53 protein-coding genes, 2 tRNA genes and 3 pseudogenes (2 of these 58 only partly in view) are annotated in these 57,025 nt (G+C 58.1%); 31 read left to right on the forward strand and 27 right to left on the reverse strand.

Annotated elements, in window-relative coordinates; all coding sequences use genetic code 11:
- On the forward strand, positions 1-350 hold the 3' portion of the coding sequence (gene bfr, locus ACZ9DP_RS36025) for a bacterioferritin (RefSeq protein ID WP_074070070.1). Its footprint begins 136 nt before the window's first position; 350 of the gene's 486 nt are visible here — the last part of the coding sequence; its start codon lies off the left edge, out of view; the stop codon is at positions 348-350.
- Positions 351-477: 127 nt separating this feature from the next.
- Here the strand turns inward: bfr and ACZ9DP_RS36030 are convergent, their stop codons facing one another.
- From ACZ9DP_RS36030 to rsfS, 9 genes are all read right to left on the reverse strand, one after another.
- The gene (locus ACZ9DP_RS36030; protein ID WP_476205236.1) at positions 478-1,161 is read right to left on the reverse strand and encodes a hypothetical protein; all 684 of its coding nucleotides are present in this window, start codon (positions 1,159-1,161) and stop codon (positions 478-480) included.
- Positions 1,162-1,451: 290 nt separating this feature from the next.
- On the reverse strand, positions 1,452-3,998 hold the full coding sequence (locus ACZ9DP_RS36035; RefSeq protein WP_476205237.1) for a spermine/spermidine synthase domain-containing protein: 2,547 nt from the start codon (positions 3,996-3,998) through the stop codon (positions 1,452-1,454).
- On the reverse strand, positions 3,995-4,747 hold the full coding sequence (locus tag ACZ9DP_RS36040; protein WP_239596369.1) for a protein-L-isoaspartate(D-aspartate) O-methyltransferase: 753 nt from the start codon (positions 4,745-4,747) through the stop codon (positions 3,995-3,997). The genes ACZ9DP_RS36035 and ACZ9DP_RS36040 overlap by 4 nt, the downstream gene beginning before the upstream one ends.
- Before the next feature lie 360 nt (positions 4,748-5,107).
- Positions 5,108-5,641 carry an RNA pyrophosphohydrolase gene (locus ACZ9DP_RS36045; protein ID WP_022717546.1) on the reverse strand — a complete coding sequence of 178 codons (534 nt, stop codon included), beginning with the start codon at positions 5,639-5,641 and terminating at the stop codon, positions 5,108-5,110.
- 10 nt (positions 5,642-5,651) lie between these two features.
- On the reverse strand, positions 5,652-6,845 hold the full coding sequence (locus ACZ9DP_RS36050; RefSeq protein WP_476205239.1) for a divergent polysaccharide deacetylase family protein: 1,194 nt from the start codon (positions 6,843-6,845) through the stop codon (positions 5,652-5,654).
- Positions 6,846-6,923: 78 nt separating this feature from the next.
- Positions 6,924-8,246, reverse strand: a complete 1,323-nt coding sequence (locus ACZ9DP_RS36055; RefSeq protein ID WP_074070065.1) for a S41 family peptidase — start codon at positions 8,244-8,246, stop codon at positions 6,924-6,926.
- Positions 8,236-9,642 carry a murein hydrolase activator EnvC family protein gene (locus ACZ9DP_RS36060; protein ID WP_074070474.1) on the reverse strand — a complete coding sequence of 469 codons (1,407 nt, stop codon included), beginning with the start codon at positions 9,640-9,642 and terminating at the stop codon, positions 8,236-8,238. The genes ACZ9DP_RS36055 and ACZ9DP_RS36060 overlap by 11 nt, the downstream gene beginning before the upstream one ends.
- 142 nt (positions 9,643-9,784) lie before the next feature.
- Positions 9,785-10,267, reverse strand: a complete 483-nt coding sequence (gene rlmH, locus ACZ9DP_RS36065) for a 23S rRNA (pseudouridine(1915)-N(3))-methyltransferase RlmH (RefSeq protein WP_074070064.1) — start codon at positions 10,265-10,267, stop codon at positions 9,785-9,787.
- Positions 10,268-10,379: 112 nt separating this feature from the next.
- Positions 10,380-10,823: a ribosome silencing factor gene (rsfS, locus tag ACZ9DP_RS36070; RefSeq protein WP_028740009.1), complete on the reverse strand. Its 444-nt coding sequence runs from the start codon at positions 10,821-10,823 to the stop codon at positions 10,380-10,382.
- A gap of 202 nt (positions 10,824-11,025) precedes the next feature.
- On the opposite strand from rsfS, the gene ACZ9DP_RS36075 reads away from it, so the two are divergent.
- Positions 11,026-11,403: a winged helix-turn-helix domain-containing protein gene (locus tag ACZ9DP_RS36075; protein WP_074070063.1), complete on the forward strand. Its 378-nt coding sequence runs from the start codon at positions 11,026-11,028 to the stop codon at positions 11,401-11,403.
- Here the strand turns inward: ACZ9DP_RS36075 and modC are convergent, their stop codons facing one another.
- From modC to ACZ9DP_RS36095, 4 genes and pseudogenes are all read right to left on the reverse strand, one after another.
- On the reverse strand, positions 11,404-12,471 hold the full coding sequence (gene modC, locus ACZ9DP_RS36080; protein ID WP_476205240.1) for a molybdenum ABC transporter ATP-binding protein: 1,068 nt from the start codon (positions 12,469-12,471) through the stop codon (positions 11,404-11,406).
- Positions 12,468-13,167 (reverse strand): annotated as a pseudogene (gene modB, locus ACZ9DP_RS36085) (molybdate ABC transporter permease subunit). Before modB ends, modC begins: the two are co-directional and overlap by 4 nt.
- Before the next feature lie 50 nt (positions 13,168-13,217).
- Entirely contained in the window at positions 13,218-14,009 is a 792-nt protein-coding gene (modA, locus tag ACZ9DP_RS36090; RefSeq protein ID WP_476205241.1) for a molybdate ABC transporter substrate-binding protein, read from the reverse strand.
- Positions 14,010-14,065: 56 nt separating this feature from the next.
- A complete protein-coding gene (locus ACZ9DP_RS36095; RefSeq protein ID WP_476205242.1) occupies positions 14,066-14,287 on the reverse strand; it encodes a hypothetical protein in 222 nt (73 codons plus the stop codon).
- Positions 14,288-14,620: 333 nt separating this feature from the next.
- Between ACZ9DP_RS36095 and ACZ9DP_RS36100 the strand changes: the two genes are divergently transcribed.
- Positions 14,621-15,043 (forward strand): cupin domain-containing protein, encoded by a 423-nt coding sequence (locus ACZ9DP_RS36100; protein ID WP_476205243.1) that lies wholly within the window; start codon positions 14,621-14,623, stop codon positions 15,041-15,043.
- Positions 15,044-15,655: 612 nt separating this feature from the next.
- Here ACZ9DP_RS36100 and ACZ9DP_RS36105 read toward each other — a convergent pair.
- From ACZ9DP_RS36105 to obgE, 5 genes are all read right to left on the reverse strand, one after another.
- Positions 15,656-16,900 (reverse strand): pilus assembly protein TadG-related protein, encoded by a 1,245-nt coding sequence (locus ACZ9DP_RS36105; protein WP_239596381.1) that lies wholly within the window; start codon positions 16,898-16,900, stop codon positions 15,656-15,658.
- 850 nt (positions 16,901-17,750) lie between these two features.
- Positions 17,751-18,335: a nicotinate-nucleotide adenylyltransferase gene (locus tag ACZ9DP_RS36110; protein ID WP_022717534.1), complete on the reverse strand. Its 585-nt coding sequence runs from the start codon at positions 18,333-18,335 to the stop codon at positions 17,751-17,753.
- Between the two features lie 37 nt (positions 18,336-18,372).
- On the reverse strand, positions 18,373-19,656 hold the full coding sequence (locus tag ACZ9DP_RS36115) for a glutamate-5-semialdehyde dehydrogenase (protein ID WP_283070023.1): 1,284 nt from the start codon (positions 19,654-19,656) through the stop codon (positions 18,373-18,375).
- The gene (gene proB / locus ACZ9DP_RS36120; protein WP_194728481.1) at positions 19,649-20,818 is read right to left on the reverse strand and encodes a glutamate 5-kinase; all 1,170 of its coding nucleotides are present in this window, start codon (positions 20,816-20,818) and stop codon (positions 19,649-19,651) included. Before proB ends, ACZ9DP_RS36115 begins: the two co-directional genes overlap by 8 nt.
- A complete protein-coding gene (obgE, locus tag ACZ9DP_RS36125) occupies positions 20,805-21,884 on the reverse strand; it encodes a GTPase ObgE (protein WP_074070051.1) in 1,080 nt (359 codons plus the stop codon). The genes proB and obgE overlap by 14 nt, the downstream gene beginning before the upstream one ends.
- An 84-nt stretch (positions 21,885-21,968) precedes the next feature.
- Here obgE and ACZ9DP_RS36130 point away from each other — a divergent pair, with 84 nt between their 5' ends.
- On the forward strand, positions 21,969-22,832 hold the full coding sequence (locus ACZ9DP_RS36130) for an endonuclease/exonuclease/phosphatase family protein (RefSeq protein ID WP_476205245.1): 864 nt from the start codon (positions 21,969-21,971) through the stop codon (positions 22,830-22,832).
- A gap of 38 nt (positions 22,833-22,870) precedes the next feature.
- Here the strand turns inward: ACZ9DP_RS36130 and ACZ9DP_RS36135 are convergent, their stop codons facing one another.
- The 4 genes from ACZ9DP_RS36135 to rplU form a co-directional block, all read right to left on the reverse strand.
- The gene (locus ACZ9DP_RS36135) at positions 22,871-23,458 is read right to left on the reverse strand and encodes a GNAT family N-acetyltransferase (RefSeq protein ID WP_074070049.1); all 588 of its coding nucleotides are present in this window, start codon (positions 23,456-23,458) and stop codon (positions 22,871-22,873) included.
- The gene (locus ACZ9DP_RS36140; protein WP_028740006.1) at positions 23,458-24,090 is read right to left on the reverse strand and encodes a GNAT family N-acetyltransferase; all 633 of its coding nucleotides are present in this window, start codon (positions 24,088-24,090) and stop codon (positions 23,458-23,460) included. The genes ACZ9DP_RS36135 and ACZ9DP_RS36140 overlap by 1 nt, the downstream gene beginning before the upstream one ends.
- A 124-nt stretch (positions 24,091-24,214) precedes the next feature.
- A complete protein-coding gene (rpmA, locus tag ACZ9DP_RS36145) occupies positions 24,215-24,484 on the reverse strand; it encodes a 50S ribosomal protein L27 (protein ID WP_022717527.1) in 270 nt (89 codons plus the stop codon).
- A gap of 34 nt (positions 24,485-24,518) precedes the next feature.
- Positions 24,519-24,836 carry a 50S ribosomal protein L21 gene (gene rplU / locus ACZ9DP_RS36150; protein WP_039846498.1) on the reverse strand — a complete coding sequence of 106 codons (318 nt, stop codon included), beginning with the start codon at positions 24,834-24,836 and terminating at the stop codon, positions 24,519-24,521.
- A 303-nt stretch (positions 24,837-25,139) separates the two neighbouring features.
- Between rplU and ACZ9DP_RS36155 the strand changes: the two genes are divergently transcribed.
- Positions 25,140-25,229: transfer RNA gene (locus ACZ9DP_RS36155), tRNA-Ser, on the forward strand.
- Positions 25,230-25,484: 255 nt separating this feature from the next.
- Complete coding sequence (locus ACZ9DP_RS36160) at positions 25,485-25,958, forward strand: hypothetical protein (RefSeq protein WP_476205246.1); 474 nt, start codon at positions 25,485-25,487, stop codon at positions 25,956-25,958.
- A gap of 1,012 nt (positions 25,959-26,970) precedes the next feature.
- Here the strand turns inward: ACZ9DP_RS36160 and ACZ9DP_RS36165 are convergent.
- Positions 26,971-27,882, reverse strand: coding sequence for a helix-turn-helix domain-containing protein (locus ACZ9DP_RS36165; RefSeq protein WP_476205247.1), 912 nt, complete (start codon positions 27,880-27,882; stop codon positions 26,971-26,973).
- Positions 27,883-28,122: 240 nt separating this feature from the next.
- Between ACZ9DP_RS36165 and ACZ9DP_RS36170 the strand changes: the two genes are divergently transcribed.
- From ACZ9DP_RS36170 to ACZ9DP_RS36200, 7 genes are all read left to right on the forward strand, one after another.
- Entirely contained in the window at positions 28,123-29,115 is a 993-nt protein-coding gene (locus ACZ9DP_RS36170) for a site-specific integrase (RefSeq protein ID WP_476205248.1), read from the forward strand.
- Between the two features lie 936 nt (positions 29,116-30,051).
- Entirely contained in the window at positions 30,052-31,056 is a 1,005-nt protein-coding gene (locus ACZ9DP_RS36175; protein ID WP_476205250.1) for a hypothetical protein, read from the forward strand.
- A gap of 173 nt (positions 31,057-31,229) precedes the next feature.
- The gene (locus ACZ9DP_RS36180) at positions 31,230-31,577 is read left to right on the forward strand and encodes a hypothetical protein (RefSeq protein WP_476205251.1); all 348 of its coding nucleotides are present in this window, start codon (positions 31,230-31,232) and stop codon (positions 31,575-31,577) included.
- A 448-nt stretch (positions 31,578-32,025) separates the two neighbouring features.
- Positions 32,026-32,625: a recombinase family protein gene (locus tag ACZ9DP_RS36185; RefSeq protein ID WP_476205252.1), complete on the forward strand. Its 600-nt coding sequence runs from the start codon at positions 32,026-32,028 to the stop codon at positions 32,623-32,625.
- Positions 32,626-33,613: 988 nt separating this feature from the next.
- On the forward strand, positions 33,614-34,411 hold the full coding sequence (locus tag ACZ9DP_RS36190) for a hypothetical protein (RefSeq protein ID WP_476205253.1): 798 nt from the start codon (positions 33,614-33,616) through the stop codon (positions 34,409-34,411).
- 47 nt (positions 34,412-34,458) lie between these two features.
- Entirely contained in the window at positions 34,459-35,400 is a 942-nt protein-coding gene (locus ACZ9DP_RS36195; protein ID WP_476205254.1) for a DUF4357 domain-containing protein, read from the forward strand.
- 92 nt (positions 35,401-35,492) lie between these two features.
- Positions 35,493-35,582, forward strand: a tRNA-Ser gene (locus ACZ9DP_RS36200).
- Positions 35,583-35,728: 146 nt separating this feature from the next.
- Here the strand turns inward: ACZ9DP_RS36200 and ACZ9DP_RS36205 are convergent.
- Entirely contained in the window at positions 35,729-36,040 is a 312-nt protein-coding gene (locus ACZ9DP_RS36205) for a hypothetical protein (protein ID WP_022717525.1), read from the reverse strand.
- Between the two features lie 604 nt (positions 36,041-36,644).
- Between ACZ9DP_RS36205 and ACZ9DP_RS36210 the strand changes: the two genes are divergently transcribed.
- Positions 36,645-37,571, forward strand: a complete 927-nt coding sequence (locus ACZ9DP_RS36210; RefSeq protein ID WP_476205255.1) for an HD-GYP domain-containing protein — start codon at positions 36,645-36,647, stop codon at positions 37,569-37,571.
- Between the two features lie 241 nt (positions 37,572-37,812).
- On the opposite strand, the gene ACZ9DP_RS36215 is transcribed toward ACZ9DP_RS36210, so the two are convergent.
- Complete coding sequence (locus ACZ9DP_RS36215) at positions 37,813-38,838, reverse strand: DUF6880 family protein (RefSeq protein WP_476205256.1); 1,026 nt, start codon at positions 38,836-38,838, stop codon at positions 37,813-37,815.
- A 17-nt stretch (positions 38,839-38,855) separates the two neighbouring features.
- Here ACZ9DP_RS36215 and ACZ9DP_RS36220 point away from each other — a divergent pair, with 17 nt between their 5' ends.
- The 5 genes and pseudogenes from ACZ9DP_RS36220 to ACZ9DP_RS36240 form a co-directional block, all read left to right on the forward strand.
- Entirely contained in the window at positions 38,856-39,134 is a 279-nt protein-coding gene (locus ACZ9DP_RS36220; protein ID WP_074070046.1) for a hypothetical protein, read from the forward strand.
- A 30-nt stretch (positions 39,135-39,164) separates the two neighbouring features.
- Entirely contained in the window at positions 39,165-40,445 is a 1,281-nt protein-coding gene (locus ACZ9DP_RS36225; RefSeq protein WP_476205257.1) for a GGDEF domain-containing protein, read from the forward strand.
- Positions 40,446-40,685: 240 nt separating this feature from the next.
- Positions 40,686-40,944 (forward strand): annotated as a pseudogene (locus tag ACZ9DP_RS36230) (dihydrofolate reductase family protein); the annotation flags it as partial.
- A 419-nt stretch (positions 40,945-41,363) separates the two neighbouring features.
- Complete coding sequence (locus ACZ9DP_RS36235; RefSeq protein ID WP_476205258.1) at positions 41,364-42,308, forward strand: complex I NDUFA9 subunit family protein; 945 nt, start codon at positions 41,364-41,366, stop codon at positions 42,306-42,308.
- 89 nt (positions 42,309-42,397) lie between these two features.
- A pseudogene (locus tag ACZ9DP_RS36240) lies at positions 42,398-42,773 on the forward strand (NAD(P)-dependent oxidoreductase); the annotation flags it as partial.
- Positions 42,774-42,822: 49 nt separating this feature from the next.
- Here ACZ9DP_RS36240 and ACZ9DP_RS36245 read toward each other — a convergent pair.
- Positions 42,823-43,647, reverse strand: a complete 825-nt coding sequence (locus ACZ9DP_RS36245) for an alpha/beta hydrolase (protein ID WP_476205259.1) — start codon at positions 43,645-43,647, stop codon at positions 42,823-42,825.
- Between the two features lie 144 nt (positions 43,648-43,791).
- On the opposite strand from ACZ9DP_RS36245, the gene ACZ9DP_RS36250 reads away from it, so the two are divergent.
- From ACZ9DP_RS36250 to ACZ9DP_RS36260, 3 genes are all read left to right on the forward strand, one after another.
- On the forward strand, positions 43,792-44,712 hold the full coding sequence (locus tag ACZ9DP_RS36250) for a nucleotidyltransferase and HEPN domain-containing protein (RefSeq protein WP_476205260.1): 921 nt from the start codon (positions 43,792-43,794) through the stop codon (positions 44,710-44,712).
- A gap of 248 nt (positions 44,713-44,960) precedes the next feature.
- Positions 44,961-45,941: a UDP-glucose 4-epimerase GalE gene (gene galE / locus ACZ9DP_RS36255; RefSeq protein WP_074070042.1), complete on the forward strand. Its 981-nt coding sequence runs from the start codon at positions 44,961-44,963 to the stop codon at positions 45,939-45,941.
- Positions 45,942-45,951: 10 nt separating this feature from the next.
- Positions 45,952-47,469, forward strand: coding sequence for an alkaline phosphatase family protein (locus ACZ9DP_RS36260; RefSeq protein WP_476205262.1), 1,518 nt, complete (start codon positions 45,952-45,954; stop codon positions 47,467-47,469).
- A gap of 4 nt (positions 47,470-47,473) precedes the next feature.
- Here ACZ9DP_RS36260 and ACZ9DP_RS36265 read toward each other — a convergent pair whose 3' ends face one another.
- On the reverse strand, positions 47,474-47,983 hold the full coding sequence (locus tag ACZ9DP_RS36265; RefSeq protein WP_476205263.1) for a DUF1993 domain-containing protein: 510 nt from the start codon (positions 47,981-47,983) through the stop codon (positions 47,474-47,476).
- 661 nt (positions 47,984-48,644) lie between these two features.
- Between ACZ9DP_RS36265 and ACZ9DP_RS36270 the strand changes: the two genes are divergently transcribed.
- The 9 genes from ACZ9DP_RS36270 to ACZ9DP_RS36310 all read left to right on the forward strand — a co-directional run.
- Positions 48,645-49,703, forward strand: coding sequence for a dipeptidase (locus ACZ9DP_RS36270; protein ID WP_476205264.1), 1,059 nt, complete (start codon positions 48,645-48,647; stop codon positions 49,701-49,703).
- Between the two features lie 46 nt (positions 49,704-49,749).
- Positions 49,750-51,393 carry an ABC transporter substrate-binding protein gene (locus tag ACZ9DP_RS36275; protein ID WP_074070038.1) on the forward strand — a complete coding sequence of 548 codons (1,644 nt, stop codon included), beginning with the start codon at positions 49,750-49,752 and terminating at the stop codon, positions 51,391-51,393.
- Between the two features lie 18 nt (positions 51,394-51,411).
- Positions 51,412-52,479, forward strand: coding sequence for an ABC transporter permease (locus ACZ9DP_RS36280; protein WP_476205265.1), 1,068 nt, complete (start codon positions 51,412-51,414; stop codon positions 52,477-52,479).
- Positions 52,476-53,411, forward strand: a complete 936-nt coding sequence (nikC, locus tag ACZ9DP_RS36285; protein WP_074070036.1) for a nickel transporter permease — start codon at positions 52,476-52,478, stop codon at positions 53,409-53,411. The genes ACZ9DP_RS36280 and nikC overlap by 4 nt, the downstream gene beginning before the upstream one ends.
- A complete protein-coding gene (locus tag ACZ9DP_RS36290; RefSeq protein ID WP_476205266.1) occupies positions 53,408-54,241 on the forward strand; it encodes an ABC transporter ATP-binding protein in 834 nt (277 codons plus the stop codon). Before nikC ends, ACZ9DP_RS36290 begins: the two co-directional genes overlap by 4 nt.
- Positions 54,238-55,011, forward strand: coding sequence for an ABC transporter ATP-binding protein (locus ACZ9DP_RS36295; RefSeq protein WP_476205268.1), 774 nt, complete (start codon positions 54,238-54,240; stop codon positions 55,009-55,011). The genes ACZ9DP_RS36290 and ACZ9DP_RS36295 overlap by 4 nt, the downstream gene beginning before the upstream one ends.
- 136 nt (positions 55,012-55,147) lie before the next feature.
- The gene (locus ACZ9DP_RS36300) at positions 55,148-55,336 is read left to right on the forward strand and encodes a hypothetical protein (protein WP_074070033.1); all 189 of its coding nucleotides are present in this window, start codon (positions 55,148-55,150) and stop codon (positions 55,334-55,336) included.
- 125 nt (positions 55,337-55,461) lie between these two features.
- Positions 55,462-55,626 carry a hypothetical protein gene (locus ACZ9DP_RS36305; RefSeq protein WP_183928945.1) on the forward strand — a complete coding sequence of 55 codons (165 nt, stop codon included), beginning with the start codon at positions 55,462-55,464 and terminating at the stop codon, positions 55,624-55,626.
- Between the two features lie 460 nt (positions 55,627-56,086).
- On the forward strand, positions 56,087-57,025 hold the start of the coding sequence (locus tag ACZ9DP_RS36310; RefSeq protein WP_476205269.1) for a glycoside hydrolase family 94 protein. It continues 7,578 nt past the right edge of the window; only the first 939 of its 8,517 coding nucleotides appear in the window; it begins with the start codon at positions 56,087-56,089; its stop codon lies off the right edge, out of view.

A 57,025-nucleotide genomic window follows, 5' to 3' on the forward strand; every position in this document is an offset into this window, starting at 1 on the left:
CCGAATCCATTGAAGAGATGCATCATGCTGACCGTCTGGTCGCGCGCATCATCTTCCTTGAGGGGCATCCAAACCTGCAGACGCTTGCTCCCTTGCGCATCGGCCAGAACGTCAGGGAAGTTCTGGAAGCCGATCTTGCCGGCGAGTATGATGCCCGCACAGCTTACAAGAAGTCGCGCGACATCTGTCATGACGCCGGTGACTATGTCTCCATGAAGCTCTTCGAGGAGCTCCTTGCCGATGAGGAAGGCCATATCGACTTCCTCGAGACGCAGCTCGACTTGCTCGAGAAGATCGGCGAAGCCAAGTATGGCCAGCTGAACGCCGACTCTGCCAACGAGGCCGAGTGACTGAACCTTCAAAGCCAACCGGCCGCAAAAATGCGGCCGGTTGGCTTTTCACGTCGAGGACGCGTGTTGCGGCAGGGTTAATTCGCGGGAACGGTGCTCTTCCCGTCGCCGGTGGCGAACAAGGGCATTACCTCATGGCGGTGCCCAACGCCGTTGAGAACCTCGGCCCCCTTGTGCCTGCTTGGCCGAGGATCCAACCTTCCCACCGACCAATAACCTTGTCATCCGGGACGCCGTCATCACGATAGCCATCGACCACGTCGAGCATACCGAGCAGGCCGACCGTTGCGTCGAAACGGTCCTCGCCGGTCTTGTCTGACCCAAATCCGTCGGAAATCGCTTTGCGTATCGCCGTCCCGTCCACCTGCGGGCGTCCAGCCAGCCAACGGATGAGATGGTGGCCGATAGATTGGCGGCCTGATTGCTGTCGTTTGCTCCAGATGGGTCGGCGGGGGATACCGAGCTGGCCATAGACGTCGCCGGGATAGGTCTCGGCGACGATGGTGACGTCAGGGTTCGCGAGGGCGTCGATCCCACCGTCGAAAGGCCAGAGGGCGATCTCAGCAAGGTTGGGGACGATGATCTCGCGCCAACCGGCTATCGCGGCCTTACCCACCTGATTGCCGCCCAATGTCCAGAAGATCATGCAGGCATTTTGCCGGTCGCCAGTGGCACGCTCGCAATGCCGGAGAAGATCGTTTCCTGTCGAGACTCCCAGCGCGTCGAACAGATGCTGGCGGCGCGTGCCGCCCGGGCGCATTGGATAGAACGGCCGGTGCAGCGAGATCTGGCTGCGATGCTCGGCGACCATGAACCACTCTGCAAAGGAACCTGTGCCGAAGGTTTGCAAGGCCTCTCGGAAAGAAAAAAGCCCGATCGCCCTGCCATAAGCCTCTGGCAGTCCGATCGGAAAGTCGAAGCCCACAAGCGTCGCACCATCGACTTTGGCACGTTGCCGTAGCCGGGGCAGCAGTGTCGCCGTATCACTGACGGGCTCCGGTGCCGATATTATCCAACGGCCACCGTCGCAAACAGCGACGCACTTCCAGCGTTTCTGTCGATCGATGCTCCAGTCGCAATGTGCGACGAGGGCCACGGACATCATCCCCTCCCGGATTCGATCGGCGCACTCGCTAGCCGGATCGGGTTTTCAGGCGTTGGTTTAACTCGCGCCCGGTTCCGATCTGGAACAAATCCTTGCGGCGTCTGCTGATCGTATGGCGCCCACGACCCGGCGAGTAAGGCCGGGGCGACAAGATAGAGGATGGTGGCGATCACCACGACGCCAGTGAACCCGATATGCATGGCAAGCAGTACGGCGAGGATTGCGCTCAGCACCGACGCACAGCCATTGATCCCCCACGCCCAGGGAATAAACGCCTCCGAGAAGGCGCCAACGTGACCGAGGCCGAGGGGGAAGGGCATGCCCATGAAGATGGCGAGCGGCGCTATGAGGAGGAGTGCGATCGCGATCTTCACGGCATCCGGGAGTGCCAGCAGCCGTTCGAATACCAAAGGCAGCGCGAGCAGGTAGGCGGCAGCCAGGCATGCGATCACCACGACGGCGAGTGCAATGCCGCGCACCGCTGATCCGCGTCCGACGACCGCCATCCAGCGTGCGGCTACGGCGCTACCGAGACCCGCGAAGGCAAGGAATCCCGCAAGCACGACGGCGACAGCGTAAAGCGGATGGCCGAGGAACAGCACGAAGCGCTGAATGAAGGCGATCTCGATGAAGAGGAAGGCCAGGCCCAAGGAAAGGAAATAGAGCCCGAAGCGCAGCCGATGTACTCCTCTCCCGAGTGCTCGCCGGCGAAGCCAGAGCGGCAGCAGAATCAGGACGGCGCTGAGGATCGCCGCCTGGACGAGCGTCGTCGCCAGAATCAGGTAGCCCCAGTCGAGCATCGCTGCCCCACCTTGCGTGCGCAGCGTCAGGAGTTCGGGCAGGGCGCGCCAGCGGAAAAAGTCGAAGAAATAAGGCCGATCGTCAGTGGCCGGTGCAATATCGAACTTGTAGCGCTCGATGAAGTCGGCCCGCTCGGGGCCGAGGAGAGCGAGGGCTCCCTCGTAGAGATATTCCTGGTCGAGCTGGTTGTAGCGGTTCACGTCGGCTGACGAGATGCCCGGCGCCCAGGAAGTGTCAAAGAAATTCTCGGCCGCGAAGCCGCGGATGGCTGCGACGTCTTCGCCGATGAACGCCGACTTGGCGACGAGGAGGGTTGCAGTGTTCCAGCTGCGGATCAGCGCAAGGTGCTGGCCTGCCTCGGCTACGCCATCAGCTTCAAGCGCCGCGGTAGCGGTGGCGAACAGCTTGAGGATGTCGCGTGGCGGCGCCCGCAGCCATCGCGTGATGGCGATAATACCACCCGGTCTCAGCACTGCGAGGTAATCCCGCAGCGCCTCCAATGTGTAGGTATAGTTCTCATGCATGGTCTGTACGCCGGCCGCGGCCGCACTGAAAGAGTCAAGGAGCGGCATCTGGATCAGGTCGTAACGCTCGCCAGTAGCCGCGGCGAAGGCGCGCGCCTCGGCCAAATGCAGATGCACGTTCGGGCGGCTAAAGATGCCGCCGGCGAAATCCGCGAAGTGATTGCGAGCAAGGTCGATCATCTGCGGGTTAAGCTCTACGGCATCCACGGTGACGGCTCCGGCGCGCAGTGCGAGCAGCACCTGCTCGCCGCCGCCGGCACCAAGGATCAGCATTCGCGGCCGCTTAAGGATGCGGTACGGGAGCGCCGCCGTTGTCCGGTCGAGATATGCGACTGTCGCCGGATCGCCACTATAGGCGGTGATCGTCGTAATACTGTCGCCATCGGTGAAGACGGCGAGTTGCGCGGGCGGCTCTTGGGTGTTGGCGAGGCTGAGGCCCGGCGCGTACCGGAAAGGCACGGTCGGGCTCTCGACGATCGTCAGTAATCCCAACGGGCTTGATCGCTCCTCGACCACTCGCGCGTTCGGCACTTCGAGCGCCATGCGCAGGCCCTTGTACTGCGACATGTGCGGGCCGGGGGCCGTCCAGGACGGTGGTAGCCACACCGCGATGAGCAAAGCTGCAAGCCCCAAACTGCCCACGGCGAGCCACCGATAACGAGCCATGCCCGTCGCGGCGAGGGCAGCCGCAGCGAATCCCAGCGCTGCGACGAAGTACAGCGCCGCAGGGGGAGGGACAAGGAACAACAGCCCGACGGTGCCCAGCGCACCGATCCCTGCGCCGACCAGGTCGAAGGCATAGACGCGTCCAATCTGGCCAGGGTGGCGGATGAAGGCAAGGCCGATACAGGTTGCACCGAAAAAGAACGGCAGAACCAGGAGAGCATAGCTGGCCGCGAGCCAACCGAGCTGCCTCGGATTCCAGATAATCTCGAGCGCGTTGAACGGAAGCCGTTCGGCACCGGCGACACTGGCAACCGCAGAAATGCCGAACAGGGCTGCCGACGCTGCGAACGCGGCGGGATAGCGCTCCACCAGGGGGCGGCGGGCGAACGCAAGGAATGTACCGCTCGCGCCGAAGCCCAGGAGCGCGATGCTTATGATCATATAGGCGAAATGATGCCACTGAATGATCGAGAAGAGCCGCATCAGTAGCACTTCGTGGGCAAGGGTCGCCGCCGATATGAGACCGACCGGCAGCAGGCGACCCACTCTCATCGGGCCTGACCTCCCCTCAGCGGCACAAAGCTCACCGGCAGCAGCTGCCGGGTCGTGATGCTTCCGTCCACTCGCTTCTCGACCAACATGAGAAACTGGGTCGCGAAGGGACCTCCGACGGGGACGACCATCCGGCCGCCCCGTGCGAGCTGTTCGACCAGCGGCGGAGGGATGTGGCTGGCAGCGGCAGTCACCACGATCCCGTCGAATGGCGCGTGCGCAGGCCAACCATAGTAACCGTCGCCTACCTTTACCTCGACATTGTCGAAGTGGAGCTCAGCGAGCCGGGCGGCTGCCCTTTCGCCTAGTTTCGGTATGATCTCAATCGAGTAAACCTTTGCCGCGAGTGGCGACAAGACGGCTGCCTGATAGCCCGAGCCAGTGCCGATCTCGAGGACAACGTCACCAGGGCCGACATTGATCAGGTCGGTCATCAGCGCGACGATGAAGGGCTGCGAGATCGTCTGACCGTATCCGATCGGCAGCGGTCGATCTCGATAGGCCGCCCCGCGCAGCTCCTCGGGCACGAAGAAGTGGCGTGGCACCTTCCCCATCGTCTTCAGCACCACCGGATCGATGCCCTGGCCCTCGACGGCTGACGGCGCTGAGCGGGCGTGCGAATTGATTGTTTCGATCATCGCCGTACGCTCGGCGAGGCGATCCTGAGCGGATGTAGATGTCGAAACCACAGCGGCAGCGCCCGCCAGAACCGCGGCCAATAACGTTTGGCACTGGGCTAGTGGACGCATGAACTCTCTCCCGTCCAAGGCAAAGAGTATAGTGGCTGCGGAGGCAATTTTGAACAGGGTTCTCAGCCGCTTTCCGGCTGGGACTTCGCAACAAAAGCGACGTGGCCAACGGAAAGTGGCTGCGCCTACTGTGGCCGCCCACCCTCGATGAATTGCAGAACTTTCAGCCCCTTGAAATCAAAGATTTTCCATGTTGAACAGGATTGGAAAAGGCAGGAGGCTTGCCGGCGGCTATCCTGCTTTCCTTCAAATTTCCAAGCTTGAACAGGAAAGTCCAAAATCATCCATGTGTAGGCCCCGGCGTCTTCGGTTGTTCGGGGACCGACAAATTGGACTTGGATCGAGAGACTGCTGCCGCCTTCAGTCCGCCGCTCGCAGGTCGGCCAAGTGGCTGAATTCCGATACGACCCGATCGTAGACGGCGCGTTTGAAGGGCACGATCAGCCCAGGCAGCTCGTGCATGGATTTCCACTCCCAGGCATCAAACTCTGGCTCGTGGCCGCCGGGCGGCGGGTTGATGGCGATTTCGCTTTCATCGCCTTCGAAGCGAAAGGCGAACCAGCGTTGCGTCTGGCCGCGAAACTTTCCTTTGAGGCCGATGCCGATCAGTTGCGGCGGCAGATCATAGTTGATCCAATCTCTCGCCTCCGCGAGCAAGGTCACAGTTCTGATACCGGTTTCTTCGTAGAGTTCGCGGTATGCCGCTTCGAGCGGATCCTCGCCCTTGTCGATACCACCTTGCGGCATTTGCCACAGTTGTGGTGAGCCATCATATTCGGAATTGCCAACCGGGACACGCCGGCCTGCCCATACAAGCCCGTCACGGTTGAGGATCATCACGCCGACGCAGGGACGGTAAGGAAGGTCTTCGGCTTTGATTGTCGCCTGATTCACGGGGTGCTCCTCAAGGATTTTTAGGATCTGCAGCAAGAGCAGCAACACCGACGATCTCGATGCCGCGCATGCCTGCCTCTTCGCTCCATTTGGATATTGCCTCAATACTCTCGTCGAAAGCCGCCGCAACACCAATTGCCTGGCCGTTGCGCTTAGCAATGCGCTCAAGCTCGTCAAGCCTCTGCAGGATAGCGTTGACATCGACCTGACCATCGAGCTGCAGGTCCGCAAAAGCATAGGGAAGCTCTGTTCCCTTCGCCACAGCTTCCGTCTTTGATTGCGCAGACGAACCGTCGTCGAGAAACAGCAATCCGCGCTTGCCGATATCGCGCATCACCGGCTCCATGGCATCGGTATTGGAAAGGAAACGCCCTCCCAGATAGTTCATGATGCCCGTATAATTGGTGATTTCGCCCATCGCGCGGTGCAGGTTCTCGATATTCCTTGCTGGCGACTTCGAGGTCAGCAGCGTCTCGGGGCCGGGATCGTTTGCCGGATAATCGAAGGGCTCCAGTGGAACCTGCAGGAGGATCTCATGGCCGCTGCGGCGCGCTTCCTGCATCCAACGCTGCAGGCTGTTGCCGCTGGCGGCGAATGCGAAGGTGACTTCCTCCGGAAGTTCCTTGATGGCGCGCTGCGTACCCGTCTGACTGAGGCCGAGACCGCTGACCACGATCGCCACACGGGTGCCGCGTGCGCCCGACCATGGACGCGCATACTGATCCATCGGGCGACGGCCATCCGGCCCGATGACGGGTAGGCGGCCAAATTGGCTGTCTTCCAGAAGGCTCTCATTCGGCATCGCTGCCATGCGCGGATCCTGGCCGACCTGCATGGCGTCTACCAGCGCCGGGCCGTTATCGTCGCGTGGCCGCGGGCTGTATTTGGTCACAACCGAGCCGTCCCCGGTCACCATCCGCTCGACATTCGCACCTGAATGCGGATCGGAGCGAGGCATGCCATTTGCGGCCTGGCTCTGCGTCGGGGGGGTCTGGACGGTATCTGTTGGTGGTGACGCCGCTGGATCTGCCACAGGCAACTGTGTCCGCTGAAGGCCATCGTCACTGAGCATCGTGTAGAGAGAAAAGCCGCCGATCGCGATCAGGCAGAGGCTGGCGGCAATCCGGCCGATCCGCAGGATATTCGGCCGCTTTCGGCCAGCCTTGCGGTTCTGGCCCAATGGTGCATGCAAATCCGTTCCCAATTTCCTCGCCCGCTCCAAAACCGGGAAACAGCAAAAAATCAGGCCGGATCAAAAATCCGGCCTGATGACCCATGAAAGTTACTTGGCGGAAACCGCCTTGTCCGGATTCGGGGGGAAGGCCGGGTCGGTCTTCTTGCCGCGAAGCAGGTCGAACGCATAATTCAACTGCACGTCGTCCTTCGGATCCGGGGGAACATAGGCAACGGAACCTGAGCCTTCATCGGTCTCGCTCTGACCCTTGATATGGCCGCGCAGGCTGGATTCGCCTTCGGTTGCCATCTTGTCCTTCAGATCGTCCGGCAGCGGCTCTTCGACCTTGATGTCCGGCGTAATGCCGGTGCCCTGAATCGAGCGGCCCGATGGCGTGTAGTAAAGCGCGGTCGTCAAGCGGAGTGCGCCGTTTTCGCCAAGCGGAATGATCGTCTGGACGGAGCCCTTGCCGAAGGACCTCGTGCCGAGAACAGTCGCGCGGCGTAGATCCTGCAGGGCACCGGCGACGATTTCCGAAGCGGAGGCCGAGCCGCCGTTGACGAGCACGATCACCGGCTTGCCATCCGTGAGATCGCCCGGGCCGGCATTGAAGCGGCGGGTCTCGTCCGGATTGCGGCCGCGGGTCGAGACCACTTCGCCGCGCTGCAGCAGAGCGTCAGAAACCTTGATTGCCTGATCGAGCAGACCGCCGGGATTGAGACGCAGATCGAGCACATAACCCTTGAGCTTGTCGGCCGGAACCGTCGCCTTGATCTTGGCGATCGCCTTTTCGAGGTCCGGATAGGTCTTTTCGGTGAAGGAGATGACCCGGAGATAGCCGACATCATCCTCGACGCGAGACTTGACGGCCTGTACGGCGACGATGTCGCGAACGATCGTCAACTCGATCGGCTTATCCGCACCCTTGCGGATGAGTGTGAGCTTGATCGGGGTGTTGACGGCGCCGCGCATCTTTTCGACAGCTTCTTCGAGCTTCAATCCGCGGACGGACTGGCCGTCGATCTCGGAAATATAATCGCCGGCAAGAACGCCTGCCTTGGACGCGGGCGTATCGTCGATCGGCGTGATGACCTTGACGAGTTCGTCTTCCATCGTGACTTCAATGCCGAGACCGCCGAATTCACCCTTCGTCTGGGTGCTCATATCCTCGGCATCCTTGGCATTCATATAGCTCGAATGCGGATCGAGGGACGAAAGCATGCCATTGATGGCATTTTCGATCAGTTTGTCTTCTGCCGGCGGTGTGACGTACTGGGCGCGGACGCGCTCGAAGACGTCCCCAAACACGGAGAGTTCCTTGTAGGTGGATGCCCCGGCCGCTTCGGCCGGCACTCCTGCCGCATAAATTACGCTCATGGCAGTCGCACCCATCAATGCGCCGACCAGAACAAGAGAAGCCCTACGAATCATTGCGTGCCTTTCCAGTGTCTTTGGCGGACCACCACGGTCGGGAATCGACCGGTTTTCCGTCTTTTCGAAATTCAATGTAAAGCGTTGGCCGGTTGGTTTCCAGCGCCAATGCTGTTGCGCTCGCGACTCTTTTTGCACCCATCACCGCAAGGGGCTCGCCTGCGAAAACGAATTTTCCTTGGCGCGTGCTGATTATGTCCATTCCGGAGAGGACCAAGTGATATCCGTCGCCTGCGTCGAGGATGATCATCTGGCCGTAGCTGCGGAAGGCGCCGGCGAAAACCACCAGTCCATCCGCCGGCGCAGTCACCACCGTATCCGGATTGGTGGCCAGCGTCGTTCCCATGGCCTCGTGTCCAGTGCCGTCGGCGTCGCCGAACTGGCGCAGAATATCGCCCGCCACGGGCAGCTCCAATTTCGCCTTCAATTCTCCGAACGGATATGCGGGCGCAATGCGGTTTTTATCGGGCACACCGCTATCGGCAAGTGCCCTGGCCTGTGCCCGCTGCTCGTCCGTGAGCAGCTTCCGGTTCTCTTCCTCGCGCCGGGCCGCTTCAGCAGCTTCGCGCACGGAGGCAATCTCGGATTCCATCGAAGCCACGAGGCCCTCGAGGGTTGTCGCTTTGCCTGCCAGTTCCTCAGAGCGCTTCTTTTCGGCTTCGAGATCGGCAGCGTTGCTGCGGCTTAGCTTATCGTTTTCGGCGAGGAGCAGGTCCATGCGCCGCTCCTCTTCGATGCCATTCGTCATGGTGGCGGTAAGATTTGCCTTCTCCACCACGCTCGCAGCCTGCAAGGCCGCGAGGTTGGCGAGATCTGCGGCAAGCTTATCGGTCTCCTTGCGCATGCCGGGCACGACAGCACCCAGCAGGATGGCGCTACGCACCGAGGCAAGCGCATCGTCCGGTGTCACAAGGAGAGCGGGCGGCGGATTGCGGCCCATGCGCTGAAGGGCGGCGAGCACTTCGGCAAGCAGCCCGCGCCGCTCATGAAGCGAGCGGCGGATGGCGTCCTCCTTGATGCCAAGGTCGGCAAGCTTTTTTTCGCTTTCGAGGATCTGTTTTTCGAGCGTCTTGCGCCGCGCGGCGGAATCGATCAGCGCCTGGCGGATGTTGGTGCTGCTTTTGTCGAGATCGGCGATGCTTTTTTGCAGCGCTGCCACTCTATCTGACGAAAGATTGATCGTTTTTGATATGGCCTCGAGCTCGGTGCGGGTCTCGTCGCGCTTTTTTTTGAGCTCGGCGGCCGGGTCCGGCAACGTCTGATCGGCCTGTTGAGATGTTCCAGCCACAGGCGCTGCGACTGGTGCATCCTGGGCGAACGCGCCCGCTCCACCAAAATCGGACTGGGCGAAAATGACTGTCGCGCCGAGGCCAGCCGCGAATGCAGGCAGGATCAGTCGCGTTCGCTTGCGGGCAGTTCTCGTCATGCGTGTTCAGGGGCAACTTTCAAATCGCGCGGAGACTATGCCGATTTGCCGTCATTTGCCAGAAAGATTGGCGAACAAGGCCACACTTGGCAAAACACGGCTGCGTGACTGATCATACGCGGTGATAGGGGTGACCGGAAAGGATAGTGACGGCACGGTAGAGCTGTTCGGCAATGAGCGTCCTCACCAACTGATGCGGCCAGGTCATCTTGCCGAGGCATAGGGTCATGTCGGCACGGTCGTAAAGCGCGGGGTCAAGGCCGTCGGCTCCGCCGATGGCAATCATCAGATCCCGTTTTCCCTGATCGCGATAGTTACCGAGGACCTTTGCAAAAGCTTCGCTGTCCAACGCCTTGCCGCGTTCGTCGAGGAGAATGAGAATGCTGCCTTCAGCCATCGTCTTTTGAAGCATCGCTGCCTCTTCGCGCTTGCGCGTTTCTGCATTGGCGGCGCGACTTTCAGCAACCTCGGCAACGCGGGAGAATTCGAGACCGATCGCAGGACCAGCCTTGGCAAAACGGTCGAAATAGCGGGCCGCAAGATCCTTCTCGGGGCCGGACTTCAGCCGTCCCACCGCAAAAAGACCAACCCGCATCCATCCGCTCCTGTCATGCGCCCAGAAGGCACAATACCGGCTTTGGGCCGGGTTCTCATGTTTCCGGCCTGTTTACTGCCGCGCTCAGGCGCCGGACAAGCCGGCCCGCCTATCAGTGCCGCGTTTCTTCATCCATATCCGGCGCTGCCCACATCTTTTCGATGTTGTAGAACTCGCGGATTTCGGGGCGGAAGACGTGCACGATGATATCGCCGGTGTCGATCAGGACCCAATCACCGCCGTCCTTGCCCTCAACGCGGGCTGCGCCAAAGCCCTCGTCTTTCAAGTCGGTGAGCAGATGATCCGCGATCGCCAGGACATGGCGGTTCGATCGGCCGGAGACGACGACCATATAGTCCCCCAGCGCAGATTTCCCAGCAATGTCGATGGTGACGATATCTTCAGCTTTGGAGTCCTCAAGGCTCGTGAGGACAGCTTGCAGAGCGCGGGCGGCGGCATCGGCGCCACGTTCCAGGCTCTTCGGGACAACGGCGAGCGTTCTTCCCTTGGCGTGTACTGTTGTCAGTGCTTTTCCTTTCCTGCAATAACAGAACATGCGCATCACTGATTTGGGCGAACCAAATCATGGTTAAGATAGGCATCAAACCGTTAATCTTTCAAGACACGAGCCGGTTATCATTTCGCGAAGACTTAAATTCGCGTTCAAGATTTATGTCGTTACCGGCAGCAAGGCGGCTGTGTACAGCGCCAACGGCCAAGCGTAAAGTGGCTGCGATTTTCCGTAACTGCAGAACCGAATGGACACTACCGCCAGACATCAACTCGTTCCCATCCTACGCATCAGCTTTCCGCACGAGGATCGCCTAGGCCGCGGCAAGATGGAGCTCCTGGAGCACATCCGCGAAACCGGCTCGATCTCGGCAGCCGGCAGGGCGATGGACATGTCCTACCGGCGCGCCTGGTTGCTCGTCAGCGACATGAACCGCATGTTCAACGCGCCGGTAGTCGAATCCCAGCGCGGCGGCCAGAAGGGAGGCGGCGCGGCGCTGACGCCATTTGGCGAGGAGTTGCTGTCGCGGTTCCGGCATATGGAAGACGCCATGCGAACAGCCCTTGCGGGTGATCTTGCCTGGCTGGAAGGCAACCGCAGTCAGGCCGAGGCGGCAAGAAAATAGTCAAGGCTGCAGCGCGACTGTCTTGATGACAGCGAAGACAGGCTTGTTGGGCACAAGATCGAGCCTTTCAACGGACAATGCGGTGATACGCGACAGGATGATATCGCCGCCGCAGTCGATCTGCACCTCGACCGTTCCGTCTTGCGCAGGCGATATCTGTCGGATGATGCCGTCGATAATATTCAACGCGCTTAAACCCTCCGGCCTGACGGTCGCCAGCATGACATCGCGGGAAGGAATGTGGACGCGAACGCGCTTGCCCGGCGATACCGTGGCACCCGGCACAAAAAGGCGGGACGTCTTCAATGCGAGCGTCGCAAGGCGATGTTTTTCATCGAAGCTTTCGACAGCACCTTCCAGAAGGGCACCTGCTTCGCGCCGGTCTTCGGCCGCCGAAGGACGGCTCAGCACATCGGTCGCGCTGCCCGCCGCCTCAACCTTGCCGTCGCGCATCACAACGACCTGATTGGCGAGGCGCGCCACTTCTGAAATCGAATGGCTGACATAGACGATCGGAATCTGCGTCTCGTCACGCAGACGTTCGAGATAGGGCAGGATCTCGGCTTTGCGGGCCTCGTCAAGCGCTGCGAGCGGTTCGTCCATCAGCAAAAGACGCGGAGAGGAAAGCAGCGCACGGCCGATCGCCACCCGTTGCTTTTCTCCGCCTGAGAGATTGGAAGGGCTTCGATCGAGCAGGCTTTCGATGCCGAGCAGGTCGACGATGTGGTCAAAGTTGCCGGTTGGCGAAACCTTCGGCGCGAACCAGCTTCCATAGGAGAGGTTCTTTCGAACGCTCAAGTGCGGGAAGAGCCTGCCATCCTGGAAGACATAGCCGAAACGGCGGCGATGGCGGGGAACGAAGATGCCTTTGCCCGTGTCGGTGAGTGGCGTACCGTCGAGGAGAACCCGGCCTTCATCCGGTCGGACGAGGCCGGCAATGATGCGGATCATCGAGGTCTTGCCCGAACCGGACCGGCCGAAGAGGGCCGTCACGCCGACTTCGGAGGTAAAGGCTGCATCAAGGGTGAAGGCGCCGAAGCGGTGCCTGGTTTCGATGGTGAGCGTCATTCCGGGTCTATCCTCGCGGCCCGCGAGATGCGCCATGAATTCAGACGCCAGCAGCGCTGACATGGAGATGACGATAGCAACCAGGGTAAGGCGCATAGCGCCGGCGTCGCCGCCTGGGACCTGGGTGAATGTGTAGATGGCGGAAGACAGCGTCTGCGTCTCACCCGGGATGTTCGATACGAAAGTGATGGTTGCGCCAAATTCGCCCATGGCCTTGGCAAAGGACAGGATCATCCCGACGATGATTCCAGGCGTCGTCAGCGGCAGCGTGACGGTGAGGAACACCCATAGCGGGCTCGCGCCAAGGGTGCCCGCCGCTTCCTCGATCCTGCGGTCGATTGCCTCGATCGAAAGCCGTATGCTTCGGACCATCAGCGGGAACCCCATGACCGCACAGGCGAGAGCTGCGCCTGTCCAACGGAAGGAAAAGACGATCCCGAAATATTGATCCAGCAAGCTGCCGATCGGTCCCCTGCGGCCGAAGAGGATCAGAAGAATGAAGCCGGTGACGACCGGCGGAAGGATCAGCGGCAGATGAACGATGCCATTGACAACACTCTTGCCATAGAAGCGGCCGCGGGCAAGAAGCAGCGCAACCGCAATGCCGAACGGCAGGCTCGCGAACATGGCGACAACGGAAACCCGCAGGCTGAGCAAGATCGCCGTCCACTCATCATTGCTCAGGCCAAAATCCAAGTTGGGTATCTCCGATAGATCGGTTCGAAGCTGCAGGATAAAATCCCTATTCACTTCAGGATCGTAAAGCCCTGCGCAGTAAAGAAGCGGGCGGCGTTCTCCGACTTTAGAAACTTTAGATAGGCAACGGCGTCCGGGTTCTTGCTGGCGGCAAGCAGCGCGATAGGGTAAATGATCGGCGGATGCGAATCGGCTGGAAACGTGCCGACGATTGCGACGCCTTCATCTGCCGCCGCATCTGTCTGATAGACAATGCCATAAGGCGCTTCGCCGCGGGAGACGAGCGCAAGAGCGGCACGCACGCTTTGCGCACCGGCAATCTTCGGCTCCACCGATGTCCAGACGCCGAGCTTTTTGAGCGCGGTTTTGCCGTATTTGCCGGCGGGGACGGATGTCACTTCTCCCATGGCGAGCCTGCCATCGCCAAGAAGACCGGAAAGATCAAAACCCGGCTTGATATCGACCTGCTTTGCCTTATCGCTGGCGGTCACCAGCACGATGCGGTTGCCAAGGAAGTCTGCGCGGGTGTCTTCCCTGATCAGGCCTTTCTTGGCGACGTAGTCCATCCAGTCGAGATCGGCGGGGATGAAGATATCGGCTGGTGCGCCACTTTCGATCTGCTTGGCGAGTGCGGAGCTCGCTGCATAGGAAGCGACGGCTTCCTTGCCGCTTTCCTTTGCCCAGGCTGCATTTGCGGCATCAAGCGCATTCTTGAGGCTCGCCGCCGCAAAGACGGTAATTCTATCTGTGGCGCCTGCTGGCTGCGGCAGCAGCCCGGCAGCGCCAATCCAGGCCACGGAAAACCCGACGACGCGTTTCATCCATTGCCGGCGATTGTGCATATCTTCAATTCTCCTTCGAAATATTCAAAGGAATATATCGATATCGATAGAATTGGCTAGGGATATGTTTTGAAGAATATATCGTCTTCCAGATTGGTTGACATCAGCCAGACGGACGGCGGCTTGCCGCAGTACAGGCGGTTCTCTGAGAATGGTCGACGGTTGCGCGTGCGGTCGATGAGAGCCTGATCATCAAGCGTGATTGTACTCAACTGAAGGCAGGTGAAATCAAGGAGAGGGTCGGTGAAATTCGCTTCTTCGGCATCGACGGAGAACATTTGCTGCCGCACGTTGTAGCCGACAGCCGGCTCGCAATGGATTCACTGGCCGAGCACAGGGTGATCGCATTCGATCATACCTTCAACCCGGGCTGGCCTGAAGGCACGGTCAGGTTTGCAGATTTCCTGCGGGGGCGAGGCGTGATTTTAGCTGACGCTCGGCCGGTGCGAACGCGCCTCGCACGAGGACCCAAGCGGTTGTCGACCTCTCGGAGCGTCTCGCGAACCAACGAGCGTGGCGAGACAGAAAGTGCCCCAGTTTGACTCTCAACCACAGCGGCTCAACACTGATCGGTTGCCACTTTTCAGCACAAGTTGGTCAGGGAGGAAGCAATGGAAGCCATCAATCGTAGATCCACAATCGCACTCGGCCTTACAGCGGCCGCAACGCCTCTGATCTCCTGGGCGACACCTGCTGTCGCCCAGACTTCCGGCAGTGACGAGGGCAAGGAGCTCGCGCCGGGTGTCAGAGAGATAACGCATGGTGAGCGGGCTTCGGTCATCCCAGCTTATGCGATGGTCAAGCTGCGCGATATCGTTATCCAACCCGGAGCGAAGACGCCGGACAATATGATGGCGAACGACATGCTCTGCCACATGACTGAGGGAGAACTTTCGGTCGTTCAGAACGAAAAGAAGTTCACGGTCAAGAAGGGCGACGTTTGGACCTGCGCTAAAGGGAATACGACCGAAGGTACCCAGAACACGAGCAGTGCGGTCGCGATCATGCGGATCATCGATTTGATGACCTCATAAGGAGGCGACGCACCGAAGTGGGCAACGGCGGCTCTAAAAAGCGAAGCCCCGAGGCGTCGTTGCCGTTATCTCTGCCCTTCAAAGCAGCGGAGGACGCATGTCTGTCCCGTTTGGTTTTTAGATGGCGACTCCGGCCCCGCGGAGTCCGTCCACCAGCCGATCGAGCAGATCGGGGTCCCGGTAGGGTAAAGTCCTCTTGAGGTGGTCGACAGAGCGGGTGAGGACAGAAGCGAGAAAGCTCGATCAGGATGCCCTGCGGCGGGCCGCTGAAGACTATGGCGGCGTGCGCGCGAAGAAGTTCTTCAAAGACGCCCTTGCCGACTTGAAAGTTGCTAATGGCTGATTACCTGCACCGGCACCCAGAATTTGCAGACCTGCTCCGCATCGTCGGCGAGGAGATGGGCATTCTGCCTGCTCTCGTCGAGAAGGACTAAGACAGAGGCTGCCGCGTAGTCATCACCCTTTTTCTCACGTTGCTTCCGCTTTTCGACCGCAAGCTGAACGAGGGCCAGAGGATCGCCACCTCCCGGCCGAAGGAGCGGTGGAGCCGGCATTCGTACAAAAAGAGGCAGCAAACATTGGCAAAGCCGTCCGTCGCCGTGTGTCACACCCTCATTGGACAAGCCGGACGGCGCCGAGATTATTGATCTCGTTGTTCGCCAGTTCCGACTTGCAATCGAGCTTGAAAGTGCTGTTGCCGGTCATGGTAATTTTCTGGGCGATGATTCGGACGCAGTCGCCAGACGTCGTACCATTGCCGGAATACTCGACTTCTTCGGCTGCTGGCATGTAGATGATGCCGCTGATGTTCGAGTTGCTGTTGCCATTGATCACTGCGGAGGCAGTGTTATCGCGGTCGGCGACGATAACGAAACCCGCCCATGGCCCCGATGTCGGGGCAGTGACGTTAACGGTCGAACCGCCATGAATGTCGATTTCAGCGCCGTTGAGCAGGAAGAATGTGACCCCTTCGCCAGTGATGACCGACTGGCTCCCGAAACTCAGCTTGCCCCCGTCGATGATATAGTCACCGGGTTGCAGCTTCACAGCGCCCTTGATTTGGAGACCCTTGTACGTCCCGGGCTCCAGTTCGCCGGAGCCTTTGTTCTTGGCCAACGTTCCTGCTTTCGGCATCGTTTTGAGTCTGAACGGGTCAAGGGCCGCTGCCGTTCCCTCGTACGGCTTGTCGCATTCGAGATCGATTTTGTACGGCGAGGCGGAGACCTTGCCTGGCGTATAAAGACATTCCGTCTTCAGGCTGCCCGATCCGCCGACATAGATGGCTTCGTTGCTGCGCGAGTTCGCGGTGATCGCACACTTCGACGTGTCGACCTTCGAACTGCCGGTAACCTCGAAGGCGCGATCTGCCGTCGGGCTGAGCGCGAGAATGCAGGCTTCGTTGCCCGCTTGGTAAGCGGTGCTACTGCGGCGGGAGATAGGGAAAGATAATCGAGTCAGGAATACCGGGTGGTAGTTGACTGCATAGTCAGCCGTCGCCATTACCTGCTGTCCCGCCAGGGAATAGGCGATATGCAAAGATGGAGGTTCCGCTGCCGGGGATGCATCCTTGCCCTGAGAGACGGCACCCGCCCCTTGATAATTGCCGAAGAACATTTCGTTCGCCAATTGAGTGGCTTCCGCCTCGCTGTAGCCCTCGCCGTAAAGGCGCACCGCCGCAAGCGTGGCGCTGTCCAGCGCCTCCTGCAACTTGTCGGCCTCGAAACTGGCATTAACGAAGTCGATCGCGACGGAAGCCGCCCCCAGTAAGGGAACGATTGCAACCGCAGTCAGGATTGCAAAGTTGCCCACCTCGTCGCGAATAAATCGATCGACATGCCGTTTGAGAACTTCACGCATTGGTATGCCCCAGATCCGAGTAGCCAAGCCGACACATTAGATGTTAGCGATATACGATTGATTGCCTCTTTCATTCGAATTGTACGTATCCCAAAGAATACAAATCCTACCCGTATGCCGAAACGCTCCCGTTTTTGCGCATCCGGGAACAGTTGGACTTATCCAGCGCAAGTGCTCATGCGCAGGTCATCAATTTGTTCGGCAAGTAGCAGTCACGCGGAAAACGCCGGGCACGTGCTCCGAGCTACGAGAGCCAAGGTGGCCGACGTCGATCAGTTACCAAGGCGGAGACGGTTGGCAGGCGGCTCGGGAGTCTGGACCCAATTGCTCCAGCATCGCAGGCCGCGTCGGGCCAAATGCTGCCCTGCCGTGGTCGTGTTTGCTACCTAAACCCGAACATATGTGGACCAGTCGGCAGTCGCTACGGCGTGACGCGACATAGCTTGGCGAATCTGGCCTGATCCTAACTTCGTTGGCTTTGCGGCCTCTCCGGCTTGAGGACCGCTCCGCCCTCGTTTTTGGGCTAGAGTCCCGCTCACGTGGATATCCTATGAGAAGGGTCTACTGTGCAAACGGGTTAAGCCATCTTCCCAATGCCGCAAAAAGCGGCAACACTGCGGTGTGAATTCGAGGAGCCTTGCGCACATCGCATTGCTGCAATGCAATATACGGTATTCCAGTTTTCCGAAGTTATGATAAAACATACTTATCGAAACGGCGATCTCCTCCTCCCAAAGCCGTTAGATATGGGTCGGCAGCACTCCTCCTCCCAGCTGTCGATCAAGTTTATAAAGCCCGACGGATCCTCCCCCGTCGGGCTTTTCATTTGTCAGCCTTCCTGAAATTGCCGCTACTCAGCCGCTTTGCGAATAGCGGTCGAACTCAATGCCGATCGCGGGCCATGAATAAAGGTCCAGGCAGGGGCGGATTTTTTCCAGAGCACACGGGCATCGTCCTCATCGATACGGGCGAAGTCGAAGGTCTTTGCCATTTTCGACGAGAGATAGGAAAGCGTCGCCCCGGGTCGATCAATGACGGCGATCGGGAAGGTGCGCGCGATCTCTTGCCACTTTTGCCATTTGTGGAAGGCCTGCAGGCTGTCGGCACCCATGATCCAGATGAAATGGATGTTTGGATTGCGCGCCTTTACCCTGGCGAGTGTATTTGCCGTGTAACTGACGCCGAATGCCTGTTCGAATGCAGTCACCTTGATATGCGGATCGGTTGTGATCGCTTCGCTGAGTGCGATCCGCTCGGCAAGCGGCGCAAGATGATTGCGGTTCTTCAGCGGATTGCCAGGCGTCACCATCCACCAAAGTTGGTCGAGGCCGAGGCGCCGTATGGCGATCTCCGCAACCAGCGCATGCCCCTGGTGCGGTGGATTAAAGGATCCGCCGAAAAGACCGACGACCATGCCGCGCTCGGTGTGCGGCATCCGAAGGTAGCGACGGTCTATTTCGTCTGTCGTCACGTCAGGGCCGCGTTTGTCCGGTGCCGCGCACGCGGTATTTGAAGGAGGTAAGCTGCTCGACACCAACAGGACCGCGGGCATGCATCTTGCCCGTCGCAATGCCGATTTCCGCACCCATGCCAAACTCGCCGCCGTCGGCGAATTGTGTGGAAGCGTTGTGCAGCAAAATGGCCGAATCGATCTCGGTGAAGAATCGCTCGACGACGGCCGGATCATCCGCGATCACGGCTTCCGTATGGTTCGACGAATAGTTTTGGATATGTGCGATCGCGCCGGAAATGCCGTCCACGACGGCGACGGAAATGACTGCATCGAGATATTCGGTCGACCAATCCTCCTCGGTCGCCGGCTTCATGCCCGGGGCAACCTTCAACACCGTCGCGGATGCGCGGATTTCACAGCCGGCCTCGGCCAGCACTTCGAGAAGCGGTGTCAGATGCGTGCCGATTGCAGCGCCGTCGACAAGCAGGGTTTCCACGGCACCGCAGATGCCTGTGCGGCGCATCTTGGCGTTGACGATGATCCTCTTTGCCATTTCGATATCGGCAGACTTGTCTACATAGATGTGGCAAAGGCCTTCGAGGTGAGCAAAAACCGGCACGCGAGCTTCGTTCTGCACGCGGGCGACAAGGCTCTTGCCGCCGCGCGGCACGATGACGTCGATTGCATCTTCCAAGCCCCGCAGCATGGCGCCGACGGCGGCACGGTCCGAAACCGGAACGAGCTGTATGGCATGCTCCGGAAGATCGGCTGCCTTCAGCCCTTCAACGAGGCAGGCATGGATTGCCTGCGACGAACGGCGCGAATCCGAACCGCATCGCAGGATCACAGCATTGCCTGCCTTCAGGCAAAGCGCACCGGCATCTGCCGTCACATTCGGCCGGCTTTCGAAGATGACGCCGATGACGCCGAGAGGTGTGCGGACCCGCTCGATCTTCAGTCCGTTCGGCCGATCCCAGGCGGCGATCACTTCGCCGACGGGGTCCTTCAGCGCGGCAATCGCCCGAATGCCTTCGGCCATTTCCGTGATGCGCTGGTCATTCAGTGTCAGGCGGTCGATGAAGGAGGCAAGCATATCGGTGCCAGCGACATCCTTCAGATCCTTGGCGTTTTCGGCAAGGATGTGCTCCTTGCTTGCGAGGATCGCGTCGGCCATCGCATTCAGCGCCTTGTTCTTGGCCTCGGTGGACGCAAAGCCTAACGGTCGTGCCGCAGCCTTGGCCTTGCGGCCGATGTCGTTCATCAGCGCGTCAATGTCAGGGCTGTGCACAACGGTCTCAAGCATGGGCCGTGTCCTTCTTCTGTCTTTCCGATTTCGAATTTACCTGTGACGTCATCACCATATCGTCGCGATGGATCATGGCGGTACGGCCGGGATAACCGAGGATCGCTTCGATCTCCGTTGATTTGCGACCAACGATCTGGCGGGCGTCTTCTGCGTCGTAGCTGACGAGGCCGCGGGCGATCTCGCGCCCAGAAGGGCCGATGATTGCCACGGTGTCCCCTCGGCTAAAAAGCCCGATCACCTTGCGAACGCCGGCGGGAAGCAGGCTCTTGCCCGCACCCAGCGCCGCCACGGCGCCGTCGTCGACATGCAGTTCTCCGGCTGGCTGCAACTGACCTGCGATCCAGGTCTTGCGGGCGGTTACGGGGGTGCCGGAGGGTGCAAACCAGGAGGAACGTGCGCCGTTCGAAATCGCCGATAGCGGGCTATCCGTTTTGCCGGAAGCGATGATCATTGCGCAGCCCGACGTCGTCGCGATCTTGCCGGCGTCGATCTTCGTGCGCATGCCGCCGCGCGACAGTTCGGAGGCGGCGCCGCCTGCCATGGCTTCGATCTCCGGAGTAATCTCGGCGATCGTCTCGAGGAATTCCGCCCCTGGATCGAGGTGCGGCGGCGCCGTATAAAGCCCATCGATATCGGATAGAAGGATCAGCAGGTCGGCGCCCGTCATCGTTGCGACACGGGCCGCGAGGCGATCATTGTCGCCGTATCGGATTTCGCTGGTCGCGACGGTGTCGTTCTCATTGATGATCGGAACAGCGCCGATCTTCAGCAACTGGTTGATCGTGGCGCGGGCGTTCAAATAGCGGCGGCGTTCTTCAGTATCGCCGAGCGTCAGCAGGATTTGGCCCGCCACGATCTCATCCCGCGATAGGCTTTCCGACCAGGCACGCGCGAGCGAAATCTGGCCGACGGCTGCGGCCGCCTGGCTTTCCTCCAGTTTCAGCGCTCCAGAAGGCAGATCGAGCACTGAGCGGCCGAGCGCGATAGCGCCCGAGGAGACGACGAGCACATCCGCGCCTTTTGCTTTCAAACCGGCGATGTCGGCGCACATCGCATCGAGCCATGCCTTCTTGAGCCCGGTCTTGCGGTCAACAAGGAGTGCTGAGCCGATCTTGATGACGATGCGGCGGTAGCGTTCGAGCGGCTTACGCGTCGTCATCCGTTCTGTCCTCGTCGGCCGCGATCATGTCGCGATGCCGCAGCTTCGGCGCTTTGGCCGGCTTCTCGCCGCCCGCATTCGCTTCGACAATGATGTCGCGCAAAGCTCGCAGAACCTCGGTCATGCCCTTGCCCGTTGCGGCCGAAATCTGGAACGGCGTCTTGCCGCACGCCTTGGCGAGCTCCTTCGTCTTCTTCTTCAGCGTCGCCTCGTCGAGCACGTCGATTTGTGAGAGCGCAACGATTTCCGCTTTGTCGGTCAGTTCGTTACCATAGGCCTCAAGCTCGTTCTTCACAGTCGTATAGGCTTTGCCAACCTTTTCCTCCTGCGCCGAGACCAGATGCAGCAGCACGCGTGTACGCTCCACATGGCCGAGGAACCGGTCGCCGATGCCGATGCCCTCGTGCGCGCCTTCGATCAGCCCCGGGATGTCGGCGAGAATGAATTCCTGTCCGTCGATGGTTGCCACGCCGAGATTCGGATGCAGCGTGGTGAAGGGATAATTGGCAATCTTCGGCCGCGCGCGGGTGACTGCCGCCAGGAACGTGGACTTTCCGGCATTGGGCAGACCGACGAGGCCGGCGTCCGCAATCAGCTTAAGATGCAGCCAGATCGTCTTTTCCTCGCCAGAAAGGCCGGGATTTGCCCAATCCGGTGCCTGATTGACCGAGGACTTGAAATGCGCATTCCCAAAGCCGCCGTTGCCGCCGGCGGCAAGCCGGAAACGCTGTCCTTCTTCCGTCAGGTCGCAGATCAGCGTTTCCTGGTCTTCTTCCAGCACCTGCGTTCCGACCGGGACCTTGAGCGTCACGTCGTCGCCATTGGCGCCGGTGCGGTTCTTGCCCATGCCGTGCATGCCGATCTTGGCCTTGAAATGCTGCTGGTAGCGGAAGTCGATCAGCGTGTTGAGGCCGTTGACGGCTTCAACCCAGACATCGCCGCCGCGTCCGCCGTCGCCGCCGTCCGGCCCGCCGAACTCGATGAATTTCTCGCGCCGGAACGAGACGCTGCCTGCGCCGCCGTCACCAGACCGGATATAGACCTTTGCTTCGTCGAGAAATTTCATTTTACTTCCATCATCGGTGGCTTTTTACGCGCCCCATCCTGCCGCTTTCGATATAGGCGGTTCAAGCTAAGGTCAAAGATTATCGTGAAGTTTGCGAGCTATAACATACAGTACGGCTTCGGTCTTGATGGGATTTATGATCTCGGCCGTATTGCGGAAAGTCTCGATGGAGCGGATATCATCGCGCTTCAGGAGGTGACCAGGGGCTTCGCGCGAAACGATTTTTCCGACATGGCGGCCGATCTCGCGGCCTTCTTTCCCAACCATTTCTGGGTCTATGGCCCGGCCTGCGATCTGCATGTCGACGCCGGTGAAGAGGGCTTTCCGCCGCGCGGCACGCGCTTCCAGTTCGGCAACATGATCCTTTCGCGTTGGCCTATCCTGTCGGCGCGCACCCTGCTTTTGCCGCGCAGCCGCACAGTTTCGAAAATCAATCTGCAGCGTGGGGCGACCGAGGCCGTCATTAATACGCCGGAAGGCGCGCTTCGCGTCTATTCCGTTCATCTCGATCACGTTTCGCCCGACGAGCGTATCCGCCAGCTCGCCTATTTGAACGAGCGCATCAATGCGTTTCCGTTCGAGGGCGGTTGCCTGTCGGGTGCCTGCGAATTCGAGATCGCGGATCTGCCGCTTCCGGAAGACTACGTCATCTTGGGCGACTTCAACATGATGCCGGAATCGCCGGAATATTGCTCGTTTGCCGGGACGAAGGACGGATATTACGGCCGCGTGCCGCGCATCGGAACACCCGTCGATGCGCTGGCCGCGCTCGAAGGCTATGCGCCCGCAAGCTATAGCTGGATGGACCCGAAGAATCACGGCAAGCGCATGCATCTCGATTACTGCTTTGTCAGTTGCGGCCTGCATGGCCGCCTGAAATCTGCTCATGTGGATACAGCTTCGGTAGGCTCCGACCATTTCCCTGTCTGGATCGAGATCGGCGGATAGGAAAACACCGCAGCGCCGGCTGCGGTGTTCTTGTCTGGTCAGGCAGCCTTCGTGATCTGCAGAGCGCCGGGCTGAAGCACGGTTTCGACGTGCGATACCATGGTGTTGCGGGCGAAGCTGTAGATCTCCGCACATCCCGTCATCCGGAAACCGAGCTTTTCCTGCAATCTCAGCGAGGCTGGATTGTCCGCGAACACGCCCGAATGAACGGCGCTTTCCGGCATCCGCCGGGAAAAGCGCTCCAGCACGGCTGCGACAGCCTCGCTCATATAGCCGCGCCGCCAAAAGTAGCGGTTCAGCCAGTAGCCAAGATGCCAGCGGCCGTGGCGGAGCTCGACGGAGACGACGCCCAAATGCGTGTCGTCGCCATCGGTGACCGCCAAGTGCCAATCCGGCAGACTGCCGGACGTCACGGGAACCAGCCAATCAAGCGCGTCCTGCCTGTCATAGGGCGCGGGCACGCGGGCAAGCATGCGAGTGATTGCGAAGTCGGACAGCGATTCCGCAATTGCATTCGCATCGGCCAACCTGTGCGGGCGGAGCGTCAGCCGGGGCGTGGTGACGACCGGCACGGGGCCGGGCGTCACTTGCTCGCTCTTGGGTCGCTGCAAGATGGCGGCGCTCATCACAGGCTCCCCCAACTTCTCAGCGACATCCAGGTCTTCCGGTCGAGCCGGTACCATTCCACGGGCACGTTGCTGCCGAGCGCCAGAGACGCGGCAAGGCCTGAGCCCTGGAACTGGAAGCCGCACTTCTGGATAACCCGCCGCGATGCGATGTTCATCACCCGGCAACGGGCATCGATCTGATCGACGTTTTCGCGCGTGCGAAAGACCATATCGACCAGAGCGTGGCATGCTTCGGTCGTATAGCCCTGGTTCCAATAGGGTTCGCCGAGCCAATAGCCGATTTCGACGGTACGCCCGTCAGCATGCGGCTCAACTCCGCAGCACCCCATGAAGGCGCCGTTTTCAGCTTTGGTGATGGCATAGACGCACTTACCAATCTCGCCATTCTTCGTCCGACGCACGAAGTCGGCTGCATCATTGGCGGTATATGGGTGCGGCATACGCGATACCATTGTGGCGACTTTGGCGTTGTTGGCGAGATGGGAAAGGGCGTCAATGTCTTCCTCGTGGGGCGCGCGCATGACGAGCCTTTCCGATAACAAGACAGGGCAATCGGTCCTTAACCGCTCCGGCCTCAGCCGTTCTTGGGGTGACCGTGATTGGTCAACCCTTATCAGTTCGCCTTGCATGTTCAGTCCTCCTTATGGACAAAGAAAAAGGGGAGATGGCGCCCCATCTCCCCTGTTTTCTGGACTGAACCTGGTACGGCCAGCCGGGTCGATGAGACGCCGGCTGTTTTTGAGCGCTACCGGCTTATTCCGCTGCTTCCGCTTTCGGCATTACAGACACGTACACGCGACCATTGGCCTTCGTTCGGTAGTCCACATTGCCTGCCGTAAGCGCAAAAATGGTGTGGTCCTTCCCGAGGCCGACATTGGCGCCCGGATGCCACTGCGTACCGCGCTGACGCACGATAATGTTGCCTGCGATGACGGCTTCGCCGCCGAACTTCTTCACGCCAAGGCGCTTGGATTCGGAATCACGACCGTTACGCGACGAACCGCCAGCTTTTTTGTGTGCCATTGGAGTTCTCCTTTAAACCTTTAGTCCCGTGATCTTACTTGGCAGCCACGATGTCCGTGATGCGGACGACCGTATGATGCTGGCGATGGCCGCGCGAACGCTTCGAGTTCTGACGGCGGCGCTTCTTGAAGGCGATGACCTTCTTGCCGCGGTTGTGCTCGACCACTTCGGCCTTGACGGAAGCGCCCTTGACGAAGGGAGCACCAATCGCAGCGTCGGCGCCTTCGCCGATTACGAGGACTTCGGTGAATTCGATGGAGTCGCCAGCGGTTGCTTCAAGCTTCTCGATGGTCAGCACGTCGTTGGCTGCCACACGGTACTGCTTACCGCCGGTCTTGATGACTGCGAACATTTTTTGATCCTTTCATGTTCGATCCAGCTCTCCCCGCAAACCGCAGGTGGCTGTCTTCTTATCAGTCGAAGTTAAGCAGGGATTTCAGGGCGTTCGCCCGGAACTCTGTCTGCCGGTGAAACCCCGCGCGGGCGCGAGGCTGGCAAGGCACGGACTTCTCCATACCTATTGCGTGAGCGAGATACGCGAGTGTCAAAAAGCTGTCAAGGCAAAAGGATGAAAAGCTTTACAATTTCGTCTTGCCAGCCTGCCTTTTGATCGCTATGAGACAGCCCGCGCGAAACAAGCGCCGACCAGCACCGCGGAGAGGTGGCAGAGTGGTTGAATGCACCGCACTCGAAATGCGGCATGCCTGCAAGGGCATCGGGGGTTCGAATCCCCCCCTCTCCGCCACTAGGAACGCTTTGCCATAAGGCTTCCGCACGATCTGCTGATTTTCATAAATCTTATGTGGCTGTGTTGGAATTGGCGAGGGCCACACTCGAGGCACGACCTAACCGCCTGTTCTATTCCTCCTCCTCCTCCTACTCCTCGGTGAATGGGCCGACAGCAATAGCGTCCTGGTCGAGGCGCGCCCATTGCAGAGGCATGCTCCACAACCAACATAGGTGCCGGTAGAAGATCGCCAGCTTTAAGGAGAGCCATTCCATGAGAACAATTCGCATAGAGCTTCCGAAGACCAATAAAGTCGGCACTCGTGATCGACACAGGTCCATCGCCGAAGACACTGTCGTTTTGATTAGTCATAAGGATGAGAGTAAGCTTCCCGCATTCGCTGAGCGCACCTACGCGCCGTTCATCGCGAGTTCGTTCCTTACCGGCATGAACATGATTTCGGTTGGCGAGGTCGTTGCCGATCGCTTAGCAAACGAAACCGACGGCTCCTCCGAGGAAACGAAATACCTCGCCCAACTGCTTGATGATGCGAACAAGGATTTGGGTTCCATTGAGATCGTCGGGGCCACCGCCGAGATTAGCTATCACGGCAAGGTTCTGATCAGGCTCCGTCTGGAGGCACAAGAGCATGATCGCCGGCGCGTCATCGTTCTCGGTGACAGCAAGAACCCCTTGGTCAATCTCAACTCCGAAAGTGTCATCGAAGCGGTAGAACGTAAGTTCTAACCTCCGCAAGGCCGGTGTCCAATCTGGCAAGATGAACACGTTCGAAGCGGATCGGGCACAGGCATTTCAAGACGCCTAACTAGCAACGCAATCCCCCGGTGGAAGCCTGATAAAGATTGCAGCTAACAAGATGACAAGCGCAGGACGCAGCCAGGCTATTATTCATTGGCCTTCTTCCAGGGACATCTTTCGCGTGGCAGGCTCACATGCACCGACGCGGTATGAAGCCCCGCTGCAAATCCGTCGACACCAAACTCAAGGCTGAGAAGTGGGCGCGCGCTTCGAGAGCAAATACCTCGAGCCGATGCACGGTGGACAGCGACCCGAGGCATAGCGTTACTTCTTCACAGTCTCGACAGTATGCGTGCGGGGCTTTGCTTTGGCCGTGGAGACCTTGGTAAAGCGACCGGTGACCGCGCTGCAACCGATTTTCGTTGATTTAGCCATTCTAAATTCACCTCCTTCCGGTAAATATCGGTTACTTCCCTAGGAGACACGGAACGATCGCCGCCTCTCCGGTCAAGTTGCCGGGAAGTCCGGAGGTAGTTGTTTTGCAGGCGGGATTTCAGGGAACATCCGCCCCTTCATCACATCTGCAATACGGCCGAAGTTCAGCCCTGCGTAATAACCCGAGATCCAAGAGTATGGGATCTTCTTTATTCGGGCCAATTTGATGACCGGAACCATGTCCGGAGTCACCCTACGGTCGTGCATGTCCTTTCCTTTCTAGAAAGGCTGTGACCGAATAACGGTTGACGAGATTCCTGAAATGAATCATGGTCGAATTGTGAAGATGTCCGTTACGCGGTCATTTGTTCTGACCCGAAGCCATTTTCGGATCAGTGTTGAACCGAGGCGCACGCGCCGCGGCTCTGCCGCCCTTGTGGCGACTGCTGAAATAACCGGGTGGCTAGACCCCGTTAGATCAGGGAGCGGTTTACACATGGGAACTAACGCTTTTTCGGAGGACTGTTGGGCCCGGTCTACCGGCTGTCAGTCCTCCGAATTCATTTCATTTGATTCTTCCCTCTTTCACGTATTTCGACCACATGACGCGAGCGGCGGCAGGGTTCATGTTGCAGCCCTCAGCCGCAGCGTCAGCATTAGCGAACAGGTGGGCGTGTCGCGACGATAGCATCAACGTTCCAGCGAACTCATCCGCTTGCCATTCGCTATCTGTGTAAATCTTGTCCGTATCCTCCCGCGATCTCGCAAACTTGATATCCCGATGCATAAGGAAGTGTGCAAACTCATGGCACGCGGTAAATCGATCGCGCCGGTTTCCTCGACATGCGCCTTCATAGACATCTTCCCGAAAGATTATCGAATTTGAGCCGGCTAATACCCGACCCTCGTCGTCGCCCATCACCGCCGCCGTTTCGACGTCTATGAAGAAGTCCGGGATTATCTTGTTCAGCTTGAACTCCAGGACGTCCATAATTGGAAACTCGATTTGGTCATTGGGGACGAAAACTTCCCGAACCTTTTCCGCAAATCTGCGAAGCTTGTCGGTTGACATCGGGGGCACCACAATCCCACGACGTTTTCTAAAGAACGGTGCCTCCCCGCCGATCGACTTCAAGACGATTTTCTTCAAAGCCTCCATGAGATCGTTGGGAACGTCGTCAAGCTTGCGAGCAAATGCCGCGACTAGCTCACGTTGCTCTCCGCGCAAATTGTCGACCCTGACTTCTTTGCGGGTCTTCTCAGCAGCCCCACGCAACCGGCGAATCTCCTCGGCCGACAGATTCATCGCCTGTGAGATTTTGTGAAGGTAGCCGTCCGGGATTTGTTTTCGTCCGGTCTCAATTGCGGAAACGAATGCTGTGCTCTGGTCCAGCTTCACAGCAAGGTCCAAGAGGCGCATGTCTCTGTCAAGGCGTAGCTTTCGAAGCTCGACGCCGAATGGTGTAAGCTTTGCCATGGCGAATCTCCCTGCAATCGCTCTCTTGGAGAGAAGAAACCATCCGCGAAGAAAAATCAACCAAGAAGGAAGAAAAATATTTGTATGCGGTTGAGGCACCTCAAGCGACCTACAACCAGTTCGTTACGGGGCTTAGGCGTTAAAGCTTTCGTCTTCCGGGATTGTCGTTTGTTGGCTTAGCCCTTGGCTCCCCGCCAGGGGCATCCTACGCGTGATCGACAACACAGGTTGGAGATCACGATGGCGACGATCAGAAAGCTCAGAGGACGCTGGCAAGCCCAGGTGCGTCGACGCGGCATGAAGCCCCGCTGCAAATCATTCGACACGAAGCAGGAGGCCGAGAAGTGGGCGCGCGAGCTCGAAGCTCAGGTCGATCGCTTCGGTGCCGCACCGGACACCAAAATCCTAGAGACCACGACGCTCGGTGAACTCCTGGAGCGCTACCAGCGCGAGGTCTCGCCGACCAAACGCGGTTCAGTTCAGGAGATCCAGCGGATCGACGTGCTACGCCGTCACGAGCTCGCTTACCGAACGATGATCGGGCTGTCACAGCAGGACATCGCCTCATTCCGTGACGAGCGGCTCCGAGCGGTCGCTCCATCTACCGCTGTGCGGGAACTCGCAATCCTCAGTCACGTCATCGAAGTCGCTATCCGCGATTGGGGGCTGCCGCTCAGTCGCAACGTGGTGAAGCTGGTGCGCCGTCCTGTCATTAAGAACGAACGTAAGCGTCGTCTGAAAGGGAACGAGGAGCAGCGTCTGCTCGACGGTTGTGATGGCGGCAAGATTCCGTTCTTCAAGACACTGATCATTCTCGCCATTGAGACCGGGATGCGTCGCGGTGAAATCCTGGGGCTGCGTTGGAGTGACATCTCGCACAATCGCCGGGTGATCTCGCTCTCGCAGACTAAGAATGGCACTAGCCGTGATGTGCCCATGTCTCAACGAGCATTTGACGCGCTGACAGAATGGCGGGCTCAAGCGGATGTTGATCAGCTTCTCGTTTTCCCGATGAACGCAGGATCCCTCGAGCAAGTCTGGCGCCGCCTTCTGATACGTGTCGATATCAAGGGACTGCGCTTCCACGATCTGCGACACGAAGGCGTGAGCCGCTTGTTCGAGCGAGGGCTGAACGTGATCGAGGTCAGTAGCATCTCCGGTCACAAGGAGCTGCGGATGCTGAAGCGCTATACGCATTTGAGCGCTGACGACCTAGTCTCACGCCTCGGCTAATTTGCCTATCGCTAGCCACCCGACCTTTACATTTTCGAGCTTGAAGACGTGTTATGTAAAGGTCGAAGCAGCAGACCTTTACATAACACCAATTCTTGGTTGCAAGGCGACCTTGTCATAAATCCCGAAATCATTGCGGAAATGACCCGGACCTTTACCGAAAGTTTACATAATCTTTACAAAGCAACCGAAATCGGCGTTTTTGTCCGCGATGTAAAGGTCCTCTAACTCGCCTCGGTTGTGTCGAGCTTATTTCTTGGTGCACTGAGAATCATTTCAGCCGATAGGTTAAATGATAGGTTTTCCATACCTCCAAGGTTCGCTTCGGCACTTACCGAAACACCTTGATTGCCAGCGCCGAAAACATTTCCGGCGCATGCCTGGGCCTCGTGCTGGTAGATTGATCGATGGCACAGCCCTGGTCCGTTTGCGCCAACGATCTTAGCTCTGCTTGACCTCACTGTATTCAGATCTCCCTCGCCCGTGCAACAAACGGACGGTGAGCGGAAGCGCGCTGTCTCTCTCTCCACATCAATTCGGTGCCGACTAGCCTCCCGTGCCTAGACGAAGTGGTGGCTGTTGCGGGCTACTCCCGCATGCAGCCGCACATCGAAGTCCTAGAAATAAGCAAGCTGCTCGATGGGGATGCTTTCCGTGGTGGCGACGAACCGACCGACCTATCCTCCTCAGCCAAAATCGACATAGGAGCTCGTTGGCAAGCGCCGAAGACAATGCCTCGTAATCCGTCGTTTCGAGCGACGGATTGCGCCATGGCGAATCCTCGAGTCAACGCATGGGATATGGCTTGAGAAATTTCTTCTGCGATTTGTGCGGCCCGATGCCGATCTCGCTATAACCGGAAATAGGCAAGCGCTCGCCAACATCCAACAACCAATTGCCGGACGACAACCGTCGCCCGAAGGAGAACCTATGCTTATGGACCAGGCAAAGCTTGCTAAGCGCATTGAAGATGTCGTGCGGATGAGGACGATCCTGCATCCCAAGGACTGGCAGGACGAGAGCCAGCTTATGATGACGCGGTGGTTCGACTACCGCTTCATGTCGCCTATCGAGGCAACTGTGGCCTTCGCCCGCTATTATATTGCAGGACTTCGTGACTACGTGCGGAGGCATGTCGACCGGGAGCTTTCTGAAACGGTGTCCGGCATCAGGAGCGGCGTGCCCACTGCGCGCGTTGCCTGGTTCACCGCCTTGTGGCGGGCGCGGGCGCGCACCGATGCAATTTTCGTTCCTTACGATCTGGTGATCGACTTCAGCTTTGATTTTTCTTCTCGTCGGAAGCGCTACTGGACGATGCTTCCGCATCAGTTACATGCGTCGCCTAAGAATGGCGAAGCATGGTGGGCGGTCTTTGATGAAGCCGTCGAGGATCTGCTTCCGCGTCGCATGCGCACTGTGGCCGACATGCCGCATTACCGGATTGAAAATGATCTCGGTCTCCCGGCTCAGAGGCAGTTCCGTGATCTGATCTTGTCGGAGATGCGGCATCAATATCGTATGCTGAATGAGCAGATTGCAGATTGGGTTTTCGTCAAGCGCCATCTCACGTTGGAGCAGGTGCTTTCTTTGGCGCCGGTGGACGCAGACCGCTCTGAAATTGAGCGTCGGGCGAGGGCTGAAGCAGAAGACCGTGCTTGGGAAGTTCGGCCGGTCATCAAGCTCGACAAGGCGGATTTGCTCCCCAGCTGCTTTGCTGTTGCTGAAACCATCAATGAAACCCGCGCTCCCTGCGACACCTGCGCACTGGTAGATCATTGCAAGACGGCGGCTGCCGAAGCGATCGAGATTACTATTCGCACGACCGGGTCGGGCTCACCCGTATTGAGTGCTGACCGCGCGCGCAAGCGGTTAAACACTCAGAAGTGCCGCAGTAAGACGAAGCCTCTCCCGGCCGGGTCATCAGACTCTGAAAGTGACTGAATAACCGGAAGTGTAACCGCTCTCTATGTGAGCTTCTCTTTAGAGAATAAAATTAACATAGAGAGCGATTACGAAGGAACTCTTCCAGATCAGAGATTCTCTGGAGGACATATTACAGAACTGGATTTGTTCCGGTTCCTCGTTTCTAATCATACACAGCCAAGAGAACTGAAATGGAAATTATTGATACGCGCCGGTTCTTCCGCAACCGCTTCGAATACTATGTAGCCACGAAGGACGGCTCTGGCGCCGGCGTGCGCGATGAAGCCGAAATCTCACTCCAGCGGCTCTGCGAAGTTCTTGAATGTGATCCGGAACCCTTCCCGTGCCGTTACGATGCTGAAATGCGGAAGCTCTGCGGCCATGAATATCTCACTTGGTTCCGTCATGAGCGTAACTACGGCGATGTTGCCCGCTTGGTGAATAGAAAGTTGGCGGGAGAAGATGGTCGCATGCCGCCTGTAGGAGCGCGATGGGTGCATGCCTTGCTGAGGGAGTCTTGCGATAAGCCCGCTCCGTGAGAGTAAAAGAAGCTGGAGCGGCCTAACCAAGCCAGGGTCGCTCCGGATCCTTTGGGTTGGCAGCGAAATCCTTCCCTCCTTGTGACCCTTGACGTCGCTCTTGTTCTGCCGGCGACAACGCTGCAATGACAATCAGAGATACCAAGCTGAAGAAAAATCCGAGGGCGAACCAGCCGAGAGGATCGCGGTTCTTGTTGGCAGCTAAGATCGCACACGCGCCACCAAAGATGAGTCCCGTCGCAAAGATGATCAACGTAAGGTCCATGGTTTTCAGGTCCGTCAAGAGCGACCGAGAGCGAAAGGGAACCTTTGTCCGATACACGGTAGCTATAATCGTTGATCTGGTCGCACCCTGTAGTTTCAAGGACTTCCGTGTCAGCTTCATTTTAAACCCGACAGAGCGAAAAGGTTCCTTTAAGTCAATGGCTTAGGATGAATGAGGTAAGCCATGAAAATGATCGGGTATGCGCGGGTTTCCACTTTAGAGCAGAGCTTGGACCTACAGATCTCAGCACTCCGAGCTGCAGGGTGCTGCGAGCTGTTTACCGATCACGGCATATCCGGTGCTGATTTTCGTCGGCCAGGCTTGCTAAAGGCGCTTAGGCACATGAGTGCCGGAGATATGCTGGTCGTATGGCGGCTTGATCGCCTAGGTCGCTCACTCATCGATCTCATCCAGACCGTGAACAACCTCTCGAGGCGTGGATGTGACTTCCGATCGCTGAACGAATGCATTGATACATCGTCATCAGGTGGTCGGCTACTCTTCCATGTGATGGGTGCCATGGCCGAGTTCGAACGGTCCATAATAAGCGAGCGAACGAAGGCGGGCATGGATGCTGCAAGGGCTCGTGGCGCTCGAATAGGTCGCCGCCCATCAATGACAGCGGAGCAGGCTGAGGCGGCACGACATGCAGTCGACATAGAGTTTAAGGAGCTCTCCGACGTTGCCGCAGAATATGGTGTTCATCCGAAGACATTGGCTAGAGTGCTTCGAAATTCGATCGGACCGACAATCTCTCTATCAGCCAGTGCTCCGACGATTTGATTACGCCAAGCTTGCGCTACAGCGTCAAGCTGACGACATGCCCACCGAGGTATCCGCCGATACAGAGGCCGGCTAACTACCAAGAACCACTAACGACTGCGGCTACACCAAGTATCAACAAGATATAAAGGGTTTTAGGCTAGCGGGGAGGAGGTATCGATATCTGAGTGTGTATAAATGAACCCCATTATCCTGCTTCCAATCACTCCCACGATAAACCTGCCATTTCCTCTGATGGTTTGTGTCACCGCAATTTTACTATCGATCTCAGGTATTGCGCTGATGGTAGGCGTAGTATGGGGACTATCGGTTCGAGGCCTTGAGAGCAGGCGACGGCTTGCCCACGCCGGCATCCGAACTCATAAGACCCTGGCCGCTCTCTATGCTGCTGCGTTCACAAATTCTGCTATCAGCACTGACATAACGACAATACTCTTTCTGGGTGTCGGGGCTGCTGGTCACTTTTTTGCCGCTAAAAGTGTCAGGAAAGATACGCTGTTTTCGCCGGCTAAGATTAAATCTCGCCATCCCCGCTTGGCCTCTGATAGGTCGTCGAGCTCGACCACAAATGAAGGCGTGTAACCGCCGTTTCAGTCATATCGACAGGGAGACTCGATGACGCGTTTGGCAAGGCGAGCGCTGCGAAGCGACGTTCAGGACCGCCGAGCCAGCCAGTGAGCTTTCTTCTCGCTGTAGTTCATCTGATCGAAGGCCTGGCGCTTTTCGAAATGCTGCGTGCCATATGCTCATCCCTCACATCAGCCGCAACCCGATCCTAACAAATCGCTGCGCGCCGGCAAATTATCTGGACAAGCGCAACAAAGCGAATAGAAATTTGGGACACAATCTGTGGACACATCCGAGGTGAATCTTGAGCGATATCAAACTGTTTCACTTTGGCAGTGGCGAGACATGGGGTTTGGGGCAAACCGGTAGACCGACAAGATCACGCACAGATTGCCATTGCAACATGGCGATTGGATAAGTCATGAGGCGCACGCGTCAAAAACAGGTTAGCTATCTTGAAGGCGTCGCTCTTGGCGCGTTCCTCGCGACATTGGTGTTTCTGATCGCATTTATGTTCATCGATTTTCATATGGAAAACGATGATTGGGTGAGCTTCTTCGGAAACATGGTAGTGGCGCTGTTCTCCATCGGCGCTGCGTTGTTCGCCTTGCAAGGTAACAAGGCGCAACTACAGCAAGCAGTCGATTTGGAGGAGGAGCGCAGGCTTCGTTCTCTAGCGGCTGCCAGATCTATGCTGCCCGCAGTGCTGTCGGAAATCTGCAAAGTCGCTCAGAATAATCTCCGGTTGCGATTCGCTAGTGGGAACGAACCAATCGGTTTCGAGCTACCGCCTGCGACTGTTTTCCAGACTCTACCCGAGGGCGCCATTCCTGTGCTCAAGGAAGTTATTCAGAATGCAGACCCATCTACGCAAGACCGCTTGAGCAATATTTTACGGCACTTCCAAGTGTTTGAAACCAGGCGATCTGGAGCAGAAATTGCAGTGTTGCAGCCTCATGCAACCGAACAGCAACTACCGATCCACAATGCGATTTCGGAAGCACTCGGGTGGGCTGCGGTGCATGCCATGGCCGAGAGCGCTTTTAGCTTTGCGCGCGGAACAGCGCACTCGATCCCCCTAGCCATCAGTGCCGCGGATGTCCGACGAGCATTTTTCACCGCCGGCATCATCTTAGAGAATTACCCCAATCTTGAACAGATACTGGACGTAAGAGCTCAGAACGGACGGCTAGAGTTGCGCTGGGACGCAGACGCATGAGAAACCGTCCTCCGGCTGCAGACGAAGACTATGGGAGGTCCTGAGCTATGAACTACGATGAGCAGGTAGGCCGGGTCGTGAAAATCTTCATCACCGGAAAAGATCCCCGCAGTCTCCGAACTGTCGAGCTTGATAACTGGACAGGTGTCGCGATTACCGGGCAACCTGAATTCTTCAAGAAGGCGCTGGAAGCGGAAGTGCTGGCGCGCTCGTGTGTGTATCTGCTGATCAAGAGCGGCGCTGACGACGATCTACCGGAGATCTATGTCGGAGAGAGCGATGACTTCTCCCAGCGCTACACGAGTGGCAAATTTCCAATCGAGTTTGACACTTTCCTGATTTTCACCAGCAAGGACGACAATTTAACGCGTGCGCATGTGAAGTGGTTGGAGGAGAAACTGTGGTCCATTCTTCGGGGCAACAGCGGCAAGGTAGTTGTCGCCAACGCGAACAAGCCAACAAGCTCGAATTTACCTCGCGCCGACATCGCGACTATGCAAACCTATCTAGGGAATATGATCTATGTATTGGAAGCACTGGGCTACGATCTGTTTTCGGTAAATGAAAGAACCTCCGCGTCACCAGCGGGGCAGGTGGAGCAGCGCCGCACTGAGGTCCAGAACCTGATCATCGATCTCTATGCCACGCTGCCAAAGCGGCTCAATGACCGCGCGTTCCTGCGCTATGAGGACGGAGCGTATGTGCTGACGTCCGGTTCGAAGGTTAACGCCAAGACCACGGAGAGTCTGCCGTCTAACGTGCGAAAGCTACGTGAGCAGCTACTCCAGGACGGCGGGCTTCTTGACCGTGGCGACCACCTGGAACTCACCCGAGACATCCCATTTTCCAAGCCCTCGCCCGCCTCCGCTCTCGTCAAGGGGCGAAGCTCGACCGGGTATCAGGATTGGCTGAGAACCGCAGATGGAGTGCCGCTTGGTGCCGTGCTTGGTATCGCTGCAGCAGGGGACATGGTTGAAGCGGCGCAGTAAGGCCACACGTGGCGCAATCGGTCATTGGTTGCCAGCCTGCCTTTTGATCGCTATGAGACAGCCCGCGCGAAACAAGCGCCGACCAGCACCGCGGAGAGGTGGCAGAGTGGTTGAATGCACCGCACTCGAAATGCGGCATGCCTGCAAGGGCATCGGGGGTTCGAATCCCCCCCTCTCCGCCAGATTTTATTTGAAATCAAATGGTTGGGAAGCCTCGGCATCTGCCGAGAGCCTTTGCCGTTGAGTGGCTTCGATCACAAATCATCGCGGGCCACGCTGACGGCGCGTCCGTTGTAGTTGGGCACTATTCAAGCCGTTGCGATGTGATTCAGCCGAAGCTCTCGACTGCCCTCTCAATCCCGGGCCGGGCCTTCGCCAGGTCATCGCGGTTCATGACCGCCTTGATCTCAACGCTGGCATCAAACGCAAGGAACCATGGCTCAGCAACGGCCGGCATCTCCGAGGTATCCGTCATGTCGAAGAAAATCAGGCCCGTTCTTTTCCCGTCGAATTCAGTGAAGTAGGCCGCTTCGGGTTTGAGATCAGCAAGGATGGATTGAATCTTGGTGACGAGGCTGCCGTCTTTGATTGCTGCGTTTCCCTTGTCAACGGGAAGCGAAACTTTGAGCATCATTCGCATTTCTATTCTCCTTTTTCCTGCATATGTGGCGTTCAGCGACGCCTCATGTCCGACGAGCGGGTCGAGGAGGCCGTGCTTTACGCTGCTTTAAGCATCTCCGTATATAAGAATACGATGAGATACGTCATCGCTGCTTTTATTTTAGCGTGTTTCGTTACCTGGGATTTTGCCGAGAAAAAGGGATCCTTCTCTTTGGCGGCTCTGGATACCATCACTCATTATGCGAAGCAGCCATCTCGAATTCTACAAAGGCTAGCGCCTCGATAATAAGTAGCGCACGCTTCCTTATTCCATACGCATTGGAATCTCGGAGATTTGGATTTTCTAACTTGCGTTCGGGATTTCTGCCGCCTCCATAGCTCAGAGGCCGATGGCAAGCACAAGTGCGCAGGCGCAGTATGAAGCCTCGCTGTAGGCTACGTTGAACCAGAAATCCTCCCGTTCTCAATCAACCGCGATTTGCCTCGGGCGCTGATCTGGGACACAGCGGGAGGCACTTGTCATCCAAGAACACAGTAGCAGTTCGAAGCACGTAACGCTTTTATTAGATATTAGATATACGCTTGCAAGGAGAAGTATTAGCAGACGTGAGGAGTCGCTAATCGTGGTTCTGCGTATTCGAAAATCCTTGCTTCGAAAAGGAATGTATATTGAAGCGGTAGAATGCGCTGACTTGGAGTTCTCCGGACGACGCTTCCTGCTTGAAACGGATTCCGCCCTGCATTCCATACTCGCCTCTTCGGCGGAATACGTTCTGATCAACCGTGCAAAAAGCAATGTCGATTGCGGCTTGCCTGTTTCCCGCCAGCCGGACGAACACGTCCAGCCCAAGTCTCTGCGTGAATCAGACCAGCGCACACGGATCCAGCATGCGGTATCTCAAGTAACCGCGACTTTGCGGGACGGTTTTGACGAGATCAAATCAGGCAAGTTCGATATCGATCGATTCGCCCCCGCCGCCATGAACATCACCGCTTCCTTAATCGCCTCGCCCCATGTCTTGGTCGAGGTCACGCGGCTAAAGACCAAGGATGAGGGAACGTATATTCACTCGCTCGCGGTCAGCGGGCTCATGACGGGGCTCGGCCACCTGTCGGACCTGGGAGAGGAAACGACAAGGGAATTAACCATAGCCGGGCTGTTGCATGATCTTGGCAAGTTGCTAATACCCAACGCTATCCTCAACAAGAGCGGACAGCTGACAGACGCCGAGCGGCATGTAATGCGCACCCATCCTGAGCGTGGCTACCTCCGCCTTAAGCAGCATCCGGAGGTATCTGACCTGATTCTCGAAATCTGCCGATTTCACCACGAAGCCCTTGACGGAAGCGGCTACCCGCTTGGCCTTCGAGCTGATCGACTGAGTTTACCTGTTCGCATATGCACCGTGTGCGACGTGTTTGACGCCCTTACGAGCGTCCGCCCCTACAAGCGCGCATGGACCAGCACAGAAGCGCTGAAGTGGATGTTCGATAGGGGACATCTCTTCGACAGGAGACTGGTCCTGCGGCTCGGAAGCCTGATTAACTAAGTACAGTTTGGTCTGATGGTTTGCCGAGGAGAAAACCCGTTCCAGGAGTTCAAAAGTCGATCCGGCTCGCCGAGCAGTGAATAAAGGCATGCGAGATTTAATAGGTGAGGATGCCGGGATAATCCTTGGCTCACCTCCCGGGGCGCCCTAGGCGCGATCTTCAAGATCCGCTGGAGACCACATGGCGACAATCAGAAAACTAAGAGGGCGTCTGGCTGGTGCCGTTGCAGATGATCCTTCGTCACTGTCCTGCGGCCGCCCAGAATCCGGCCTTCTTCGCGTGCTTGCCCCTCAGATCTGCAACATAGCCGGGATGTGAGGCAAAAGTGTCGAAGTCGCAAATCTTCGTCGACAGTCGCTCACATTCAACGAGATGTCGCGCGGCAAAGCGATAGCGACTGGATTTCGCTCGATCGAGCGTAAAGTCAATCATAGCCCGCAGGACGATGGTCGCTGCCAACGGATACTTCTCCTGCAGATGCTCGGACGCCGGTGTCAAAAGTTCATAGTGATCGCCATCAAGTTCGGCTGCACGCGCGCGAATGAGCGTCGCAGCCCTGTCGAGCGCCGGCCATGACAGCAGGAAGGCGAGCGCCTGGTGGACATCCGAGAAGTGGCTCACACAATCGAAGGCGTTTTCCTCTGCTTCGAGATCATCGAAATCCGGTAGGCGCTTCAGAAAAGCTCGCAGGTGCCGCTCGTTCAGCGATTGTTCGAAGCACTGCCAGCGAAAGGCCTGCGCTTCGTCCCTCCGCCCCAGAGCTTCAAGCGCATCGACGCGGGCCTTTTCCCACTCGAACGGGGATTGTCGGCCCTTCATCTCAATGCGATTTATGGCATCCCATGCCTCTCCGGCCCGGCCCGCCTTCAGCAGTCGCTGGGCGATTTCTGCCGCAATCATCGGCACGGATCTCGCCTGCTCGCTCTGCTGCGCGATGAAGGCATCAACGTCGCCCTGGGCATCGGCGATCTGCTCCAATGCTGACCTGATCGTTCTGTCGCGATGGCGGAGATTGAATTCGTCTTCGTAAACCGGGCCACTGCTTGGCCAACCGATCACGACAAGGCCTGCCTCAGTCGGCGTATCGACCGGCGCTTTTGCCCAATCGTCGAACAACGACTTCAGCCGGTCGAGGCCTTCCGCACCCAGCGCCGGCGACAGATTCTCGATCAGGCGATCATCTCGACGGCGCCTCTCCCTTGGTTGAGATCGATGGGTGCCGGTAATCCTTGGTTCACCTCCAAGGACACACGCTTGATCCTTCAATATTCATTGGAGATCGCATGAAGACGATCGAAAGTTCAGAGGACGCTGGCAAGCTCAGGCATAATGATGAATTGAAGCACTCGACGCGCTTAGCCATTGCGCTGGCCTTTTTTGCCGTTTCCAGGTCGCAATCGCTGGCGAGCCGTTCTGAACCCAAACGTCGCAAACCGATAGTCCTCGTAAACGAGGTTGATCTCGCGGACTCGCAACTAGGTCTCCGGCGGTTGGGTAATATGTCGGGTAAGTGCCTTGCCCAAAACGAACAACCCTCTGTTAACGAGTTGCGTTCAGATTAATATCACCGCCTTTCTAGTGGATGATCCGCCTTGTCTTTGATTTTGAGCGCTCCTGGCCGCGTTGCAGGTGTGCCGGACCGAACATTATACGCCATGGAAATGCAAAACATTATCTTTTACCTCCCGTCGAGCCTTTTCCTTATCATGGCTTTCGTCTTTCTTCTTCTATGGCGTATTGGACTTTCTTCGTCATGGCAGTGGGGAGCGGGCTTCGCGCAGACCGCGAGCGGCTTTGCTCTCTCGTCGTTTCCGATTGAACCGACATTCGACCAATTTACCTCAGGCATTTTATACATTGGCGCGGCTTACTCTTATGGCAGCGCGATCCTTATTCATTTTGAACAACCTTTGTGGCAATGGACGCGGCGCGCACTGGCAATAGGCTTTTTGGCACCGCATACCTATCTCGTCTTGATCATCCCTAGTCTGCGCTGGGATCTGTTCCTGATTGAGATCGTGTTTGCCTGCCTACTCGGATCGACCATCTGGCTTGCCGCAAGTAGGGCAAAGTTCGCAGCAGACGTTGCGTTCATTATCGCGAGCTCACTTGTGGTGATCGATTGTCTCGTGAGAGGCGTGGTTTTCACCTTTCTCATCCAGACCAGCGACGAGATGGCTGACTTCCTGCACTCTGCCTACAATCTTTCCGTCCACGTTTCGACGATAACCGTCTGCATGCTCTTTCCGTTCTCGGCAATCGCAGCAATGACCGCTGCTGCCGTCAACAGACACCGTAATGCCGCGGAGCAGGATCCGCTGACCAGTCTCTTGAACCGTCGAGGTTTTGAGCAGGCCACTCAAAGATCGAGCGGGGGAACGCTGCTCACCGGCGCGATCATTGTTTGCGACATCGATCATTTCAAGAAAATCAACGATAGCTTCGGCCATGCAACCGGCGATCACGTCATTGTTGAAGTTTCGAAAGAGCTGTTAAAAATCCAAAATCAAAAGACGCATATCGCGCGCTTTGGCGGAGAAGAGTTCGTACTTTTTGTTTTGGACGCATCCGAAATAGAAGTTGCTCAGATTGCAGAGACGTTGAGAGAAAAGATTGCGACCCGACGCTGGGTCGACTTAGGTTTCGATCGCAAAGTCACAGCAAGCTTTGGTGTCGCAGAGTTGGATCTTTCCGACTTCTCAGTGGATGCCGCAATCGATCGAGCTGATCGAGCCCTCTATCTCGCGAAACTTGCCGGGCGCAACCAGGTGGCCTTGGCATCGTCTATTCAGGAAAAACACTTGGGATCAGCCGGTGCGATGAAAAGCAAGACCGCGCGGCCGTCTAGCAGACCCACAGCCGCGAGCGTCTAACGCACAAAAGATCGAAATCTCCACGTCTTCGATTGGCAGCGCGACGGATGTAGCGTGGCCCACAGTGGTCGATATAGCCCACAGCTACTTCCTAGGGCGTCCTGCGCAATCCCAACAACCCGTTGGAGATCACATGGCGACCATCGGTAAGCTAAGAGGCGGTGGCAAGTGCACGGTGCTTGGGCTTGTAACTTGCTCCAAATGTCAATTTAAGCTGATGATCTTCGCCGGCGAAAAACTCTGGAGCTTCTTGACGCCGCTCACCATGCCTTTGCCCAGGGGCAGGCAGGCAGTGTGTACGGTCGCCAAATGTATGGGGTCATGCATTATTGGGACGACGATCATCCTGAGTGGGATGCAGAGCAACACGCCTTCGCGGCGGCGTGGCGGAGCCAGCCGAAATGGGTCGTTCTCGCGCTCGTTGAAATCGGTCGGCCCCAACGCCACGCTTGTTGAGGATGATCTCGAGGGCGCGATCCGTGAGCTGAAGGCCGAGAAATCCGTCAGAAAACTACCTGTTCCGGAGCTTTCAGGTTCGAAGCGGAGCGGCAGCTTCGCGCCCACATCCGGACCTTGCTGGGGATGCCGCGAAGGTCACCTCTCGACCCGAAGGGTCCGTTTGTCGCACGGTCATCCACGTGACGCCATGACCCTGAGCCGACCTCCATCGATCCCTTTAATTGCGATTGGGGACGTTTGCGGAACGGATGCCAATTGGGAACGTTTCCTCGCCTCTACCTCGAATTCCTGCCTGCGATCGGCCGTAGAATGGGATGCTACCGTATGGTTCGGCAGCCAGCGAGGACTCGCGGAACCAGAGACTCTCATCCCGCCGAGCGGGATCAAGAGCTGAGGTGTATTCTGGTAAACGCGGAGAACGCGACGATGCGTTGCTAGGTGATGGTCTTAGGGAGCAAGATGACTAACCAACCTGGTCGAAATGATCTAGCCGGCGAAAACATTGTGACAGTGTTCGGCGGAACGGGCTTCCTCGGGCGGCGGGTCGTAACCAGGCTTCTGGACAAGGCTGTTGATGTACGTGCCATCTCGCGCCATCCGCACAAATATAAGTTGGACAACGTGTTCGGTAAGAGGCCATCTCAGGAGATCGAGGCGGACATACTCGATTCATCCTCGATCGCCGCTGCCGTGGCTGGATCTCGCGCGGTTGTGAATGCGGTCAGCCTTTATGTCGAGCGCGGTGAGCAGACCTTCGAGCGTGTCCATGTAGAAGCCGCGGCCGATCTGGCGACCGCTTCGCGGGATGCGGGTGTCGAGATGTTCGTCCAGATTTCGGGCATTGGATCGGATCCGAAATCCCGTTCGAATTACATCCGGGCCCGGGGCCGCGGCGAGGAGGCGGTGAAGGCGGCGTTTCCAGGCGCGGTGATCGTCCGTCCCTCTGTAATGGCGGGACCCGACGACACGTTCATCACAACGATCGCGAGGCTGGTGCGTATCCTCCCGATCTATCCGCTGTTTGGAGAAGGCGGCACTCGGTTGCAGCCGGTTTATGTCGAGGACGTGGCGGAAGCCGTGAGCCGCTTGGCCTCAGGACAGTATTACACGGATGCTTCGATCTTCGAGTGCGCCGGTCCGCGCATTTATTCGTATCGGGAACTCGTTCAGGAAATCGCCACTCAACTCAACGCGCGAAGCAGGCTTGTGCCCGTGCCATTCGCGGTATGGAGCATAGTGGCGACTGCTGCGGAGTTTCTTCCCGCCGTGTCCCTAACGCGCAACCAAGTCGATCTCATGCGGCGTGACAATGTCGCGGCAAACGATCTTCCGGGCCTGGAAGAACTGGGCATCCAATCCCGCGGCATCGAGGAACTCGTCCATATGATTGAGCACGAGGCTTGAGCCGGAACCTCGCGAGCAACCTGTTGCTGCTCGCGAGGTTGGCATGACTCAACAGGAGGATTACAGCAATGGCCAGATGCGACCAGTGAAAACGCGGCGCCTATCTGGTGAACACCGCGCGGCAAGATCTGCGATCGCAACGCTGTTGCCAGAGCATTGGAAAGCGGTCAGCTGGCCGGCTATGCGGGGGATGTCTGGTTTCCGCAACCGTCGCCGCAAGAACATCCGTGCCGGACCATGCCCCATCACGGTATGACGCCGCACATTTCCGGAACCTCGTTGTCCGCGCAGGCGCGGTGCGGCCGGAACGCGGGAGATTCTCGAATGCTGGTTCGAAGGACGGCCCATTCTCGAGGAATACCTGATCGTCGACGAGGACGGCTCGCCGGCGCCGGCGCACATTCCTATAGTGCCGGTGATGTGACGGGCGGGTCCGAAGAAGCGGCCCGCTTCAAGAACAAATGATCTCGGCGGGGCTGACCTAGACACAACGGCGAAATGGCAGCTAAAGCCGTCATGGGGCGGCCCTGGTGATGTCTCTTTTCAGCGCCTCCACGAAGCGGATGACCTCGCCAATCGTGTCGTCGTACCAAATATCATTGTGACCAGAACCGTCATATATCCGCATCTGCTTTGGCTCGGGAGCGATGCGATATAGCGCTTCGCCCGAAGACAGCGGGATGATGTCGTCACGCCGGCCGTGGATGAACAGCTTCGGTTGCCTCAGCTTCGCTATTCTGAGGTCCGAGCGGAAGGGATCCTTGACAAGAAGCGCAACCGGAACGAACGGGTAGTACGTCTGTGCGAGCGACAGGACCGACAGGTAGGCGGACACCAGGATGACGGCCGCAGCCGGCCTTTGTGCCGCCGTGTTGACGGCGACGCCGCTGCCCAGAGACTGGCCCAGCACAACGATCTTGCCTTCAGTGCGTATAAAAAGCCAATCGAACGCGGCGATGCCGTCGGTCAGAAGCCCGTCCTCGCTCGGCGAGCCGGTCGATCCCGGATAGCCGCGATAGGAAATCGCCAGCAGGCCAATGCCCCGCGCCGCCAACGCCTCCGCGAGGAAGCCGTAGTTGCTGGCCCGATCAGCATTTCCGAGAAAGAAGAGCACAGACGGCTTGCCGGACTCGCCCCGGCGGTAGAGTCCATGAAGCGTCTCTCCGTCGGGCGTCCTGATAAAGATGCTCTCGCCCCAGCGCGCGTGCTCTGGAGCAAGTGTAGGGCTGGCGCCCGGATAGAGGAGGGCGCGCTGTGAAAGATACATCAGGCCGACAAGCGACACATAGGCGAAGGCCGCCATCAGCGGCAAGATCAGCACGAGTTTGGTGACGCTCACGACAACATGTCCAAACGTTAGGTCCGTCGAATGTCCAGAACCTCTTCCGGCGAAGCCATTCCGTTCCCGAATGAAGCGGAACCGCGCGAATCCTATCGCTTCCAGTAGTAGACGGCGAATCGTCTTTGGCCTATCGATGGACCCATGCGATCGTCCTTGGAACATCTGCCGGAAGAAAAGCAGCGCGAGCTTGCCCGCGTCGTTGCGATCATCCATGAGGAGTTCGCCGATGCACTGTCAGGCACGTCGGCCGCCTTCAAGAAGCGCGGCCGGATCTTAAAGATCATCATGTTCGGCTCCTATGCCCGCGGCAGCTGGGTCGACGAGCCGCACACAATGAAGGGCTACCGCTCCGACTACGACATCCTGGTGCTGGTCAATTCCAAGGCACTGGCAGAACCGCAATACTGGGACAAAACGACCGACCGGCTGATGTGGGACAAGGATGTGAAGACGCCGGTCGGGCTCATCGTCCATGGCGCCAGGGAGGTGAACAACTTCCTGGCCGACGGCCAGTATTTCTTCGTCGACATCCTGCGCGAGGGCATCGTGCTCTACGAGCTCGACGACCGGCCGCTCGCTGAACCGAGAAAGCTCTCCGCCGTCGATGCGTATAGGGTGGCGAAGGAGCATATTACCCTGCATCTCCCGGAAATCGGCGATTTGATTGACGGGTCCCGGTTCTATCTCGCGAAAGGAAATTATCGTCGCGCCGTATTTGAGCTCCACCAAGCTGTTGAAACCGCCTATTCCTGTTTGCTTCTGACGCTGACTAATTACAGCCCTCCCTCGCACAATCTGAAATTCCTGCGAGGTCTGGCTGAAGACCAAGACCGCCGGCTTATCGACGCCTGGCCCCGCGACCAGCACCGCTATATCGCCTGGTACAACATCCTCAACGAAGCGTATGTGAAGGCGCGTTATTCAAAGCACTTCGAGATCACCGAAGAAGCCCTCGGTTGGCTGCTTGAACGGACGGAGCACCTTCACCGCCTCGTCGCAGCCATCTGCAAGGAGCGCCTGGCGGAACTGGAGGGGCCAAACGGGGTCGCTAACGAGCCGTAGATATTCTGGTGCTGGGTTGCGCCAAGCAACGACCCGAGGAATGGGATGCCACGCATTGGACGCGAGCTCAATTGCGCTTGGCCCAAGCTTCCATTCAAAAAATTTTTTGGCGCTGTTTAGCAGGTATCGCAAAGGTTCTACGGCCATCGGCATGGTGCACTGCAGCACGTTTTGCGGATTCCTTCTTTTTCTTGCCGTCGATCTCCTCTAAGTCTCTCATATCCGATGTGGCAACAAAGGTGATATATATGGCAGGTGAAACTGTTCTCGTGGTCGGCGGAGCCGGCTATATCGGCTCTCATACGTGCCTTGATCTGGCGAACAAGGGTTACAAACCCGTCGTCTTCGACAATTTCTCGAATGGTCATCGCGAATTCGTCAGGTGGGGGCCCGCCGAGGAGGGCGATATTCGCGATCGCGCCCGGCTCGAGGAGGTGCTGGCCAAGCACAAGCCTTCGGCGATCTTGCATTTTGCAGCGCTGATCGAAGTCGGCGAATCGGTGAAGGATCCTGTTTCCTTCTACGAGAACAATGTTATTGGGACGCTGACCCTGCTTTCGGCCGCGCAAGCCGCAGGCATCAAGGCTTTCGTCTTCTCTTCCACCTGCGCGACATACGGGCTGCCGCAGAGCGTGCCGCTTGACGAGGCGCACCGGCAGGTTCCGATCAATCCCTATGGGCGCACGAAGTACATCGTCGAGCAGGCACTCGCCGATTACGACCAGTACAAGGCTCTCCGATCCGTGATCCTGCGGTATTTCAATGCGGCGGGCGCGGATTTCGAAGGACGGATCGGCGAGTGGCATCAGCCGGAAACCCATGCCATTCCGCTTGCAATCGATGCGGCACTCGGGCGCCGGCAGGGTTTCAAGGTCTTCGGTAGCGACTACGAGACACGCGATGGCACCTGCGTGCGCGACTATATCCACGTGCTCGATCTGGCGGATGCGCATGTGCGCGCTGTCGAATATCTGTTGAGGGGCGGCGATTCCGTTGCGCTAAACCTCGGGACGGGGACGGGCACGACGGTCAAGGAGTTGCTCGGGGCGATCGAAGACGTGTCGAAGCGGCCGTTCCCGGTCGAATATATCGGGCGCCGGGAAGGCGATTCGCACACGCTGGTTGCCAATAACGACAAGGCCCGCGATGTGCTTGGCTGGGCACCGCAATATGATCTTTCGCAGATCATCCAGTCGGCGTGGAACTGGCATTCCAGATCCAATCACTGAGGCGGCTTTCATGAAGCGGCCGAACGTCCTTCTCATCACCGCGGATCAATGGCGCGGTGATTGCCTTTCGGCCACCGGCCACGCCTGTGTCAGGACGCCGAATGTCGATGCGCCGGCAAGGGAGGGCGTTCTTTTTCGCAATCACTTCGCCGGTGCGGCACCCTGTTCGCCGGCGCGGGCGACGCTTTATACCGGCCTTTACCAGATGAACCACCGGGTTTGCCGGAACGGCTCGCCGCTCGACCGCCGCTTCGACAACCTGGCGCTGGCGGCAAGGCGCGCCGGCTATGACCCAACGTTGTTCGGCTATACGGATACCGCGCCTGACCCGCGCGAACTTGATAGGAACGACCCGCACCTTGAGACCTACGAAGGTCTGCTGCCAGGGTTTACCGCGCGCCAGCTCCTGCCCGAGCACGAGAAGCAGTGGCTTTCGTGGTTGCGTTCACGCGGGCACCGCGATGCAGTCAGCCGGGACATCCATGTTCCGCCTGGTGCCGCCCGCGGCGAAATTTCGGCGGAACCGACCGCTTACTCCAGGCAAGAAACGCAGACTGCGTTTCTTGCCGGCGAATTCATTCGCTGGCTCGGCGAACAGGATGCGCCGTGGTTTGCCCACGTTTCCTTCCTGCGGCCGCATCCGCCATTTTCGGTGCCTGAGCCCTTTGGCAGGATGTTCAAACCGGACGACGGACCGGAATTTTCACGGGCGAAAAGCCGTGAGATCGAAGAGGCGGTGCATCCTTATCTTAGCTATTCGATGCCGAAGAACGACAAGGGCAGCTTCATATATGGCGCCGTGGGTCCGGTCAGCGACTGGGGAGCCCAGGATTTCGCGGCGATCCGGGCGATCTATTACGGGATGATTGCCGAGGTGGATGCGCAGCTTGGCCGGATCTGGCAGGCGCTGAAGGATGCCGGCGTGTGGGACGACACGATCATCCTCTTTACCTCCGACCATGCCGAAATGATGGGTGATCACTGGACGCTTGGCAAAGGCGGTTTTTTTGATGGCAGCTATCACATTCCCCTGGTCATACGCGACCCAAAAGCGGCGGTGAGAGGTCACGTGGTCGAGCGCTTCACGAGTGCGGCGGATATCTTTCCAACGCTCTGCGACAGCCTGGGCGTCGAGACAGCCAACCATGTCGACGGCCGCTCATTGCGCTCGTTCATCGATCATGGAGATGCGATCGACTGGCGGGAGGCGGCATTCTTTGAATTTGATTTCCGCGACATCGCCAATGGCGAAGCGGAGCGCCACTTCGGCCTGAAATCGAACCAGTGCAATCTCGCAGTAATCCGGGATGAACGATTCAAATATGTGCATTTTGCCGCCCTGCCGCCGCTGCTCTTCGATCTCAGAGCCGATCCGATGGAGCTCAACAATCTCGCTCCCGATCCAGCCTACGCGGCGACGCGCCTGGAGTTCGCCGAGAGGCTGTTATCGCACCGGGCGCGGCATCTCGATCAGACGCTTGCCTATACGGAGCTGACGAAAGAAGGGCCGGTCACGCGCCGGCCCTGATTACTCACGAGAAGCGGCCAAGATAATCAATCTTGCCGACCGGCACGCCCTGATTGCGCAGGATCGCGTGTGCCGTGGCGACGTGAAAATAGAAGTTCGGCAGCGCGAAGGTCGCGACATATTCGTCGCCGCGGAAGGTCATCTTGTTGCCGCCGGGCGCGATCGTCACTTCATTCGTTTCTGTGCCTTCGAGCACTTCCGGCGCAATCGTCGCGAGATAGGCTTCGGTCTTGGCGATGCGCTCGCGGAGCTCGGCGATCGTCGTTTCGCTGTCCTCGAATTTCGGTGCTTCGGTGGAGGTCAGGCGGGCGACTGCCAGCTTGGCGCTGTCGCTCGCACGTTGATATTGGCCCGATAACGGCAGCATATCGGGCGCAAGCCTGGCAGCAACCAGTTCATCCGGATCGATCCCCTTCTCCTTTGCGTAAGCCTCGGCCTTTTCGAGGTAGTTTTTTAGCGTCGTAAGTCCGCGCTGAAACATCGGAACGGTCAGGCGGTACATGGAAATGGACATGGCTTCTCCTTGGGGATTTTTCGTGGGCGCAGCGGTTTTGATCGTTACGTCCGCACATTTAGGCGCGTGCTGTGGCGATTTCATCGGCCCGCCCGCCCATAGCATCATATTTCCAGCGCGGCTTTCGGACTTTATTTCCTTAGTGGCTTATCCCGTTGCCACAGGTAAAACTTCTAATAGTCTATGGGGGGTGGAAATCCGGTCCCAAATCGAGGGAGAAGCGGTCCTCAGGCCCGAGAGGGCGCGGAATCAAACGAGGTCAGGATCAGGGCAGATTCGCAAAGCTATGTCGCATCAGGCCGTAGCCTAGAGTGGATTACATCCAGTCAGCCAATCCACCGGACGATTTCGAAAGCTGGCATCGGCTGGTGAAAGCCTTTCAGAGTCAATTCGCCAACAGGAACGTACGGCAAAGTGCCGCCCACCGCGGTTAGTGAGTACGCCAAAATTCCGCCCATTTCGATCATGCGGCGAGCGATGCCGGAATTCCGCTCGTCTACGTGAACCGCGAGCCGGTGAATGTCGATACGCCGTTTTCATTTCAAGCCAAGTCGTGTTTACTCATCCGCTATAAAATTCTGAGAAGGGGGCTGGCCAATTCTGCCAGCTTTTCTATTCTGCACGCTTGTCATTTGCTCGGCAGGGCAGAGCAGGAAAACAGATGCAGCTTGTATTTGATGGCCATAATGACGTTCTCCTCAGGCTTTGGACACATGAAAGGGATGGCAACGACCCGGTTGCCGAATTTCTGAACGGGACGACATCAGGCCACATCGATGGACCACGCGCCCGGCAGGGTGGTCTCGCCGGCGGCCTTTGCGCCATCTACGTGCCCTCGGGCGATCTCGTCTTCGCCGATCCCGATCAAAACGGACATTACGAAACGCCGATGGCCGGACCTCTCGACCGGCTGCCGTCACTTGGCGTCGCGACCGAGATGGCGGCGATTGCACTGCGTCTCGACAAGGCGGGCGCCTGGCGCCTCTGCCGGACGGTGAAGGACATCCGCAACGCCATGGCAAGTGGTGTTTTTGCCGCGGTCATGCATATGGAAGGCTGCGAGGCGATCGGGCCCGACCTTTCCGCGCTCGAGGTCTTTCATGCGGCGGGCTTGCGCTCTCTGGGGCCTGTCTGGAGCAGGCATAACGTCTTCGGACACGGCGTGCCCTTCGCCTTCCCGATGTCGCCAGATACTGCGCCGGGGCTGACCGGTGCCGGCTTTGAGCTGGTGCATGAATGCAATCGCCTGGGCATCATGATCGATCTGTCCCACATAACGGAAAAGGGCTTCTGGGACGTCGCGAAGACAACAGATCAACCGCTGGTCGCTACGCATTCGAACGTGCATGCGCTGACGCCGGTGGCGCGCAATCTGACGGATAAGCAGCTTGATGCGATCAGGGAGAGCAAGGGGCTTATCGGTCTCAATTACGCGACTGCGATGTTGAGGGCGGATGGCCGCTCCGAGGGCGACACACCGATCAGGGATATGATCCGCCATATCAACTATCTCGTCGACCGCGTCGGGATCGATTGCGTTGCACTCGGATCCGATTTCGACGGCGCGACCATTCCGGACGAAATAGGCGACGCGGCTGGCAACCAGAAGCTGATTGCCGCTCTCCGGGACGTTGGATATGGTGAGGAGGATCGACGGAAACTCGCCAGCGAGAACTGGCTTCGCATCCTGGCTTCGGCGTGGGGGGAGAAGAACGCCTGAGCCAAAATGCTGCTTTGTAATCAATCAAGAACAAGGGAACAAATCGATGATGATTACCAAACTCAGCCGCAACTTTCGTGCCCTTTCTGCGGGTGCCGCGCTTTCGCTGCTCATGCTGACGGCGCCTGCCGCTTTTGCCGAGACGCCGAAGGATACGCTCGTCGAAGGTTTCGCCATCGATGACATCATTTCGATGGATCCAGGCGAGGCCTTCGAGTTTTCAACGGCGGAGATGACAACCAACACCTATAGCCTGCTGGTCCGCCTCGACCTCAACGACACGACGAAGGTCAAGGGTGATCTTGCCGAGAGCTGGAGCGTCTCCGATGACGGCCTGACCTATACGTTCAAGCTGAAGCCCGGTCTGAAGTTCGCCTCAGGCAACCCGGTCACCGCTGAGGATGTCGCCTGGTCCTTCGAGCGCGCCGTCAAACTCGACAAGAGCCCGGCATTCATCCTGACACAGTTTGGCCTGACCGGAGACAACGTGACTGAAAAGGCCAAGGCTGCGGACGAAAACACATTCGTCTTCACGGTCGACAAGGCCTATGCGCCGAGCTTCGTACTGAACTGCCTGACGGCGACGGTTGCCTCCGTGGTCGACAAGAAGCTGGTGATGGATCACATCAAGCCGATGACGCCAAGCGCGGAATACAAGTATGACAACGACTTCGGCAATGAATGGCTGAAGACGGGCTATGCCGGCTCCGGCGCCTACAAGCTTCGCGAGTGGCGCGCCAACGAAGTCGTCGTGCTGGAGCGCAACGACAATTACTACGGCGACAAACCGAAGCTGAACCGCGTCATCTACCGCTACATGAAGGAAAGTGCCGCACAACGCCTGGCGCTGGAGGCAGGCGACATCGATATCGCGCGCAATCTCGAGCCGGGCGATCTCGACGCTGTTTCGAAGAACGCCGACCTCGCGGTGGCAAGCGCACCGAAAAGCACGATCTATTATGTGAGCCTCAACCTCAAGAACGAGAACCTGAAGAAGCCGGAGGTGCAGCAGGCCTTCAAGTATCTCGTCGATTACGATGCGATCAGCTCGACGCTCATCAAGGGCATCGGCGAAATCCACCAGACATTCCTGCCAAAGGGCCAGCTCGGCGCGCTTGACGAAATTCCCTTCAAGCTCGACGTCGCCAAGGCGAAGGAATTGCTGGCAAAGGCCGGTCTTGCGGATGGCTTCTCGGTGACGATGGACGTGCGGAACACTCAGCCGGTCACCGGCATTGCCGAATCCATGCAGCAGACGCTGGCACAGGCCGGAGTGAAACTCGAAATCATTCCAGGCGACGGCAAGCAGACGCTGACGAAATACCGCGCCCGCACGCACGACATGTATATCGGCAATTGGGGATCCGACTATTTCGACCCGAACTCGAATGCCGATACCTTCACGGCGAACCCGGACAATTCGGATGCGGGCACGAACAAGACGCTCGCATGGCGCAATACCTTCGAAACGCCGGAACTCGACAAGCAGACCAAGGCAGCACTGCTTGAGCGCGACGGTGCCAAGCGCGCGGCGATGTACCAGGATATCCAGAAGAAGTACCTGGAGAACAGCCCCTTCATCTTCATCTTCCAGCAGATCGAAGTCGCCGGCTATCGCAAGAACCTGAAGGACTTCAAACTCGGACCGAGCTTCGATACGAACTTCGTTGGCCCAATCGCCAAGGAATAATCCGGCAGGATTCGTTCGTTGAGCATTATCGAAACAAAAATGGAGGCGCGGCCCACCAAGGGTCGTGCCGTTCCTCTCGCCAAAGCAATCGGGCGTTTCCTGATCGCTGCCATGACGACCTATCTTGGACTTCTGGCCGTCACATTCTTCATCGGCCGTGTCGTGCCGATCGATCCGGTTCTTGCGATCCTTGGCGACCGCGCTCCGACGCATGTCGTGGAGCGCGTGCGTGAAGAGCTCGGCTTCAATCTGCCGCTCTATCAGCAATTCTTCATCTATATCAAAGGTATCCTTTCCGGTGATTTCGGCAATTCGGTGCTGACCACCAATCCGGTGATGACCGATATCCGTCGCGTCTTTCCAGCAACAATCGAGCTTGCGACCCTCGGCACCATTTTTGGCGCCCTGATTGGGATCCCGCTCGGCGTGCTTGCGGCTGTGCGGCGCGGCAGCCTTGCCGACCAGATTGTGCGTGTCGTCGGGCTTGTCGGCTATTCCGTGCCGATCTTCTGGCTGGCCTTGATCTCGCTTGTCGTATTCTATGCGCAACTGCGCTGGGTGGCCTTCCCGGGGCGCATCGATATCGTCTTTGAATATACGTTCACGCCGATTACCGGCTTTTATCTGATCGACAGCCTCTGGCAGGGGCAGTGGGACGTCTTCTACGACGTCTTCCGGCACATTATCTTGCCGGCATCGCTGCTCGGCTATTTCTCGCTCGCCTATATCAGCCGGATGACGCGCAGCTTCATGCTGAACGAGCTCAGTCAGGAATATATCGTGGCTGCGCGCGCCAAGGGGCTTTCGGAAACCCGGGTAATTTGGGGCCACGCATTGCGCAATGCCGCGGTGCCGCTTGTCACGGTGATTGCGCTCTCCTACGCCGGGCTTCTCGAAGGCTCGGTGCTGACGGAGACGGTGTTCTCCTGGCCGGGCATTGGCCTCTACATCACCAACTCCTTGCAGAATGCCGATATGAACGCTGTCCTCGGCGGCACGATCGTCATCGGCACGGTGTTCATCGGCATCAACCTCCTGTCCGATCTTCTCTATCGGACGCTCGATCCAAGGACGCGAAGCCGATGACGGTTCCAGCCAGCCAGCCAGCGCCGATGAGCCGCCGCGAGTGGTTGCTTTCCGATCGCCCGCAATCGCGTGTACAGGCACGTCTCGGGCGCGCCTATGTGACCTGGCGGCAGTTCAGTGCGAACAAGCTTGCCGTCCTTGGTCTCATTATCATTGTCGCGCTGCTCTTCGTTGCCGCCTTCGCTAATCTCTTGGCCACGCATTCGCCGGTGGTCGGCGATCTAAAGAATGCGCGACTTCTGCCGCCAGGTACCGGCGAGTATCTGCTCGGCACGGACGACCAGGGTCGCGATATCCTTTCGCGCCTGATCTACGGGTCGCGGCTGACGCTCTTCGTCGTCGTGCTGGTGGCGATCATCTCGGCGCCGATTGGACTGATTGTCGGCACGGTCTCCGGCTATGCCGGCGGATGGGTGGATGCAGTGCTGATGCGTATCACCGATATCTTCCTGGCGTTCCCGAAGCTGGTGCTGGCGCTTGCCTTTGTCGCGGCGCTCGGGCCGGGCATCGAAAACGCGATCATCGCGATTGCAATCACGTCCTGGCCTCCTTACGCCCGCATTGCCCGGGCGGAAACGCTGACGGTGCGGCGCTCGGATTACATCTCGGCCGTCAAGCTGATGGGTGCATCGCCGGTCCGCATCATCATCCGCCATGTCATGCCGCTCTGCCTCTCGTCGCTGATCGTTCGCGTAACGCTCGACATGGCGGGTATCATCCTGACGGCTGCCGGTCTCGGCTTTCTCGGTCTCGGCGCGCAGCCGCCACTGCCGGAATGGGGTGCGATGATCGCCTCGGGTCGCCGTTTCATTCTCGATCAATGGTGGGTCGCAGCCATGCCGGGTATTGCGATCCTTATCGTCAGCCTCGGTTTCAACCTGCTTGGCGACGGCCTTCGCGATGCGCTCGATCCCAAGGAGAGCGGCCAATGACGGCTTTGCTGACGGTCGACAATCTCAAGGTCAGCTACCCGACGCGCACCGGCGTGATCGAAGCTGTTCGCGGCGTTTCCTTCACACTGGACAGGGAACGCCTCGGAATTGTCGGGGAGTCCGGATCCGGCAAGTCGCAGACCGGCCGAGCGATCATGGGGCTCACGCCGAAGCACGGCATTGTCACGGCCGACAAGCTCGACTTCAACGGCATCGATCTGCTCCAGGCTCCAGCGAAAGAACGGCGGCTCCTGCGCGGCAAGCGCATCGCCATGGTGTTGCAGGATCCGAAATATTCGCTTGATCCGGTGATGTCGATCGGCCGGCAGATCTGCGAGACGCTGAGAACGCATGAGAAGGTCAGCAAGGCCGAGGCGACCGAACGGGCGCTTGCCATGCTGGAGGCGGTGCAGATTCGCGATCCGAAGCGTGTCTTCGATCTCTACCCGCATGAGGTCTCAGGCGGCATGGGCCAACGTGCAATGATCGCCATGATGCTGATTGCCGGGCCGGAACTGCTGATCGCTGACGAGCCCACCTCGGCGCTCGACGTCACCGTGCAGCTCGACGTGTTGAATATCCTGGACAAGCTGGTTTCCGAGCGCGGCATGGGGCTTATCTTCGTGTCGCATGATCTGCGTCTTGTTTCCTCTTTCTGCGACCGCGTCATCGTGATGTATGCCGGTAAGATCGTTGAAGAGCTTAGGGCTTCTGACCTCAAAAATGCACAGCATCCCTATACGCAGGGACTTTTGAACTGCATGCCGCAAATCGGAGAAGATCGCCATCCGCTGCCAGTGCTCGACCGAAAGCCGGAGTGGGCTGCATGAGTGCGGCGCTCTCGGTCGAAAATCTCAGCGTCGTCTATGACGATTTTCATGCGCTTCAAGATGTCAGCATCGCGGTCGCATCCGGCGGCTCCTTCGGGCTGGTTGGGGAATCGGGTTCCGGCAAGTCGACGCTGCTTCGTGCGGTAGCGGGCCTGGCGCCGGTCAAGGGTGGCACAATTCGCGTTCATGATCAGCTGTTGAAGGGTGCAAAACGCAGCAAGGCTTTCTATCGAAATGTCCAGATGGTGTTCCAGGACCCTTTTGGCTCGCTGCACCCACGGCAGACGATCGACCGGCTGCTGCTCGAGCCATTGGCAATTCACGGGATTGCCGACAGCGAGAAGCGCATCGCGCGGGCACTGGACGAGGTCGGCCTTGGAAACGGCTTCCGCTTCCGCTATCCGCACCAGCTTTCCGGCGGCCAGCGGCAGCGTGTGGCGATTGCGCGCGCCCTGATCGTCGAGCCGTCGATCCTGCTGCTCGATGAACCGACATCGGCGCTCGACGCTTCCGTGCAGGCGGAGGTGCTCAATCTGCTGGAACAGATCAGGCGTGACCGCAAACTGACCTTTGTCATGGTGAGCCACGACCTTGGTGTCGTTACCCATATGTGTGAAAGGCTTGCCGTGATGCGCAACGGCGCCGTCGTCGAACGGCTGACCTCCGGCCAACTGGCCAGCGGGGACGTTCATGAGGATTACACGAGAAATTTGATGATTGCGAGCAAAGGCTTCGTCAAAACCAGAACTGCAGATTTTTCAAATATTTGAAATCCTTTCGGGCACTGGCCATTCAAGGTTAAGTAGCCGTTAAAAGACGACTATTCGACTAGACTATTGACAGCCGATTTTCATCTGTCATGATCCTGTTAACGAGTGTTAGCTTTCGTGATCGTGGAGGTGAGGCATGTTCTTTCTCGGCGGAATGACCATGGGATATCTCGATCCTCCGGCCAAGGTCGAACGGAGCGAGCAGACACGCGTTGCCATTCCCGCTGAAAAAGATCGCCGATTGATCGAGGCTTCCTCGGGTGCCCAAAGAGAAGAAAACGCAATCGAGCGTTCGTTGATCTGGGCATGGCGCACTCTTTGCTGAGCCGGGTCAGATTTTCTATCCCTCGCGCCCTGGAAGGAAATTTATCTCTACCTAGCTTATAGAGAATATAGGAATATCAGTGCCGGCAGACCGCCGCGCCAATAAAAAAGAGACGGAGGCAACACATGGCAGACCTGGGTATTTCGCATACTCAAGCGAACTATTATGGTTCCGTACCGGCCAAGAAGCCGGCTTCAATGCGCCAGAAGCTTCATTTTGCGCTCAATGCCACGCTGTTTACCGCGGCGTTCGCTTTCGTTGCAGCCCTAGTCTGCGGCGTTATCGGCTGATCGAGCTGTCGTGCCGGCATGTTGCCGGCACATTACGAATTTACTTCTCAAATCGTTGGCTGGGACATTCTTCTGCGTGAACCGGGAATTTTCGGCCAACAACAACAGCGGTCCAATCACGTTTGAAAATCCGGTGCCCGATGGGTGCCGGATTTTCTTTTGAATAGCGACGAACTGCCAAAACTGAGGTAAGCAAAGCTGGGCAATTCCGTGCCTCTTGACTTGAATTATCGGGAGGGTGTCCAACTTTCCCGGATGGTTCTTCGGGGGTGAAGGCAAAATGCAGCTCTGACCGGCAGAATCGTGCCATAAATCAGGCCTAAACCGTTTCGTATCGGAAATCTGTGGCTTTCGCATCTTCCTGGAAAGCCCCTTGGCCGTTCATGTCGCAGTCATAATTGCCGGTGCAAAAGGCTAGGCAAAATTACCATAACCTTAGTTTGGACCCAGAACCGAACCCATGACCATTTCCATTCCGTCTCCAAACCCGTCACGCGAATCCGAAGTCAAGCACATCGATCACAACGACTCGGTCCGCTCGACCTACCTGTCGATTGAAGACATCAAGGCGATGGGTGAATCGATCGCCCGCAAAGGCGTCGATTCGCTGCCGGCTTTTACCGCCTTCGATTTTTTTGCACGACATAAGGAGAACGAGAAGGAAATCCTGCGCGTTTACCGCACGACCGCGGCCGACGTGGAAGCGGGCGAGACGATCACGCCTGCCGCCGAATGGCTTCTCGATAACCACTATATCGTCGAAGAGGCAATTCAGGAGGTCCGTCGCGACTTCCCGCGGCGCTTCTATCGCGAGCTGCCGACCATCGATATCGATGGTGTGCAGGTACCGCGCACGCTGGTGCTCGCCTGGCTCTATGTCGCTCACACCCACAGCACCGTTTCACAGGAAAGTCTAACGGCGCTTGTCGATGGCTTCCAGCTGGGTGAGACGTTGCGCATCGGTGAACTTTGGGCGGTTCCCTCACTCGTGCGTTATGTTCTCGTCGAAAACCTCCGTCGCATTTCCAGCCGCGTTGAACGCAGCCGGCGCATACGCCGCCGTGCGAACGAGGCGGCCGATGAACTCGTGCGTTTGGACGATCCGGCGAAGGCTGCGGAGTATCTGAGGACGCTCGAACCGCTTGCCGAGGACAATACCTTCTCTACGCAGTTCCTCTATCGCATGCGCGACGGTTCGCAGGCGTCTAGCCTTGCGATCGCCTGGCTCGACGAGCGTCTGGAAATGCTGGGCCGTGATACCGAAGAAGCGACGATGGCGGAGCATAGCCGCCTCTCCTCCGGCAATGTCACGATGGGCAACATCATCCGGAGCCTTCGCGAGATCGATGATGCGGAATGGTCGGTCTGGGTCGAGCAGGTCAGCCATGTCGACAAGCTG

It is taken from the genome of Rhizobium sp. USDA 4016, from assembly GCF_056279705.1.

Excerpts from the sequence above, each read along its gene's own strand:
- ACZ9DP_RS36030 (WP_476205236.1), bottom strand. The coding sequence starts at position 1,161 with ATGGTCGCCGAGCATCGCAGCCAGATCTCGCTGCACCGGCCGTTCTAT.
- ACZ9DP_RS36035 (WP_476205237.1), bottom strand. The coding sequence starts at position 3,998 with ATGAGAGTGGGTCGCCTGCTGCCGGTCGGTCTCATATCGGCGGCGACC.
- ACZ9DP_RS36040 (WP_239596369.1), bottom strand. The coding sequence starts at position 4,747 with ATGCGTCCACTAGCCCAGTGCCAAACGTTATTGGCCGCGGTTCTGGCG.
- ACZ9DP_RS36055 (WP_074070065.1), bottom strand. The coding sequence starts at position 8,246 with ATGATTCGTAGGGCTTCTCTTGTTCTGGTCGGCGCATTGATGGGTGCG.
- rlmH (WP_074070064.1), bottom strand. The coding sequence starts at position 10,267 with ATGCGGGTTGGTCTTTTTGCGGTGGGACGGCTGAAGTCCGGCCCCGAG.
- rsfS (WP_028740009.1), bottom strand. The coding sequence starts at position 10,823 with ATGTTCTGTTATTGCAGGAAAGGAAAAGCACTGACAACAGTACACGCC.
- ACZ9DP_RS36075 (WP_074070063.1), top strand. The coding sequence starts at position 11,026 with ATGGACACTACCGCCAGACATCAACTCGTTCCCATCCTACGCATCAGC.
- modC (WP_476205240.1), bottom strand. The coding sequence starts at position 12,471 with ATGACGCTCACCATCGAAACCAGGCACCGCTTCGGCGCCTTCACCCTT.
- modA (WP_476205241.1), bottom strand. The coding sequence starts at position 14,009 with ATGCACAATCGCCGGCAATGGATGAAACGCGTCGTCGGGTTTTCCGTG.
- ACZ9DP_RS36095 (WP_476205242.1), bottom strand. The coding sequence starts at position 14,287 with ATGTTCTCCGTCGATGCCGAAGAAGCGAATTTCACCGACCCTCTCCTT.
- ACZ9DP_RS36100 (WP_476205243.1), top strand. The coding sequence starts at position 14,621 with ATGGAAGCCATCAATCGTAGATCCACAATCGCACTCGGCCTTACAGCG.
- ACZ9DP_RS36105 (WP_239596381.1), bottom strand. The coding sequence starts at position 16,900 with ATGCGTGAAGTTCTCAAACGGCATGTCGATCGATTTATTCGCGACGAG.
- ACZ9DP_RS36110 (WP_022717534.1), bottom strand. The coding sequence starts at position 18,335 with ATGCCGCACACCGAGCGCGGCATGGTCGTCGGTCTTTTCGGCGGATCC.
- ACZ9DP_RS36115 (WP_283070023.1), bottom strand. The coding sequence starts at position 19,656 with ATGCTTGAGACCGTTGTGCACAGCCCTGACATTGACGCGCTGATGAAC.
- proB (WP_194728481.1), bottom strand. The coding sequence starts at position 20,818 with ATGACGACGCGTAAGCCGCTCGAACGCTACCGCCGCATCGTCATCAAG.
- obgE (WP_074070051.1), bottom strand. The coding sequence starts at position 21,884 with ATGAAATTTCTCGACGAAGCAAAGGTCTATATCCGGTCTGGTGACGGC.
- ACZ9DP_RS36135 (WP_074070049.1), bottom strand. The coding sequence starts at position 23,458 with ATGAGCGCCGCCATCTTGCAGCGACCCAAGAGCGAGCAAGTGACGCCC.
- ACZ9DP_RS36140 (WP_028740006.1), bottom strand. The coding sequence starts at position 24,090 with ATGCAAGGCGAACTGATAAGGGTTGACCAATCACGGTCACCCCAAGAA.
- rpmA (WP_022717527.1), bottom strand. The coding sequence starts at position 24,484 with ATGGCACACAAAAAAGCTGGCGGTTCGTCGCGTAACGGTCGTGATTCC.
- rplU (WP_039846498.1), bottom strand. The coding sequence starts at position 24,836 with ATGTTCGCAGTCATCAAGACCGGCGGTAAGCAGTACCGTGTGGCAGCC.
- ACZ9DP_RS36160 (WP_476205246.1), top strand. The coding sequence starts at position 25,485 with ATGAGAACAATTCGCATAGAGCTTCCGAAGACCAATAAAGTCGGCACT.
- ACZ9DP_RS36165 (WP_476205247.1), bottom strand. The coding sequence starts at position 27,882 with ATGGCAAAGCTTACACCATTCGGCGTCGAGCTTCGAAAGCTACGCCTT.
- ACZ9DP_RS36170 (WP_476205248.1), top strand. The coding sequence starts at position 28,123 with ATGGCGACGATCAGAAAGCTCAGAGGACGCTGGCAAGCCCAGGTGCGT.
- ACZ9DP_RS36175 (WP_476205250.1), top strand. The coding sequence starts at position 30,052 with ATGGACCAGGCAAAGCTTGCTAAGCGCATTGAAGATGTCGTGCGGATG.
- ACZ9DP_RS36180 (WP_476205251.1), top strand. The coding sequence starts at position 31,230 with ATGGAAATTATTGATACGCGCCGGTTCTTCCGCAACCGCTTCGAATAC.
- ACZ9DP_RS36185 (WP_476205252.1), top strand. The coding sequence starts at position 32,026 with ATGAAAATGATCGGGTATGCGCGGGTTTCCACTTTAGAGCAGAGCTTG.
- ACZ9DP_RS36190 (WP_476205253.1), top strand. The coding sequence starts at position 33,614 with ATGAGGCGCACGCGTCAAAAACAGGTTAGCTATCTTGAAGGCGTCGCT.
- ACZ9DP_RS36195 (WP_476205254.1), top strand. The coding sequence starts at position 34,459 with ATGAACTACGATGAGCAGGTAGGCCGGGTCGTGAAAATCTTCATCACC.
- ACZ9DP_RS36205 (WP_022717525.1), bottom strand. The coding sequence starts at position 36,040 with ATGCGAATGATGCTCAAAGTTTCGCTTCCCGTTGACAAGGGAAACGCA.
- ACZ9DP_RS36220 (WP_074070046.1), top strand. The coding sequence starts at position 38,856 with ATGAAGACGATCGAAAGTTCAGAGGACGCTGGCAAGCTCAGGCATAAT.
- ACZ9DP_RS36235 (WP_476205258.1), top strand. The coding sequence starts at position 41,364 with ATGACTAACCAACCTGGTCGAAATGATCTAGCCGGCGAAAACATTGTG.
- ACZ9DP_RS36250 (WP_476205260.1), top strand. The coding sequence starts at position 43,792 with ATGCGATCGTCCTTGGAACATCTGCCGGAAGAAAAGCAGCGCGAGCTT.
- galE (WP_074070042.1), top strand. The coding sequence starts at position 44,961 with ATGGCAGGTGAAACTGTTCTCGTGGTCGGCGGAGCCGGCTATATCGGC.
- ACZ9DP_RS36260 (WP_476205262.1), top strand. The coding sequence starts at position 45,952 with ATGAAGCGGCCGAACGTCCTTCTCATCACCGCGGATCAATGGCGCGGT.
- ACZ9DP_RS36265 (WP_476205263.1), bottom strand. The coding sequence starts at position 47,983 with ATGTCCATTTCCATGTACCGCCTGACCGTTCCGATGTTTCAGCGCGGA.
- ACZ9DP_RS36270 (WP_476205264.1), top strand. The coding sequence starts at position 48,645 with ATGCAGCTTGTATTTGATGGCCATAATGACGTTCTCCTCAGGCTTTGG.
- ACZ9DP_RS36275 (WP_074070038.1), top strand. The coding sequence starts at position 49,750 with ATGATGATTACCAAACTCAGCCGCAACTTTCGTGCCCTTTCTGCGGGT.
- nikC (WP_074070036.1), top strand. The coding sequence starts at position 52,476 with ATGACGGTTCCAGCCAGCCAGCCAGCGCCGATGAGCCGCCGCGAGTGG.
- ACZ9DP_RS36290 (WP_476205266.1), top strand. The coding sequence starts at position 53,408 with ATGACGGCTTTGCTGACGGTCGACAATCTCAAGGTCAGCTACCCGACG.
- ACZ9DP_RS36295 (WP_476205268.1), top strand. The coding sequence starts at position 54,238 with ATGAGTGCGGCGCTCTCGGTCGAAAATCTCAGCGTCGTCTATGACGAT.
- ACZ9DP_RS36300 (WP_074070033.1), top strand. The coding sequence starts at position 55,148 with ATGTTCTTTCTCGGCGGAATGACCATGGGATATCTCGATCCTCCGGCC.
- ACZ9DP_RS36305 (WP_183928945.1), top strand. The coding sequence starts at position 55,462 with ATGGCAGACCTGGGTATTTCGCATACTCAAGCGAACTATTATGGTTCC.